This is a genomic window from Sphingomonas sp. CCH10-B3 (genome assembly GCF_001556185.1).
GTDB lineage: Bacteria > Pseudomonadota > Alphaproteobacteria > Sphingomonadales > Sphingomonadaceae > Sphingomonas > Sphingomonas aquatica.
This window is the reverse complement of the sequence record NZ_LSIJ01000057.1, coordinates 1-56966: the sequence shown is the minus strand read 5'-3', so window position 1 is coordinate 56966 and position 56966 is coordinate 1. Positions and strand designations below refer to the sequence as shown.

General features: G+C 66.4%; 53 protein-coding genes (1 of these 53 running past the window's edge). 27 read left to right on the top strand and 26 right to left on the bottom strand.

Features of this window, described 5'->3' with window-relative positions; all coding sequences use genetic code 11:
* Nucleotides 1-335, top strand: the final stretch of a protein-coding gene (locus tag AX672_RS09060; protein WP_082730470.1) for a S41 family peptidase. The gene continues 1129 nt to the left of window position 1, outside the view; the window shows 335 of its 1464 coding nt (coding positions 1130-1464); its start codon lies off the left edge, out of view; the stop codon is at nt 333-335.
* 193 nt (nt 336-528) lie between these two features.
* Nucleotides 529-1992, top strand: coding sequence for a DEAD/DEAH box helicase (locus AX672_RS09055; RefSeq protein WP_066650814.1), 1464 nt, complete (start codon nt 529-531; stop codon nt 1990-1992).
* A gap of 3 nt (nt 1993-1995) precedes the next feature.
* Here the strand turns inward: AX672_RS09055 and AX672_RS09050 are convergent, their stop codons facing one another.
* Nucleotides 1996-2661 carry a nitroreductase gene (locus tag AX672_RS09050; RefSeq protein ID WP_066650813.1) on the bottom strand — a complete coding sequence of 222 codons (666 nt, stop codon included), beginning with the start codon at nt 2659-2661 and terminating at the stop codon, nt 1996-1998.
* 99 nt (nt 2662-2760) lie between these two features.
* Here AX672_RS09050 and AX672_RS09045 point away from each other — a divergent pair, with 99 nt between their 5' ends.
* From AX672_RS09045 to AX672_RS09030, 4 genes are all read left to right on the top strand, one after another.
* Nucleotides 2761-3933 carry an acetyl-CoA C-acetyltransferase gene (locus AX672_RS09045; RefSeq protein WP_066650812.1) on the top strand — a complete coding sequence of 391 codons (1173 nt, stop codon included), beginning with the start codon at nt 2761-2763 and terminating at the stop codon, nt 3931-3933.
* Nucleotides 3934-4055: 122 nt separating this feature from the next.
* On the top strand, nt 4056-4838 hold the full coding sequence (locus AX672_RS09040) for an SDR family NAD(P)-dependent oxidoreductase (protein ID WP_066650811.1): 783 nt from the start codon (nt 4056-4058) through the stop codon (nt 4836-4838).
* Between the two features lie 117 nt (nt 4839-4955).
* Nucleotides 4956-5465 (top strand): DUF1993 family protein, encoded by a 510-nt coding sequence (locus AX672_RS09035; protein WP_066650810.1) that lies wholly within the window; start codon nt 4956-4958, stop codon nt 5463-5465.
* A gap of 7 nt (nt 5466-5472) precedes the next feature.
* On the top strand, nt 5473-5892 hold the full coding sequence (locus AX672_RS09030; RefSeq protein ID WP_066650809.1) for an acyl-CoA thioesterase: 420 nt from the start codon (nt 5473-5475) through the stop codon (nt 5890-5892).
* Between the two features lie 10 nt (nt 5893-5902).
* On the opposite strand, the gene AX672_RS09025 is transcribed toward AX672_RS09030, so the two are convergent.
* The 6 genes from AX672_RS09025 to AX672_RS18585 form a co-directional block, all read right to left on the bottom strand.
* Entirely contained in the window at nt 5903-6685 is a 783-nt protein-coding gene (locus AX672_RS09025; RefSeq protein WP_066650808.1) for a crotonase/enoyl-CoA hydratase family protein, read from the bottom strand.
* Nucleotides 6686-6805: 120 nt separating this feature from the next.
* A complete protein-coding gene (locus tag AX672_RS09020; protein ID WP_066650807.1) occupies nt 6806-8347 on the bottom strand; it encodes an acyl-CoA synthetase in 1542 nt (513 codons plus the stop codon).
* 32 nt (nt 8348-8379) lie between these two features.
* Entirely contained in the window at nt 8380-9030 is a 651-nt protein-coding gene (locus AX672_RS09015) for a winged helix-turn-helix domain-containing protein (RefSeq protein ID WP_066650806.1), read from the bottom strand.
* 57 nt (nt 9031-9087) lie between these two features.
* Nucleotides 9088-9900 carry a transposase gene (locus AX672_RS09010; RefSeq protein ID WP_202189287.1) on the bottom strand — a complete coding sequence of 271 codons (813 nt, stop codon included), beginning with the start codon at nt 9898-9900 and terminating at the stop codon, nt 9088-9090.
* Nucleotides 9888-10832, bottom strand: a complete 945-nt coding sequence (locus AX672_RS09005) for a hypothetical protein (protein WP_066650804.1) — start codon at nt 10830-10832, stop codon at nt 9888-9890. The genes AX672_RS09010 and AX672_RS09005 overlap by 13 nt, the downstream gene beginning before the upstream one ends.
* Complete coding sequence (locus AX672_RS18585) at nt 10832-10987, bottom strand: hypothetical protein (RefSeq protein WP_168727412.1); 156 nt, start codon at nt 10985-10987, stop codon at nt 10832-10834. Before AX672_RS18585 ends, AX672_RS09005 begins: the two co-directional genes overlap by 1 nt.
* Nucleotides 10988-11122: 135 nt before the next feature.
* On the opposite strand from AX672_RS18585, the gene AX672_RS09000 reads away from it, so the two are divergent.
* A complete protein-coding gene (locus AX672_RS09000) occupies nt 11123-11554 on the top strand; it encodes a PaaI family thioesterase (RefSeq protein WP_066650803.1) in 432 nt (143 codons plus the stop codon).
* Complete coding sequence (locus AX672_RS08995) at nt 11551-11940, top strand: PaaI family thioesterase (protein ID WP_066650802.1); 390 nt, start codon at nt 11551-11553, stop codon at nt 11938-11940. The genes AX672_RS09000 and AX672_RS08995 overlap by 4 nt, the downstream gene beginning before the upstream one ends.
* Before the next feature lie 181 nt (nt 11941-12121).
* On the opposite strand, the gene AX672_RS08990 is transcribed toward AX672_RS08995, so the two are convergent.
* The 5 genes from AX672_RS08990 to lepB form a co-directional block, all read right to left on the bottom strand.
* Complete coding sequence (locus AX672_RS08990) at nt 12122-13072, bottom strand: carbon-nitrogen hydrolase family protein (protein WP_066650801.1); 951 nt, start codon at nt 13070-13072, stop codon at nt 12122-12124.
* The gene (gene era, locus AX672_RS08985) at nt 13069-13968 is read right to left on the bottom strand and encodes a GTPase Era (protein WP_066650833.1); all 900 of its coding nucleotides are present in this window, start codon (nt 13966-13968) and stop codon (nt 13069-13071) included. The genes AX672_RS08990 and era overlap by 4 nt, the downstream gene beginning before the upstream one ends.
* Before the next feature lie 149 nt (nt 13969-14117).
* A complete protein-coding gene (locus AX672_RS08980) occupies nt 14118-14612 on the bottom strand; it encodes a GNAT family N-acetyltransferase (protein ID WP_066650800.1) in 495 nt (164 codons plus the stop codon).
* A gap of 8 nt (nt 14613-14620) precedes the next feature.
* Complete coding sequence (gene rnc / locus AX672_RS08975; protein WP_066650832.1) at nt 14621-15289, bottom strand: ribonuclease III; 669 nt, start codon at nt 15287-15289, stop codon at nt 14621-14623.
* On the bottom strand, nt 15286-16119 hold the full coding sequence (gene lepB / locus AX672_RS08970; protein ID WP_066650799.1) for a signal peptidase I: 834 nt from the start codon (nt 16117-16119) through the stop codon (nt 15286-15288). The genes rnc and lepB overlap by 4 nt, the downstream gene beginning before the upstream one ends.
* A gap of 113 nt (nt 16120-16232) precedes the next feature.
* Between lepB and pgi the strand changes: the two genes are divergently transcribed.
* Entirely contained in the window at nt 16233-17726 is a 1494-nt protein-coding gene (pgi, locus tag AX672_RS08965) for a glucose-6-phosphate isomerase (RefSeq protein ID WP_066650798.1), read from the top strand.
* Nucleotides 17727-17839: 113 nt separating this feature from the next.
* Nucleotides 17840-19183, top strand: coding sequence for a glutathione-disulfide reductase (gene gorA / locus AX672_RS08960; RefSeq protein WP_066650797.1), 1344 nt, complete (start codon nt 17840-17842; stop codon nt 19181-19183).
* A 30-nt stretch (nt 19184-19213) separates the two neighbouring features.
* On the opposite strand, the gene AX672_RS18580 is transcribed toward gorA, so the two are convergent.
* Nucleotides 19214-19363, bottom strand: a complete 150-nt coding sequence (locus AX672_RS18580) for a hypothetical protein (protein WP_168727411.1) — start codon at nt 19361-19363, stop codon at nt 19214-19216.
* 110 nt (nt 19364-19473) lie between these two features.
* Entirely contained in the window at nt 19474-20604 is a 1131-nt protein-coding gene (locus AX672_RS08955) for a PQQ-dependent sugar dehydrogenase (protein ID WP_066650796.1), read from the bottom strand.
* A gap of 183 nt (nt 20605-20787) precedes the next feature.
* Between AX672_RS08955 and rimP the strand changes: the two genes are divergently transcribed.
* From rimP to pnp, 9 genes are all read left to right on the top strand, one after another.
* Nucleotides 20788-21366, top strand: a complete 579-nt coding sequence (gene rimP / locus AX672_RS08950) for a ribosome maturation protein RimP (RefSeq protein WP_231731244.1) — start codon at nt 20788-20790, stop codon at nt 21364-21366.
* The gene (gene nusA, locus AX672_RS08945; protein ID WP_066650795.1) at nt 21366-22985 is read left to right on the top strand and encodes a transcription termination factor NusA; all 1620 of its coding nucleotides are present in this window, start codon (nt 21366-21368) and stop codon (nt 22983-22985) included. The genes rimP and nusA overlap by 1 nt, the downstream gene beginning before the upstream one ends.
* Complete coding sequence (locus AX672_RS08940) at nt 22966-23709, top strand: DUF448 domain-containing protein (RefSeq protein ID WP_066650794.1); 744 nt, start codon at nt 22966-22968, stop codon at nt 23707-23709. The genes nusA and AX672_RS08940 overlap by 20 nt, the downstream gene beginning before the upstream one ends.
* A 17-nt stretch (nt 23710-23726) precedes the next feature.
* Complete coding sequence (gene infB / locus AX672_RS08935) at nt 23727-26399, top strand: translation initiation factor IF-2 (RefSeq protein WP_066650793.1); 2673 nt, start codon at nt 23727-23729, stop codon at nt 26397-26399.
* 117 nt (nt 26400-26516) lie between these two features.
* The gene (rbfA, locus tag AX672_RS08930) at nt 26517-26924 is read left to right on the top strand and encodes a 30S ribosome-binding factor RbfA (protein ID WP_066650830.1); all 408 of its coding nucleotides are present in this window, start codon (nt 26517-26519) and stop codon (nt 26922-26924) included.
* The gene (locus AX672_RS08925) at nt 26924-27511 is read left to right on the top strand and encodes a thymidine kinase (protein ID WP_066650792.1); all 588 of its coding nucleotides are present in this window, start codon (nt 26924-26926) and stop codon (nt 27509-27511) included. The genes rbfA and AX672_RS08925 overlap by 1 nt, the downstream gene beginning before the upstream one ends.
* A complete protein-coding gene (gene truB / locus AX672_RS08920; RefSeq protein ID WP_066650791.1) occupies nt 27508-28401 on the top strand; it encodes a tRNA pseudouridine(55) synthase TruB in 894 nt (297 codons plus the stop codon). Before AX672_RS08925 ends, truB begins: the two co-directional genes overlap by 4 nt.
* A 25-nt stretch (nt 28402-28426) precedes the next feature.
* Complete coding sequence (gene rpsO / locus AX672_RS08915; RefSeq protein WP_066650829.1) at nt 28427-28696, top strand: 30S ribosomal protein S15; 270 nt, start codon at nt 28427-28429, stop codon at nt 28694-28696.
* A 200-nt stretch (nt 28697-28896) separates the two neighbouring features.
* Complete coding sequence (gene pnp / locus AX672_RS08910) at nt 28897-31242, top strand: polyribonucleotide nucleotidyltransferase (RefSeq protein ID WP_066650790.1); 2346 nt, start codon at nt 28897-28899, stop codon at nt 31240-31242.
* A 73-nt stretch (nt 31243-31315) separates the two neighbouring features.
* Here the strand turns inward: pnp and AX672_RS08905 are convergent, their stop codons facing one another.
* From AX672_RS08905 to AX672_RS08895, 3 genes are all read right to left on the bottom strand, one after another.
* Nucleotides 31316-32698, bottom strand: coding sequence for a DUF1501 domain-containing protein (locus AX672_RS08905; RefSeq protein WP_066650789.1), 1383 nt, complete (start codon nt 32696-32698; stop codon nt 31316-31318).
* Between the two features lie 13 nt (nt 32699-32711).
* On the bottom strand, nt 32712-34454 hold the full coding sequence (locus tag AX672_RS08900; protein WP_082730467.1) for a DUF1800 domain-containing protein: 1743 nt from the start codon (nt 34452-34454) through the stop codon (nt 32712-32714).
* 112 nt (nt 34455-34566) lie between these two features.
* Nucleotides 34567-36540, bottom strand: coding sequence for a TonB-dependent receptor (locus AX672_RS08895; protein ID WP_066650788.1), 1974 nt, complete (start codon nt 36538-36540; stop codon nt 34567-34569).
* A 103-nt stretch (nt 36541-36643) separates the two neighbouring features.
* Between AX672_RS08895 and AX672_RS08890 the strand changes: the two genes are divergently transcribed.
* From AX672_RS08890 to AX672_RS08880, 3 genes are all read left to right on the top strand, one after another.
* Complete coding sequence (locus AX672_RS08890; RefSeq protein ID WP_066650787.1) at nt 36644-37483, top strand: TIGR00266 family protein; 840 nt, start codon at nt 36644-36646, stop codon at nt 37481-37483.
* A gap of 115 nt (nt 37484-37598) precedes the next feature.
* Nucleotides 37599-39038: an ATP-binding protein gene (locus AX672_RS08885; RefSeq protein WP_066650786.1), complete on the top strand. Its 1440-nt coding sequence runs from the start codon at nt 37599-37601 to the stop codon at nt 39036-39038.
* On the top strand, nt 39035-39712 hold the full coding sequence (locus tag AX672_RS08880) for a response regulator (RefSeq protein ID WP_066650785.1): 678 nt from the start codon (nt 39035-39037) through the stop codon (nt 39710-39712). Before AX672_RS08885 ends, AX672_RS08880 begins: the two co-directional genes overlap by 4 nt.
* Before the next feature lie 123 nt (nt 39713-39835).
* Here the strand turns inward: AX672_RS08880 and AX672_RS08875 are convergent, their stop codons facing one another.
* The 3 genes from AX672_RS08875 to AX672_RS08865 form a co-directional block, all read right to left on the bottom strand.
* Nucleotides 39836-40942 (bottom strand): HupE/UreJ family protein, encoded by a 1107-nt coding sequence (locus AX672_RS08875; protein WP_066650784.1) that lies wholly within the window; start codon nt 40940-40942, stop codon nt 39836-39838.
* Nucleotides 40939-42117 carry a YHYH protein gene (locus AX672_RS08870; RefSeq protein ID WP_168727410.1) on the bottom strand — a complete coding sequence of 393 codons (1179 nt, stop codon included), beginning with the start codon at nt 42115-42117 and terminating at the stop codon, nt 40939-40941. Before AX672_RS08870 ends, AX672_RS08875 begins: the two co-directional genes overlap by 4 nt.
* Before the next feature lie 62 nt (nt 42118-42179).
* Nucleotides 42180-45386, bottom strand: coding sequence for an amidohydrolase family protein (locus AX672_RS08865; protein WP_372587569.1), 3207 nt, complete (start codon nt 45384-45386; stop codon nt 42180-42182).
* 233 nt (nt 45387-45619) lie between these two features.
* Between AX672_RS08865 and AX672_RS08860 the strand changes: the two genes are divergently transcribed.
* On the top strand, nt 45620-46915 hold the full coding sequence (locus tag AX672_RS08860; protein ID WP_066650826.1) for a UDP-N-acetylglucosamine 1-carboxyvinyltransferase: 1296 nt from the start codon (nt 45620-45622) through the stop codon (nt 46913-46915).
* Nucleotides 46916-46917: 2 nt separating this feature from the next.
* Complete coding sequence (locus tag AX672_RS08855; RefSeq protein ID WP_066650827.1) at nt 46918-48156, top strand: NAD(P)/FAD-dependent oxidoreductase; 1239 nt, start codon at nt 46918-46920, stop codon at nt 48154-48156.
* Here AX672_RS08855 and AX672_RS08850 read toward each other — a convergent pair.
* The 5 genes from AX672_RS08850 to AX672_RS08830 all read right to left on the bottom strand — a co-directional run bounded on the left by AX672_RS08850 (nt 48141) and on the right by AX672_RS08830 (nt 53199).
* Nucleotides 48141-48881, bottom strand: coding sequence for a peptidase (locus AX672_RS08850; protein ID WP_066650781.1), 741 nt, complete (start codon nt 48879-48881; stop codon nt 48141-48143). The genes AX672_RS08855 and AX672_RS08850 overlap by 16 nt on opposite strands.
* Nucleotides 48882-48904: 23 nt before the next feature.
* Nucleotides 48905-49711: a transglutaminase family protein gene (locus AX672_RS08845; protein WP_066650780.1), complete on the bottom strand. Its 807-nt coding sequence runs from the start codon at nt 49709-49711 to the stop codon at nt 48905-48907.
* A complete protein-coding gene (locus AX672_RS08840) occupies nt 49711-50652 on the bottom strand; it encodes an alpha-E domain-containing protein (RefSeq protein ID WP_066650779.1) in 942 nt (313 codons plus the stop codon). Before AX672_RS08840 ends, AX672_RS08845 begins: the two co-directional genes overlap by 1 nt.
* Nucleotides 50653-50794: 142 nt before the next feature.
* Nucleotides 50795-52192, bottom strand: coding sequence for a circularly permuted type 2 ATP-grasp protein (locus AX672_RS08835; protein ID WP_066650778.1), 1398 nt, complete (start codon nt 52190-52192; stop codon nt 50795-50797).
* An 89-nt stretch (nt 52193-52281) separates the two neighbouring features.
* A complete protein-coding gene (locus tag AX672_RS08830; protein WP_066650777.1) occupies nt 52282-53199 on the bottom strand; it encodes a LysR family transcriptional regulator in 918 nt (305 codons plus the stop codon).
* Nucleotides 53200-53321: 122 nt separating this feature from the next.
* Here AX672_RS08830 and AX672_RS08825 point away from each other — a divergent pair, with 122 nt between their 5' ends.
* The 3 genes from AX672_RS08825 (at nt 53322) to AX672_RS08815 (ending at nt 55275) form a co-directional block, all read left to right on the top strand.
* A complete protein-coding gene (locus AX672_RS08825) occupies nt 53322-54179 on the top strand; it encodes an alpha/beta fold hydrolase (protein WP_066650776.1) in 858 nt (285 codons plus the stop codon).
* A 78-nt stretch (nt 54180-54257) separates the two neighbouring features.
* Nucleotides 54258-54878, top strand: coding sequence for an FMN-dependent NADH-azoreductase (locus AX672_RS08820; RefSeq protein WP_066650775.1), 621 nt, complete (start codon nt 54258-54260; stop codon nt 54876-54878).
* A gap of 25 nt (nt 54879-54903) precedes the next feature.
* Nucleotides 54904-55275, top strand: a complete 372-nt coding sequence (locus AX672_RS08815; RefSeq protein ID WP_066650774.1) for a DUF427 domain-containing protein — start codon at nt 54904-54906, stop codon at nt 55273-55275.
* A gap of 138 nt (nt 55276-55413) precedes the next feature.
* Here AX672_RS08815 and gltX read toward each other — a convergent pair whose 3' ends face one another.
* Nucleotides 55414-56898 carry a glutamate--tRNA ligase gene (gene gltX, locus AX672_RS08810; RefSeq protein ID WP_066650773.1) on the bottom strand — a complete coding sequence of 495 codons (1485 nt, stop codon included), beginning with the start codon at nt 56896-56898 and terminating at the stop codon, nt 55414-55416.
* Nucleotides 56899-56966 lie beyond the last annotated feature (68 nt).

The following is a 56966-nucleotide window of genomic DNA, read 5'->3' as shown; positions in this document are numbered from 1 at the left end:
TTGCGCTCGACCAGGCGGCGTGCGACGATCGGCTGCGCGTGGTCGCCTTTGCAACGCAGAACGCCAATCGCCAGGGCAATTATTACACCGGGCTCGCCAGCGTGGTCGAAGCGAGCTGTCAGGCGCCCGACGATTTCACACGGCAATTGGGTGATCCGCAGGAAGCGTCGACGCGCGCCGCGCTCAATTATCTGGCCGGGCAGAGCTGTACGCCGGTAACCGCAAGCGTTGGACCCAGCGCCCAGAGCGGATCGGCAAAGCTGATCCGCGACCAGCAATTGTTGAGTCCCGCGCAGCCCGATGCGATGCAGCGTCAGGTGCCGGGCGCATTCTGAGCCCGCCGCCTTGACTTTTTGCAGCGCACAATGTAGCTGCGTTTTTACCGAGGCATCATGCAGCGTGATCGGGCATTCGTGCCCCGGCTCTGCTTCGGTTCAAGTCTCAAGCTTCCCAAATCACGCGGGGGGTTAAACCCCGCCGCCGCGCCCGGATTCCGTCCGGGCCCGCTGGCATATTGAAAGTATATCCATGTCCTTCGACAATCTCGGCCTTGCCGAGCCCTTGGTGCGCGCGCTCGCGGCCAAAAACTACACCGAAGCCACGCCCATTCAGCGCCAGTCGATCCCGCCGCTGCTCGAGGGCAACGACCTGCTCGGCATCGCTCAGACCGGCACTGGCAAGACGGCGGCGTTCATGCTGCCGTCCATCCAGCGGCTGCGCGCCGCCAACGAACATGTCCGCCCGCGCGCCTGCCGGATGCTGGTGCTCGCGCCGACGCGCGAACTCGCCAGCCAGATTGCGGTCAGCGCGCGCGACTATGGCCGCTTCACCAAGCTGTCGGTCGCAACCGTGTTCGGCGGCACCTCGGTCGGCAAGGATCGTGCGACGCTCGTCAATGGCGTCGACATCCTGGTTGCGACGCCCGGCCGCCTGCTCGACCTGATCGAGCAGCGTTACCTGACGCTCGGCGACATCGAGATCCTCGTCCTCGATGAGGCCGACCAGATGCTCGACCTCGGCTTCATTCACGCGCTGCGCAAGATCGTGAAGCTGGTGCCCAAGAGCCGCCAGACACTGTTCTTCTCGGCAACGATGCCCAAGGCGATCCGCGAGCTCGCCGACCAGTTCCTGACCGATCCGGTGACGGTATCGGTGACGCCGGTCGCGACCACCGCCGAGCGCGTCGACCAGTTCGTCACCTTCGTCCAGCAGGCGGAGAAGCAGGCACTGCTGACGCTGACGTTGCAGGACCCGACGATGGAGCGGGTGATCGTCTTCACGCGCACCAAGCACGGCGCCGACCGCGTCGTGAAGCTGCTCGGCGCGAATGGCGTCGCCGCCAATGCGATCCACGGCAACAAGAGCCAGGGCCAGCGCGAACGCGCGCTCGGCGAGTTCAAGTCGGGCCGGGTCAAAATCCTCGTCGCGACCGACATCGCCGCGCGCGGCATCGACGTGTCGGGCGTCAGCCATGTCGTCAATTTCGAGCTGCCCAATGTCCCCGAGCAATATGTCCACCGCATCGGCCGCACCGCGCGTGCCGGGGCGAGCGGCGTCGCGATCAGCTTCTGCGCCGAGGATGAGCGGCCCTATCTGCGCGACATCGAGAAGCTGACGCGCCAGAAGATCACCGTGCAGCCGCTGCCCGAGAATTTCCTGGCGCAGGCGAATGCGCTGAAGGCGCAGCGGGCGAAGGTGATCGGCGCCGATCCCGCCCCGCGCGAGGAACGCCAGCAGCGCGGTCCAGCGCGCCCGCGCGCGACGCATCATGCACGCCCGACCGGCGCGCGTCCCGAAGGCGCTGGACGTTCGGCAGGGCCGCGTCCTGAAGGTGCGGCGCGGCCACAGGCGGCTCGCCCGCAGGCGGCTCGTCCCGAAGGTGCTCGGCCGGCCGGCCCACGGCCCGAGGGCGCTCGCCCCGGCGGCAACAACCGTCGTGGCGGTCGCGGTCGTGGCGGTCGTCCCGGCGGTCCGCGCGCTGCCGCGGGTTAAAGCCTAGTCGAGCCGCCGCAGCCACTCGGCCCCGTCCGCCCGGATGGTGCGCAGCGAGTTGGCGGCGGCGGTTTCGTCTTCATATCCAACGGCCATCCCGCAGAAGAGCATCCGCTCGGGCGGGGTGCCGAGGAAGGCATCGACCGTCTCGGGATAGATCGCCCAGCATTCCTGCGCGCAGGTGGCGAGGCCCGCTTCGACCGCCAGCAGCATGAAGCTCTGCAGATACATGCCGAGGTCGCTCCATTGCGGCGGCCCCATCATCCTATCGACGGTGCAAAAGAGCGCGGCGGGCGCGCCAAAGAAGTCGAAATTGCGCCGGAACTCGCGCTGGCGGGCCTCGGTATCGCCGCGCTCGATTCCCATTGCGCCGTAAAGCGCCATGCCCACCTGAAAGCGCCGATCCTTGTACGCGCCCGACAGCGCGCGCGGATAGATGTCGTACTGCGCCGCCTCGAGCGTCCCCGCCGCGAGCTTTTCGGCCATCAGCGCCTTCAGCCGCGCCATCGCGTCACCGGTAACGATGTCGATGTGCCAAGGCTGTAGATTGCCGCCCGACGGCGCCCGTGCCGCCGCCAGCGCGAGTCGCTCGATCAGCGCGGGCGGCACCGGATCGGCCTTGAACCCGCGCACCGACCGCCTTGCCGCTACGGCATCCGAAACGTCCATTGATCAGCCTCTTTCGATGATCGGGTATGCGGTGCAAGCCTTGCCCAGCCGCGCCGATTAGGCAATGGTGCCGCCAAATCCAAGCATGGGAGAGGACAGATGGCAGAAGCCTATATCGTCGACGCGGTACGCACCGCGGGCGGCAAGCGCGGTGGCAAATTGGCAGGCGTTCACCCGGTCGATATGGCCGCGACGGTGCTCGACGCGATCGTCGCGCGCACCGGTATCGACGGCGCCGCGGTCGACGACGTCGTCATGGGCTGCGTGATGCAGGGCGGGCAGCAGGCCGGCCAGGTCGGCCGCAACGCAGTGCTCGCCGCGAAGAACCTGCCCGACTCGGTCCCCGCCGTCTCGATCGACCGCCAGTGCGGGTCGTCGCAGCAATCGATGCAGTTCGCCGCGCAAGCGGTCATGTCGGGTACGCAGGACATCGTCATTGCGAGCGGAGTCGAGAGCATGACGCGCGTGCCGATGGGCTCGACGATGACGCTCCACATGAAAGAGGGGATGGGCAACTACAAGTCGCCGCGCCTCGAGGAAAAATACCCCGGCATCATGTTCAGCCAGTTCATGGGCGCCGAAATGATCGTCAAGAAGCACGGCTTCGACCGCGCGATGCTCGATGCCTTCGCGCTCGAAAGCCATCGCCGCGCAGCCGCCGCCACCCAGAGCGGCGCGTTCGACAATGAAATCATCGCGATCGAGATCGAAGGCCCCGAAGGCAGCGAGATGCATCGCAGCGACGAAGGCATTCGCTATGACGCGACGCTCGAGTCGATCGGCTCGGTCAAGCTGCTGCAGGAAGGCGGCGCGATCACGGCGGCCAATGCCAGCCAGATCTGCGACGGCGCATCGGCGGTGATGATCGTCAGCGAAGCCGCGCTCAAGGAACATAGCCTCACCCCGCTCGCCCGCATCGTCAACCTGACGGTGACTGGCGGCGATCCGGTGATCATGCTGGAAGAACCGCTGTTCGCGACCGACAAGGCACTGAAACGCGCAGGGCTGAGCATCGACGACATCGACCTGTACGAAGTCAACGAAGCGTTCGCACCGGTGCCGCTCGCTTGGCTCAAGCATGTCGGTGGCGATCATGCCAAGCTCAACGTCAACGGCGGCGCGATCGCGCTCGGCCATCCGCTCGGCGCGTCGGGCACCAAGCTGATGGCGACGCTCGTCAACGCGCTTCGGGCACGCGGCGGGCGCTATGGCCTGCAGACGATGTGCGAAGGCGGCGGCATCGCCAATGTGACGATCATCGAACGGCTGTAGCCGCTTTCTCCCCTCCCGCTTGCGGGAGGGGCCGGGGTGGGCGCGATATCGAGCGCTGCCTCCGACTTCCCCACCCCTAACCCCTCCCGCAAGCGGGAGGGGGACTTGCTGGAGATGCTCCAATGAAACTCGACTCAACCGTTGCCGCTGTCGTGACCGGCGGCGCATCCGGCCTCGGCGAAGCCACCGCGCGCGCGCTCGCGGCGAAGGGCGTCAAGGTCGCGATCTTCGACTTGCAGGCGGAAAAAGGCGAAGCGGTCGCCGCCGACATCGGCGGCATCTTCTGCGAAGTGAACGTCACCAGCGACGAAAGCGTCGATGCCGGCTTTGCCAAGGCGCGCGCGGCGCATGGGCAGGAGCGCGTGCTGATCTGCTGCGCGGGCACGGGCAATGCGGTCAAGACCGCCAGCCGGTCGAAGGAAGATGGCAGCATCAAGCATTTCCCGCTCGCCGCGTTCGACTGGCTCATCCAGATCAACCTGGTCGGCACTTTCCGCTGCGTCGCCAAATCGGCGGCGGGGATGCTGACGCTCGAGCCGATGGAAGATGGCGAGCGCGGCGCGATGGTGATGACTGCGTCGGTCGCCGCCGAAGACGGCCAGATCGGCCAGGCGGCCTATTCGGCATCGAAGGGTGGTGTGGTCGGCATGACCCTCCCGATCGCGCGCGACCTGATGGGCGAGGGCATTCGCATCAACACGATCCTGCCGGGCATTTTCGAAACCCCGCTGATGCGCGGCGCCCCGCAGAATGTGAAGGACGCGCTGGCGGCATCGGTGCCATTCCCCAAGCGGCTCGGCAATCCGCCCGAATATGCCCATCTCGCGCTGACGATGGTCGAGAACAGCTATTTCAACGGCGAGGATGTGCGACTGGACGGAGCGATCCGGATGGCGCCACGCTGAGCGCGGTCGGGCGCGTCCCGCGTCCGGACTCGCGCCAGCGCGGCCAGCGGCGTCCGCGCCGTCTGACGACCCGGGATTCGTTCCCGGGTCGCGCTTCCTTCATCGCAGGACCTTCCCATGACCGTCTCGCTCTTCACTTTCGTCGATCTCTACCGGCGCCATGTCGTGACCGCCGACCATCTGCTGACCAAGGGCAGCGCCTTTGCCGCCGCCAGTGGCATCGGCGAGGCTGAGATGCTCGGCTGGCGGCTGCACGACGACATGCATCCGCTCGGCTTCCAGCTGATGGTCGTCGCCAATTTTGCGCGTAGCTGGCCCGCGCGCGTCGCCGATGTGCCGGTGCCGGAAGCGATCACCGCCGATCGCGACGCGGCGGGCTTCCATACGGCCTTTGCCGATGCGCTCGCCTTTCTCGCAACGCTGACGCCCGAGCAATTTGCCGGCCGCGACGATGTGCCGCTCACCGTCCAGCTCACCGACACGATCACGCCGTCGCTCCCCGCCGGCCATTGGCTCAGCGTGTTCGCGACGACCAACATCGCCTTCCACCTGTCGACCGCCTACGGTATCCTGCGGATGAAGGGCGTGCCGCTCGGCAAGCTCGACCTGTTCGCGGCGGGGCTCTGAGGCAGCGATGCCGCGCCCCGACCCCTGGCGGTTGTCCCCCGACGCCTATCCGCACCGCGAGACGATCCAGACGCGGTTTCAGGACCTCGACGTACTCGGGCATATCAATAACGTCGCCTGGGCGGCGCTGTTCGAAAGCGCGCGGGTGCGGTTTCTGGGGCATATGCTGGGCAGTGCGCCGGGGCGGGCGCGCGGGCTCGTCGCCAATGTCGAGATCAACTATCTCGGCGAAGGGCATTTCCCCGCTGATGTGCTGATGGCGCACGGCGTCGGGAGGCTCGGCACGCGCAGCTGGCAGGTGCTGGGCCTCGCGCTGCAGAACGACGTGCCGCTCGCGACCTGCGACGTCACCGTGGTCGCGGGCGGCGCGGCGATGGAGCCCGAATTCCGCGCGATGCTCGAACGCTGGATGCTCGTGCAGCCCTGATCGCGCGCGATCAGTCGACGAACACCGCCGCGCGCTTCTGCATGTTGGCCATCACCGCCTCGACCTGATTGGGCTGGCGGATGACGCCGAGCTGCACGTCGCTTTCGGCCTGCAGGATCGACGCGCTGTCACCGTCGGGCTGGAGATTGAACAGCTTCTTCGATCCCTGCACGGCCTGCGGATTGCGCGCCGCGATCTGCGTCGCGAGCGCATGCGCCTCGGTATAGGGATCGGCGGCGATGCGGGTGACGAAGCCGAAGCCGAGCGCTTCGTCGGCGTCGAATTCGCGCGCGGTATAGGTCAGCTCGCGGAGCACATCGTCGCGCGCGAGGCCGCGCCACAGCGCAATCCCCGCCATGTCGGGGACGAGGCCCCAATGGACTTCGCGGATCGAAAAGCGGGTGTGCGGGGCGGCGATGCGGATGTCGGCGCCCGACATGATCTGGAAACCACCGCCAAAGGCGACGCCGTGGACGGCGGCGATCACCGGCACCGCCAGCGTGCGCCAGCCCCAGGCGGCATGTTGCGGCAGGTTGGCGAGGCCGTGGGTGCGCTCGGCCAGCGAGGTGCCCGAGCCGCCCGACGCCATGCTCGCCATGTCGAGCCCGGCACAGAAGGCGCGGCCCTCGCCCGACAGCACGACGCAGCGGACGTGCGGCATATGCGCGATCTGGTCGATCGCATTGGCGATCTGGTTGAACATCTCGGGGTCGAGCGCATTCATCTTGTCGCCGCGGGTCAGCTTCACATCGGCGACATGATCCGAAACGGTAATGCGGATGCGGTTTTCCATCAGGTGCCTTTCGATTGAGCATGCCGTCCTTGCGAGCGCAGCGAAGCAATCCAGTCCGCCGCTCTGGATTGCTTCGCTACGCTCGCAAGGACGAACGGTGCGAATGCATTGTCAGCGGTATCAAACGATCCGGCTTTCGCTATTGCCCCAGTATCGATCGCGCAACAATCGCTTGTAGAGCTTGCCCGTCGGCGCGCGCGGCAATTCGGCGGCGAAATCGATCTGGCGTGGGGTCTTTACGCCCGACAATTCGGCGCGGCACCACGCGGTGAGTTCGGCGGCGAGCGCCTCGCCTGCCTCTGCCATGTCGACCGGCTGCACCACCGCGATCACGCGCTCGCCCATGTCGGGGCAGGGGCCGCCGATGACGGCGACATCGGCAACGCGCGGATGGGTGATCAGCCGGTTCTCGATTTCCTGCGGATAGATGTTCACCCCGCCCGAGATGATCATGAAGCTCTTGCGGTCGGTGAGATAGAGATAGCCCTCGTCGTCGATCCGCCCGATGTCGCCGAGCGTCGTCCAGCCATGCGCGTTCTTCGCCTCGGCGGTCTTTTCGGGGTCGTTGTGATATTCGAACACGCCGCCGCCGCCGAAATAGACCAGCCCTTCCTCGCCCACGGCGAGCTCGTTGCCCGCCTCGTCACAGATGTGGAGCTGGCCATAGGCGGCCTTGCCGACCGATCCCTTGTGGCTGAGCCACTGCGCCGAATCGATCGTGGTCAGGCCGTTGCCTTCGGAACCGGCATAATATTCGTACAGCACCGGCCCCCACCACGCGATCATCGCTTCCTTGACCGGGATCGGGCAGGGCGCGGCAGCGTGGATCGCGACTTTCAGGCTCGAAAGGTCGTAGCGGGCGCGAGTGGCGTCATCGAGCTTCAGCATCCGCACGAAATGCGTCGGCACCCATTGGCTGGCGTTGACACGGTAGCGCTCGATCGCCGCCAGCGCCGCCTCGGGATCGAAATGCTGCATCATCACGACGGTGCCGCCGAGTCGCATCACCGTCATCGACCAGCGCAGCGGCGCGGCGTGATAAAGCGGCGCGGGCGACAGGTAGATGCTCTCGGGGCCGAACCGGTAGAGCGCCTGCGCGAGCATCACCAGCACATTGGCAGCGGCAATGCCGGGGTCCTCGGGCAGCGCCACTCGCACGCCCTTGGGCCGCCCGGTGGTGCCGGAGGAATAGAGCATGTCGACGCCCGCACGCTCGTCGGCGATCGGCGTTGCGGGCATAGCCGCCGCTGCCGCTTCCCAGCTCGCCCAGCCGGGGGCGGTGCCGCCGATCATGAAGCGCGCATGATCGGGCAGCGCCTCTGCGAGCGCGGCCGCCACGCCGTGCGTCGCGACGGAGGCAATGATCAGCCGCGCACCGCTGTCGCGGACGATGTAGTCGACTTCGGGCGCGGTCAGCTTGGCCGGGATGCAGACGTAGAACAGCCCCGCGCGCTGCGCGCCCCACACCAGCCCGAAAAATTCGGGAATGTTGTCGAGGAACAGCGCGACCGTGTCGCCGATACCGAGCCCGCTGGCGCGGAAAAGCTGCGCGGCGCGGTTCGATGCCGCATCGAGCTGCGCATAGCTGATCGTTTCGCCCGTTTCGGCGACGATCAGCGCGGCCTTGGCGGGTGATGCCACCGCGTGCACGCTGGGGTGCATTGTTCCTCTCCCTCAATCTTATACGGGGAAGGCTAACCGGCTGCGGAGGCGGCTTCAATCGCGAACTGGTCGAACGGCGGCACGGCGAGCCGGTAGCCGATCCGCTTTTCGGTGCGCAGCAACGGCACCGCAAAGCCGCGATCGAGCTTGGCACGCAGCCGCGAGACATGGACGTCGAGCACATTGGTGCCGGGATCGAAGCCGACCCCGCAAACCCGCTCGAGCAGCACCGCGCGGCTGATCGGCTCGCCCGGATGCAGCGCGAGTTCGAGCAGCAGCCGATATTCGCGCGGCAACAGCTCGATCGGGCGGCCGCCGCGCCATACACGTCGCTCGATCGTATCGATCGTCAGGTCGCCGAGCGTGATCAGGCTTTGCTTTGCACGGCGGACAAGCGCGGCGGCGCGCACCGCGATCAGCCGGTCGCTCGCGGTCAGCGGCACCGCATCGTCGGCGCCCGAATCGATTGCGCCGATGACGGCAAGCTCGTCATCGGCAACGATCAGCATCACCGGTGCCGGAGACCGCACCCGGAGCGACGCCAGCGTTGCCTTGACGGGGCGTTCGCCCTGCGCGGCGATCAGCAGCGCAGCTGTGGCCGGTGCTGCGTCAGTCGCAATCCCACGATCAGCCAGCGCTGCGGCAAGCCCGGGACGATCGATCGAGAGCCACGCCCGCGTCATGGCAACCGGTCTAGCGCGCCCGCCGCGCGACCGTGGCGCGACTGGCTCCGTTTCGGATCATGCTGCGTGCGCGCGGACGGTGTCGACCGAGGCAAGCGCCGCAGCAGCGGTGCGACGCATGCGTGGCGAAGGATGCCGCGCGGCAAAGTCGCTGGCGAGGTCGATGCCGTTGCCGCCGCCGAAATGCACGGCCAGCGCGACGAGTGCTTCGGACGCCGTCGTGGTCATGCCGCGCACGATCCGGCCGCACGCGATGTCATATTCATATTGATCGCGCCACGGCTGGGCGGGATCGCGCGCCAGGATGTTGAGCGAGATCGAGAGCGCCTCGGGCGGATGCTGGACATGCACGTCGCGGTGCGCGCGGTAGAGCATCAGCCGACCCGTATCGAGCCGGGTGCGACCTGCGGACGTCAGCGCGACCGCGTCACCCGGCCGTCGCTCGCCCGGGTCATCAGCAACGACATAATCGTCGCTGAGATAGCCCGGCCCGGCATAGCCGCAGGTCAGGAACGGGAAATTATGGTCGTGCGCGAACCCGTAGAAGAAGGCGGCAGAGCCGCTGGCGCGCATCACGGCGTCGCCCGCCGCCGGCCAGAAATTGGCGCGCACCACGAAACGCGCGTCGGCAGCGAGCAGCATCACTTGCGGGCCATAGCTGCTCACGGTCTGGCGCTGGTGGCGGTCCTTGAGCTCGGCAATCGCGAGATCGGCAAGGAATGAGCGATTGCGCCCCAGCCCTGCGAGCACGGGGCCAAGGCTGGCGAAGCCATCTTCGTCGCGGGCATCGACGCGCGCGGCGGCTAGTGTGTCGGTCAATTGGTCAAGCGATATGGCGGGCGCATCGCCCGGGTCGATCATTCGCGGCATTGCAGCCTGGCCTCGACCAGCGGGACCATCTGCGCTGCCGCGTCGCGGACCTCGGCGTGCGGATCATGCAGCATCGCTCGCAGTCGTGGCAGTGCGGTCGCGGCATCGAGCGCCAACCACTCGCGCATTACCGCCCAGCGTACGAAATGGGCCGGATCGCGGCTGGCCTGGTCGAACGCTTCGGCTGCGTCGATGCGACCGGCGTGACGCAGCAGCGCGGCGAGCATCTGCGTGCGCGACGCGGCATCGTCGAGCGCCGCGACCCGGACCAGCGCGCCGTCGCTGCGGGCATATTCGCGCATCACCGCGGCGCTGTCGGTCCGTATCGTCGCAGTCAGCGTGACGACGTCGCTGGTTGCATGCTCGATCAATTGGGCATGCGTACGCCCGTCGATGCGGCGGACGAGCCCGTCGACCAGCCGCACCGCGCCGGCCGGGCGGCAGGGCGGAGCGCCAGCCGCGCTGAAGTCGGCACCGGCTGGCTCGGCACGCCACAGGTTCAGCGTTGCCCCGCCGGCGCGTTCGTATCGGACCACGGAAAGTCTGCCAGGGACGACCACGGTCGCCGGTCGCGGCGCCGTCGCCAGCGTCGCTGCCGACAGTACGGCGGCAGTGATCGTAACGGCCGGATGGTCGATCAGGATTCCCCCGGTCCGCAGCGAATCGCGACTGAAGCGAAGCGGCGGATCGAACCAGGGATCGAGCGCGAGCGCGTCGATCATCGGTGCGATCAGGTCGTTCGCCCAGCCGGCATCGGCGAGCAAGCTCGTGGCGCGATCGGCGACCGCTTCAACGGAGGTTGTCTCGTCGCAATGGGCGAACAGCGCCATCGCATGACGATAAGGCGCGCTTTGCCGCCAGTTCTGCGCGAATGCGGAGGCAGCTTCTGCCGCCGCCAGCCGGCTGTGCGCGGGCGGCTGCGCCTGGCCCATCAGAGTGTTCGCGGATCCATTTCGTAGACGATCACCGCGATCGCGACGATATATTCGAAGATGTCGTCGCCGACGATCTCGCCCATGCGGATCGCGCCGCTGATGGCCACTTGCGTGCTCAAGTCGACGATCTGATCGATGTCGATGATGTTCATCGCCGCTTCCCCTTCGTCGTGGCCCGGAAACAGCTAAGCGATGGCGCTCGCGCGTTAGAGTTAAATCGCTGAAAGGTCTGCTTTTGCTGGCCGCACTTGGCAGCGGCGGGATGCTGCGTGTAGAGCGCCGACGCGATGACCCAGCCCGCCTTCGATCCCCGCATCTTCATGAGTTTCGGCAAGCGCGCGCATGCCGGGCGGCTGGGGATTGAATATCACGCGCATGGCCCCGATTGGGCCGAACTCGCGCTGCCCTATAATCCCGCGCTGATCGGCGATGAAGGAAGCGGCGTGCTCGCTTCGGGCCCGATCCTGTCGATGATGGATATGGCGACCAGCCTCGGCGTCTGGCTGAAGCTCGGCGAATTCCGCGCGCACGCGACGCTCGATCTGCGGATCGATTATCTGCGCCCGGCAACCCCCGGCAAGACGGTTTACGGGCGCGGCGAATGTTACCGCATTACCCGCGCGATTTCGTTCGTGCGGGGGACCGCGCATGATGGCGACCCCGGCGATCCGCTCGCGCATGTCGCGGGCACGTTCATGTTTACCGAGGTGCAGCCATGACGCTGCCGCCCTATGCCGATCTGCTCGGGCTGACGGTCGAGGCAGGCGACATCGGCCCGCCGGTGCTGATGATGCCCTATTCGACCGATGTGATGGGCCGTCCCGGCTTTCTGCACGGCGGCGCGCTGGGCGGGCTGCTCGAGGTCGCGGCGATTGTGGCGCTCCGCCATGCGCTTGAACTGGACGAAGCGGGCGACAGCCGGATCAAGCCGATCAACGTCACGGTCGATTTTATGCGCGGCGGGCGCGAGAAAGAAACGCGCGCGCTCGGCATCGTCACCCGGCTCGGCAACCGCGTCGCCAATGTCGAGGCGCATGCGTGGCAGGACAATCGCGACCGCCCGATCGCGTCGGCGCGGATGAATTACCTGATCGTGCGCGGGTGAAGCGCACGCGGGCAAGCGTTTGTGCCCGCAAGGCGCGGTTCGCGAGCGAGGCGGATGCAATGGCCGTCGCAAGGACGGCGCCGGTTGTCCTGCGCCCCTATAGCTGCGACCGATGCCGCCGGTTTCATCTGACCAGCCGGACGAAGGGCGGATGCTTCCGGCGTCGAGACGCGGCCGGAAACTAGGTTTCGACCACCCCCGGCGTCGCGCGGCGATTGACCCGCAGTTCGAACACATCGGGTCGACTATAATGCCCGTCGGTGTCGAGCGCCGCCAGTTCGCGGCCAATCATCCCTAAGTCGAGCGTGACTGCAATAATCTCCGCCTGCGATCCAGCCTCGGCCAGCACCGCGCCATCGGGGGCGTAGATCGCGCTGCCGCCATTTTGCAGCTGCTCGTCGGGAATCTGGCGGATCAGCGCTTCGGCCTCGGCATCGCCGCCGACGCGCGCGAGTCCGTCGAGCAGGTCGTCGCGATGCTGGATCGTCGCTGCCGACAGCACGAAGCACCGCCCCTCGAACGCATAGTGCCGCGCGGCGACCGCATACATGTCGCGCGCGCTCGGCCAGGCGGCGACATGGATGTGCTCGCCCGCATGATGCATCGTCGCGCGCGCGAGCGGCATCCAATGCTCCCAGCAGATGAGATTGCCGAGCCGCCCCCAGGGTGCGTCGTGGACGCCCAAGGTCGAGCCGTCGCCACGCGCCCAGATCAGCCGCTCGCCATGGGTCGGCACCAGCTTGCGGTGCGGCAGCGGCGGCTGGCCGGGGCGGAAGATATATTGCGTGTTGGTGATGCTGGAGCGCACCCGCGCATGCGCGCCGACCGACACGCACACCCCGGCCGCATCGACCAGCGCCTGCAGCGGCTCGAAGCGCGGATCGTCGTCGCGCACCGCCTGCTCGAGCATGAGCGCGTGAAGCGCCTTCGCGCCCGGATGATCCCAGAGCGCCGCGCCCGCCGCTTCGTCGAGCCACAGCGGATAGCCGCCGAGGAAGGTCTCGCCGAACGCGATGACTTCGGCGCCTTCATCGACCGCGCGCGCGACATGCTCGACCAGCGCGGTGATCCCGTCCGAGATCGCCAGCGGGATTGGTGCCGCCTGAACGATCGCTGCGTTGACGTGCTTCATTCGACCCAATCCAGCCCCATGTCGCGATAGACGCCGCGATCCTCGTCCCAGTTTTCCTTCACTTTGACATGCAGATAGAGGTGCACTTTCCGCTCCATCAGGGCTGATAATTCGGCGCGGGCGCGGGCGCCGATTTCCTTTATCCGCGCGCCGCCCTTGCCGAGCACGATCGCGCGCTGGGTGGTGCGCGCGACGAGGATCTGCTGGTGAATCTCGACCGATCCGTCCTCGCGTTCCTTATACGCCTCGGTTTCGACCGCGCTGTCATAGGGAAGCTCGGCGTGGAGCTGGAGATACAGCTGCTCGCGCGTCACTTCGGCGGCGAGCATCCGCTCGGTCGCGTCGGACACCTGATCCTCGGGGAAATGCCACGGCCCCGCGGGCATTTCGGCGGCGAGTGCAGTTTTTAGTTCAGGCAAGCCGTCGCCGGTCGTCGCGCTCACGAAAAACGTCTCGGCGAACGGCACCTTGGCGTTGAGCGTTTCGGCATGCACCAGCAGCCGCGCCTTGTCGGCAAGGTCGACCTTGTTGAGGATCAGGAACTTCTTCTCGCGCCGCCCGGCGAGCCCTTCGGCGATCGGCAGCACCTTGGGGCCGAGCCCGCCCTTGGCATCGACCACCATCGCGATCAGATCAGCGCCTTCCGCGCCGCCCCAGGCAGCGGCGACCATCGCGCGATCCAGGCGGCGTTTCGGCTCGAAGATGCCGGGAGTGTCGACGAGCAGGATCTGCGTTTCGCCTTCGAGTGCCACGCCCATCAGCCGGACGCGCGTCGTCTGCGCCTTGGGGCTGACGATCGCGACTTTCTGCCCGACGAGCGCATTGACGAGCGTCGACTTGCCCGCGTTGGGGGCACCGACGACCGCGACGAGGCCGCATTTTTGGTTTTCAGTCATCAACTTGTTCCGTCACCTCCGGACTTGGTCCGGGGTCCACTGGGACTCTGGCATCAAATGTGTTGACCTTGCGCCAGCATGGGTGCCCCGACAATCCATTATCAACAATGCAGGAGCGCTAACCGCGATCACCACAGTGACCGATGTGGTTATGCATAAAAGGCGGGATGATAGCGCACGTCGCCGCTGGGCGTTGCGCCTCTAAGCGTCAGTTGCTGGAAATTGGGATGTACTTCGCCACTAAACGTCAGTTGGGGCGTATGCGCGAACCCGAAGCGGCCATAATAGGCGGGATAGCCGAGCAACACGCAACCATGGGCCCCCATCGCCTTGATCCGTTCAATCCCTTCGCGGATCAGGGCGCTGCCTATGCCGAGCAATTGCAATCCCGGCTTCACCGACACCGGGCCGAGATCGAACCAGTCGCCGGCCTGATTGTCGATCATCACGCGGGAGAAGGCGATGTGGCCAATGATTTCCGTGCCACGCTCCGCGACGAGCGAAACTGCCAGTGCGCCATTTGCGCGGAGCGCGTTGATCAGGTCCTGCTCATCCCCTTGGCTGTACGGCATCGGTTTGAAGGCCGCCCTGGTGATTTCGTAGATTGTCCGTACGTCCTCAGGACGCTCATCTCTGATGCGCATCGCAGTGGCTATGCCTCCAACTGCCCCAACAGTGCCAGCGCCGCTGCCGTTTCCGCTTCCTGTTTCGACGATCCGGTGGCGGTCGCCTCGGCGAGCTTGCCCAGCGTTACCTTCACGGTGAAGCGCGGGGCGTGGTGCGGGCCCGAGCGTTCGACGATTGCATATTCGGGCGGGCGGCGGTTGTGGGCGGCGGCCCATTCCTGCAGCGCGGACTTGGGGTGCTGCGGCGCGCGGAGGTCGCGTTCGATGCGGGTTGCCCAGAGCGTGCGCACCGCCGCGCGCGCCGCGTCCAGCCCGTGGTCGAGATAGAGCGCGCCAATCAGCGCTTCGAGCGCATCGCCGAGCACATTGTCGCTGTCGAACGCGCCGTCGTCGCGCGCCTGTTTGCCGAGCTTAAGCTGCGCGGGCAGCGCCAATTCACGCGCGATTTCGGCGCAGACCGGGCCGGTCACCAGCGCATTCAATCGCTTCGACAGCGCACCTTCGGCCTCGGTCGGGAAGCGCGCGAACAGCCATTCGGCGATCGTCAGCCCGAGCACGCGGTCGCCCAGAAACTCAAGCCGCTCATAATTCGCCGCAGCCTGGCTGCCGTGAGTCACCGCACGCTCGTACAGTGCCAGATCGCGCGGCGCGGCGCCCAGCGCGCGCTCGACCCATTTGGCGAGATCGCTGCTCAAAAGCCCTTGCCCATCCGGTCCCAGCGCGCCGCCGTGAACCAGGTCCACGGCAGCAACCACGACGCGCTGCCGTCGGTCGAGAAGAAAGTGAATTGCGCGCGCCCGACCAGATTTTCGACCGGCACAAAGCCGATGCCCTGACCCGGTATCTGCGGGAAACGACTGTCGAGGCTGTCGTCGCGATTGTCACCCATCATGAAGACATGGCCAGCGGGCACCGTGAACAACTCGGTATCATCGGCGGCGGTCTCGCCGCGATCGATCACCGTGTAGCTTGCACCGCCGGGTAGCGTTTCGCGATATTGGCGGTAGCGGCAATAAGGTTTGCCGAAGCTGATTTCAGCAAAGGCCGGGCCACATTTCTCGCTCGGATAATTGGGCGTGATCGGAATCACGAAATCCTCGACCGGCACCTGCGGCACCGCAACCCCGTTCAGGATGATCTGGCCGCGCCGCAGCTGGATGGTGTCGCCGGGCAGGCCGATAACACGCTTGATATAATCCTCGCGGTCGAGCGGCGGCGCTTTGAACACCGCGACATCGCCGCGTGCCGGCAGCCGGGTGAGCAGGCGTCCAGGAATCAGCGGCGCCCCGAACGGCAGGCTGTGGCGCGAAAAGCCGTAGGAGAATTTCGACACCACCAGATAATCGCCGATGTAGAGCCGCGGCAGCATCGATTCCGACGGGATCACGAAGGGCGAGAAAATGAAGCTGCGGATCAGCGTGAACAGGATCGCCAGCCGCACGAGAAACCACACGGTCTCGCGCCATTCCGCGCGCGCGGGTCGCGTAGGGGCGGCAGCAATCGGATTGGCGGTGACATCTTCCATCGTGCGCGCGCTTTGCGGCGGGTGCGGGCAAGTCGTCAAGCCGGGGGTGGCGGCGGCGCGGGCGCAGTGCTAGCGCGCGGGGCGTCCCCGATGCAGCAGCAGGAGCCCATGCCATGACCGCCGACTGGCACGCGATCGAAGCGCTCGACCCGCCCCGGCTGGAGGCGCTGTTTGCCGACGATCCCGACCGGCTGGCGCGCTTCTCGATCGATGTCGCAGGGCTGCATTTCGACTGGTCGAAGACGCATCTGACCGCCGATGCCGTCGCCGCATTCGAAGCGCTTGCCAAGGCGCAAGGGTTTGCCGCCAAGCGCGAAGCGCTGTTCGCGGGCGAGCCGGTCAACGCCACCGAAGGCCGCGCCGCCGAGCATAGCGCCGAACGCGGCGAGGGCAGCGAGGAAGCGGTCGCGCGGGCAGCGCAGCTCCATGCCCGCATGCGCGCGCTGATCGACGCGATCGAGGCGGGCGCGCTCGGGCCGATCCAGCACATCCTCCACATCGGCATCGGCGGGTCGGCGCTCGGCCCTGATCTGCTGATCGACGCGCTCGGCCGCGACGGCGCGCGCTACGACGTTGCGATCGTCTCGAACATCGACGGTTGCGCGCTCGAAGCAGCGTTTTCGCAGTTCGAGCCCGATGCGACCCTGGTCGTGGTCGCGTCCAAAACCTTCACCACGACCGAGACCTTGCTCAACGCAACGAGCGCGCTGCAATGGCTGCGCGAAGGCGGCGTTGATGATCCCTATGGCCGGGTGATCGCGCTGACGGCGGCGCCCGACAAGGCGGTCGAATGGGGCGTCGACGAGACCCGCGTTCTGCCCTTCGCCGAGTCGGTCGGCGGGCGCTATTCGCTCTGGTCGTCGATCGGCTTTCCGGCAGCGCTCGCGCTGGGGTGGGATGCGTTTCAGGATCTGCTCGACGGCGCGGGCGAGTTGGATCGGCATTTCCGGCTGGCGGCGGCGCATGAGAATGCGCCGATGCTCGCCGCCTTCGCCGACCTGTTCTACACGCAGGTGAAGCACGCCGAGACCCGGGCAGTGTTTGCTTATGACGAGCGGCTGCGGCTGTTGCCGAGCTATCTCCAGCAGCTTGAGATGGAATCGAACGGCAAGGCGGTCGGGCTCGACGGCCTGCCGGTCGGGCGCCACACCGCGCCGATCACCTGGGGCGGCGTCGGCACCGATGCGCAGCATGCGGTGTTCCAGTTGCTGCATCAGGGGACGCATCTGGTGCCGGTTGAATTCGTCGCGGTGGCGGAAGCCGGCGATGCGCTCGACGAAGAGCATCACCGGCAATTGCTGCTCAACTGCTTCGCGCAAGGCGCGGCGCTGATGAAGGGGCGCGCCAATGATGCCGACCCGGCGCGCGCCTATCCCGGCGACCGGCCGAGCGCGACGATCCTGATCGAAAGCCTCGACCCGCACAGCCTGGGTGCGCTGATTGCCTTCTACGAAGCGCGCGTGTTCGTGAGCGCAGCGCTGCTCGGGATCAATCCGTTCGACCAGTTCGGGGTCGAGCTCGGCAAGGAAATGGCCAAGGCAGCGGGGGCCGGGGGGCTGGACTTTGATCCCTCGACCACCGACTTGATCCGGCGCGCGCTGGGATAACCCACCCGGCGTCATGCTGAACTTGTTTCAGCATCCACCGTGCAACACATAGCGCCGGGCAAATTGCGCGCTGGACCCTGAAACAAGTTCAGGGTGACGATGAGGAATTGAACATGGCCAATTACGACTACGACCTTTTCGTCATCGGCGCCGGTTCGGGCGGGGTACGCGCGGCGCGCGTGTCGGCCGCGCATGGCGCCAAGGTCGCTGTTGCCGAGGAATTCCGCGTCGGCGGTACCTGCGTGATCCGCGGCTGCGTGCCGAAGAAGCTGCTCGTCTATGGCGCGCATTTCGCCGAAGATCTGGCGGATGCCCGGCGGTTCGGCTGGGACGTGCCCGATTGCGCGTTCGACTGGCCCCGGCTGCGCGACAATGTTCTGTCGGAAGTCGACCGGCTCAATGCCGCCTACACGACCACGCTCAACAGCCATAAGGTCGAAGTGATCCTCGACCGCGCCGAAGTCGCGGGGCCCAACGAAGTGCGGCTCGCGAGCGGCAAGACGGTTACGGCAGGCCGCATCCTGATCGCGACCGGGGCGCGGCCGCAACTGCTCGATTTTCCGGGCAGCGAGCATGCGATCACGTCGAACGAAGTCTTCCACCTGCCGACGCTCCCAAAGCGCGTGCTGATTGCGGGCGCGGGCTATATCGCCAATGAATTCGCAGGCATCTTTCACGAATTCGGCAGCGCGGTGACCCTCGTCAACCGCAGCGACGCGATCCTGCGCGGCTATGACGAGCAGATCCGCGACCGGCTGCTGCAAATCTCGATGGGCAAGGGCATCCAGTTCCGCTTCAACACCCAGTTCAAGTCGATCGAGAAGCAGCCGGACGGCTGCCTCCACGTCGAATTTACCAGCGGCGAGCCGATGACGGTCGATTGCGTGATGTTCGCCACGGGCCGCGTGCCGAACACCGAAGGCTTGGGGCTTGAGGAAGCGGGCGTCGTGCTCGACAAGGGCGCGGTCAAGGTTGACGAGGACAATCAATCGAGCGTGCCGAGCATTTTCGCGGTTGGCGACGTGACCAATCGCGTCCAGCTCACCCCCGTCGCGATCCGCGAGGGGCAGGCCTTTGCCGACACCGTGTTCGGCGGCAAGCCGACCCGCGTCGACTATGGTTGTATCCCGAGCGCGGTGTTCAGCCACCCCCCGATCGGCGCAGTGGGGCTCACCGAGAGCCAGGCAAAGCAGAAATATGGATCGGTGCGCGTCTACACCTCGGACTTCCGCCCGATGAAGAATGTGCTCGCGGGTCGCAATGAGCGTGCGCTCTACAAGATGGTCTGCGACGCCGCGTCGAACCGCGTCGTGGGCCTGCACATGATCGGGCCAGAGTCGGGCGAGATCATCCAGGCGGCGGCGGTGGCTGTGAAGGCCCGGCTGACCAAAGACGCCTTCGACCAGACGGTCGCGCTGCACCCGACGATGGCCGAAGAGCTAGTGCTGATGAAGTAACGACCGCCGCAATGTGCTGCGGTCGAGCACTTAACTGCCCTCGGCAAACGCCCCTTCCGGTCGGTTGGGAAAACCGAACTCGGCCACGCTTGCTTCGAGGACATCGATTTCGGGCTTGATCCACTCGGGTCGCGCGCTTGGAGCCATGCTAATCGCCCCGTCGGGTATCTCGCCGGTCATCTTTACCCCCTCGCTGTTTGGTGCCACGAGCCTAACGAATCTCGATTTGCGGGGTCAACAAACATTCGGGCGAAATCGGCTGACACCGAAGTCGCCGATGCCGCGCCCGCTCAGTTACGGGCGCTTCGCACTGCCGTCAGCTTCAGCAGCCGCCCCGTCGACCCGCGGCCGCCATCCTCCAGCAGCCAGATCGCGCCGTCGGGGCCTTGTTCGACTTCGCGGATGCGTGCGCCCATGTCCCATTGGTCGCCCTTGGCGGCAGTCGCGCCGTTGAGGTCCACGCGGACCAGCGCCTTGCTCGACAGCCCGCCGATGAAGGCGTCGCCGCGCCACTGCGGGAACATTTTGCCCGAATAGATCATCAGCCCGCCCGGCGAGATCACCGGGTTCCACCAGACCTTGGGCGGTTCAAAGCCGTCGCCCGGTGCGTGGTCGGGAATGTCGTCAGTGGGCGCGCCGTAATTGCGGCCATAGGAGACGCGCGGCCAGCCGTAATTCTTGCCCGGCTCGATCAGATTGACTTCGTCGCCGCCTTCGGGGCCCATTTCCTGCTCCCACAGCCGCCCCTGCGCATCGAAGGCGAGGCCGAGGATGTTGCGGTGGCCATAGCTCCAGATCGCGGGATCAAAACCCTGCGCCGCGAGCGGATTGCCGGGGGCGGGTTTGCCGTCGAACGTCAGCCGCAGCACCTTGCCGAGTGACATTTTGGGGTCTTGCGCCGGGGTGAATTTCTGACGCTCGCCATTGGCGTAGAACAGATATTTGCCGTCGGGCGAAAAGGCGATGCGGCCCGAATAATGGCCGTTGCCGGAGAGATAGGGCGTCGCGCGGTGAAGCACCTCGACGCCCTCAAGCGCGAGCGTAGGCTGTTCGACCAGCTTGCCGCGCGCGAGCGCGACGCCCTTGCCGCCCGCGCCGCTTTCGGAAAAGCTGAAATAGACGAGGCGGTTCTTCGCGAATCCCGGTGCGAGCACGACATCCATCAGCCCGCCTTGCCCGACGCTGTCGACCGGCAGCGTGCCGCTCACCACCTGCCGGTCCTTGCCGTCGGCGGAGACGAGCAAGAGCTGCCCCTTCTTCTCGGTCACCAGCATCCGCCCATCGGGCAGGAACGTCATCGCCCAGGGCGCGTCGAAATCGGCAATAACGGTGGTGGTGAAGGGGCGATCAGCGCTGGCGGCGGGTTCGGCGCTGTTGCCAGCACAGGCGATCAGGGCGAGGGGGAGAAGGGCAGAACGCATGGGCGTGACGGCTCCGGCTAATGGCGTGACCGGGCAACAACGCATCGCTGCCCGAGTGGATGCTTGCCAGCATCGCGCGCTACGCCTATAGAGGCAATGCGCTTTCTCTACATCGGTAACGCTGCGGAGGTCGGCCCCATAGGGTCGGCGGCGCGGTTGGCTTGTGCGTGTGGAGAGACTGGCTTGGCGGATATCGCCCGACTGACGGCACTCATCGAACCCGAGGCGAAAGCGCTGGGCTTCGATCTGGTGCGCGTCAAGATGTTCGGCGGTGCAGGCGACCTGACGTTGCAGGTGATGGCCGAGCGCCCGACGACGCGCCAGTTGACGATTGACGATTGCGCCGATCTGTCGCGGCGGATTTCGGACGTGTTCGACGCGCTCGAAGCCGAGGGCCGCGACCCGATCGAGGAGGCTTACCGGCTCGAGGTCAGCTCGCCCGGCATCGACCGTCCGCTGACCCGGCTCAAGGATTTCGAGGACTGGAAGGGGCACGAGGCCCGCATCCACCTGGCCGCGCCGATCGACAACCGCAAGCAGCTGACCGGCGTGCTGCTTGGCGTGACCGATGGCCGGATTTCGATCGACGTGAAGAAGCATGCGGTGATGACGATCGGCTTTGATCAGGTCGCCGACGCGAAGTTGCTGTTCACCGACAAATTGCTTGCCGCCACCCGGCCGCTTTCCGCCGAAGGCGCCGATGAATTCGAACCCGAAAACGATGCGCCCGAAGGCGCCGAACTGACCGAGGAAAAAGACTGATGGCCACTGCCATTTCCGCCAACAAGGCCGAACTGATCGCGATCGCCGATGCGGTTGCGAAGGAAAAGCTGATCGATCGCATGATCGTGATCGAGGCGATGGAAGACGCGATCCAGCGCGCCGCGCGCGCCCGCTATGGCGCCGAGAACGACATTCGCGCCAAGCTCGACCCGCAGACCGGCGACTTGCGGCTGTGGCGCGTCGTCGAAGTGGTCGAGGCCGTCGACGACTATTTCAAGCAGGTAAACCTGAAGGAAGCGCAGAAGCTTCAGCCCGGCTCGGTCGTCGGCGACTTCATCGTCGATCCGCTGCCGCCGATCGAATTCGGCCGCATCGCCGCGCAGGCAGCCAAGCAAGTGATCTTCCAGAAGGTCCGCGATGCCGAACGCGAGCGCCAGTTCGAAGAATTCAAGGACCGGATGGGTGAGATCATCACCGGCGTCGTCAAGCGCGTCGAATTCGGCCATGTCGTCGTCGATCTCGGCCGCGCCGAAGGCGTCATCCGCCGCGACCAGCAGATCCCGCGCGAAGTCGTGCGCGTCAACGACCGCGTCCGCAGCCTGATCCTGTCGGTGCGGCGCGAGAACCGCGGGCCGCAGATCTTCCTGTCGCGCGCGCACCCCGATTTCATGAAGAAGCTGTTCGCGCAGGAAGTGCCCGAGATCTACGACGGCATCATCGAGATCAAGGCGGCCGCGCGCGACCCGGGCAGCCGCGCCAAGATCGGCGTGATCAGCCATGACAGCTCGATCGATCCCGTCGGTGCCTGCGTCGGCATGAAGGGCAGCCGCGTGCAGGCGGTGGTGCAGGAAATGCAGGGCGAGAAGATCGACATCATCCCCTGGTCGCCCGACACCGCGACCTTCGTCGTCAACGCGCTCCAGCCTGCCAACGTCAGCCGCGTCGTGATCGACGAGGAAGAAGACCGTATCGAAGTGGTGGTGCCCGACGATCAGTTGAGCCTCGCGATCGGTCGGCGCGGCCAGAATGTACGACTCGCGTCGCAGTTGACCGGCAAGGCGATCGATATCCTGACCGAGGCCGATGCGAGCGAGAAGCGCCAGCGCGAATTCGTCGAGCGGTCGGAAATGTTCCAGAACGAACTCGACGTCGACGAAACGCTGTCGCAGCTGCTGGTCGCCGAAGGCTTCGGCAGCCTCGAGGAGGTCGCTTATGTCGAGCTCGACGAAATCGCCTCGATCGAGGGGCTCGACGACGAGATCGCCGCCGAGCTGCAGAACCGCGCGACCGAAGCGCTCGACCGGCGCGAGGAAGCCAATCGCAATCTGCGTCGCGAACTCGGCGTCGAGGATGAGCTCGCGACGATGCCCTATCTGACCGAAGCGATGCTCGTCACGCTTGGCAAGGCGGGGATCAAGACGCTCGACGATCTCGCCGATCTCGCGACCGACGAACTCGTCCAGAAGAAGCGCCAGGAGCCGCGCCGCCGCAACGACGCCGACACCAAGCGCAGCGAGGACAAGGGCGGCGTGCTTGCCGAGTACAACCTCAGCGAAGACCAGGGCAACGAGATCATCATGGCCGCGCGTGCGCACTGGTTTGCCGACGAAGCGGGCGCCGAGCCCGAGGAGGACGCGCATGCGGAATCCTCACAATGAGCCGCTGACGTCCGACATCGACGGCCCGGTCCGCAAGTGCATCCTGTCGGGTGACCGCGCGGCACGCGACATTCTGATCCGCCTCGCTTTGGGGCCGGAGGGGCAAGTGCTGCCCGACGTCCGCGCCAAGGCGCCGGGGCGTGGCGCGTGGATCGGCGTGCCGCGCGCCGAACTCGAAAAGGCGCTCGCCAAGGGCAAGCTGAATGGCGTGTTGACGCGGGCGTTCAAGACGGGCGCTTTCACCCTGCCGCCCGATCTGCCCGCGATGATTGCAGCGCAGCTCGAGCGCCAGCTGCTCGACCGGCTGGGACTGGAAGCCAAGGCCGGCCATGTCGTGATCGGCCATGAGCGGATCGACAAGGCAGCGCGCAGCGGTCTGCTCCATTTGCTGCTCCACGCTTCCGACGCAGGCGCCGATGGCTCGCGCAAGCTCGACCAGGCATGGCGAGTCGGCAACGATGCCGAAGGCTCCGGCCAGCGTGGGGTAGCGGTCCCGCTGGCGCGCGCTATATTGTCGATGGCGCTGGGCCGCGAGAACGTGGTACATATCGGAATTACCGACCCCGGCGCCGCTGGGCGGTTGCGCTCCGCGCTCGACCGCTGGCTGCATTACATCGGACCTGAGCTGGTGAGCGCGGCTTGCGAAACGTCTTCGCAAGGCGCAACGGCGTCGACCACGGACCGGCGTGGCGATGCGCCGTGCGATACGACTGAGAATATCTGAGGACTTTGAGCGACCTGATGAGCGATACCGACAACGAAAAGCCGAAACTGGGCATGCGCGCGCCGCTGGGCCTGAAGCGCACGGTCGAAACCGGCAAGGTGAAGCAGAGCTTCAGCCACGGCCGGTCGAACACCGTCGTGGTCGAAGTGAAGCGCCGCCGTGTCCTCGGCCGCCCCGGCGAGGGCGAGGCGATGGTCGAGGAACAGGTTGCCGCCCCTGAACCTGCCGCCCGCGCGCCGGCGCCGCAGCAGCCTGCGCCGCCGCCACCGGCGCGCAAGCCCGCCGACAGCCTGTTGTCGCGCCAGGAGTTGCAGGCGAAGCTGTTGCGCGAAGCCGAAGAAGCACGCCTGCAGGCCGCCGAAGAATCGCGCCGCCGCGAGGAGCGCGAGCGTCAGGAAGCGATCGAGGAAGAACGCCGCCGCGCCGAGGAAGCGCGCAAGGCCGAGCAAGCGTCGCCGCCGTCAGTGGTCGAGGAAGCGCCTCCTGCGCCTGCCCCGGCGCCCGTCGAAGCCGCGCCCGAGCCGGCGGCGCCCGAGCCGCTGGTGCTTGCGCCCGACGTCAATCTGCCCGCGCCGCGCCGCTTTACGCCGGTGCCGCGCCCTGAGCGACCGCAGCCGGTGCGGGCGCCGGAGCCTGCGCCGGCAGCCGCCGCCGCTCCTGCCGCCGCCCCTCAGGCAAGCCCGGCGGGCAGCGGCAATGCCGGGGCCAATGCCGGGGGCAATCTCGGTCCGAACAAGCGCCCGGCCTCGTCGGAGCCGCCCGCGCGCCCGACCCGCGACCGCAAGGGGGTGGACGACCGTCGCCAGTCAGGCAAGCTGACCGTCAACCGCGCGCTCAACGACGGCGATGGCGCGCGTGCGCGTTCGCTCGCCGCGCTCAAGCGTGCCCGTGAAAAGGAAAAGCGCCACTTCGGCCCGCGCGAGGCGCAGCCGAAGCAGGTTCGCGACGTTGTCGTGCCCGAGGCGATCACCGTGCAGGAACTCGCCAACCGCATGGCCGAAAAGGGCGCCGATCTGGTCAAGGCGCTGTTCAAGATGGGCATGCCCGTCACGATCAACGCAACGATCGATCAGGACACCGCCGAACTGCTGGTGACCGAATTCGGCCACAACATCACGCGCGTGACCGATGCCGATGCCGAACTCGCGCTTCAGACCGGCGACGATCCCGAGGATGCGCTGCTGCCGCGTCCGCCGGTCGTGACGATCATGGGCCATGTCGATCACGGCAAGACGTCGCTGCTCGATGCGCTGCGTGGCACTGATGTGGTGCGCGGCGAAGCCGGCGGCATTACCCAGCATATCGGCGCCTATCAGGTGACGCTGAAGGACAAGTCCAAGATCACTTTCCTCGACACCCCCGGCCACGAGGCGTTCACCGAAATGCGCGCGCGCGGCGCCAATGTTACCGATATCGTGATCCTGGTGGTCGCCGCCGACGACGGGCTGAAGCCGCAGACGGTGGAGGCGATCAACCACACCAAGGCCGCCAACGTGCCGATGATCGTCGCGATCAACAAGGTCGACAAGCCCGAGGCCAACCCGCAGAAGGTGCGCGAAGCGCTGCTCCAGTATGACGTGATCGTCGAAGAGCTGTCGGGCGACGTGCAGGATGTCGAAGTCTCCGCGCTGAAGAAGACCGGGCTCGACGAGCTGGTCGAGAAGGTCCAGCTTCAGGCGGAACTGATGGAGCTGAAGGCCAATCCCGACCGGATGGCCGAAGGCAGCGTGATCGAGGCCAAGCTCGACAAGGGGCGCGGGCCGGTCGCGACGATCCTCGTCAATCGCGGTACGCTGAAGGTCGGCGATGTGTTCGTGGTCGGTGCCGAAAGCGGCAAGGTCCGCGCGCTGATCGACGACAAGGGGCGCCAACTGAAGGAAGCCGGTCCGGCAATGCCAGTCGAAGTACTCGGTCTGTCGGGCGTGCCGATGGCGGGCGATCCGCTGCAGGTCGTCGAGAACGAGGCCAAGGCGCGCGAAGTCGCGGCCTATCGCCAGTCGGTCATCACCCAAAAGCGCACGACAGCGGCGCCCGCCAGCCTCGAGAGCATGTTCTCGGCGCTCAAGGAGAAGCAGGCGATCGAATATCCGCTGGTGGTCAAGGCCGATACGCAAGGATCGGTCGAGGCGATCGTCGCGTCGATCAACAAGATCAGCACCGCCGACATCCGCGCGCGCGTGCTGCATTCGGGCGTTGGCGGCATCACCGAAAGCGATGTGACTTTGGCGGGGGCGAGCGGCGCGCCGATCATCGGCTTCAACGTCCGCCCCAACGCCAAGGCGCGCGAAATCGCCGAACGCCAGAAGGTCGCGTTCAAATATTATGACGTGATCTATGACCTGATCGACGAAATCCGCGCCGGGATGGCCGGCGAACTCGGGCCGGAAGCGTTCGAAACCGTGGTCGGCCGCGCCGAAATCCGCGAGGTCTTCCCGGCGGGCAAGCATGGCCGCGCGGCCGGTCTGCTGGTCGTCGAAGGCTTCATCCGCAAGGCTTTGAAGGCCCGCATCACGCGCAACGATGTCATCATCTACAATGGCGAGATCGCGTCGCTGCGCCGCTTCAAGGACGATGTGGCGGAAGTGCGCGCAGGGCTGGAATGCGGTGTGACGTTCCTCAGCCACACCGACATCAAGCCAGGCGACTTCCTCGAAACCTTCGAAGTCGAATTGCGCGAACGGACGTTGTGATCAACTCCCCCTCCCGCTTGCGGGAGGGGGCTGGGGGGTGGGCTTGCCCCGGCTAATGTCAACTTGGCCGGAGCGCCCACCCCCGGCCCCTCCCGCAAGCGGGAGGGGAGGCGCATGTTGAAACCCACCGAAACTCCTCAGGACCGTTCCGTCCGCGTGCTGCGTGTCGGCGAGCAGGTGCGGCATGCACTGTCTGACATTCTTGCGCGTGGCGACGTGCATGACGAGACGCTGGCGAAGCATCTCGTCTCCGTCACCGAAGTCCGCATGTCGCCCGATCTGCGCCACGCGACCGCGTTCGTGAAGCCGCTGCTCGGCAAGGACGAGGACGCGGTACTCAAGGCCTTGCGCACCAACACCGCTTATCTCCAGAGCGAGGTCGCGCGGCGCGTGAACACCAAATATGCCGCCAAGCTGAAGTTCGTCGCCGACGAAAGCTTCGACGAAGGCAGCCATATCGACGCACTGCTCCGCGATCCGAAAGTCGCGCGTGATCTGGACAGTGAGCGCGATCCGCACGGCTGATGGCCAAGCTCTATTTCTACTATGCGTCGATGAACGCTGGCAAATCGACCAATTTGCTGCAGGCCGATTTCAACTATCGCGAGCGCGGCATGCGCACGGTGCTGTTCACCGCCGCGATCGACACGCGATTTGCGCCCGGCGTCATCACCTCGCGGATTGGGCTAGAGCGCGCGGCGATGCCGTTCGATGCCGATACCGATCTTGCTGCGATTGTCGGTGCTGCGCATCAGGCAGCGCCGGTCGCGTGCGTGCTGGTCGACGAGGCCCAGTTCCTGTCGCCGCGGCAAGTCCATCAACTCGCCTGGCTGGCCGACCAGCGCGGCATTCCGGTGCTCTGCTATGGACTGCGGACCGATTTTCGTGGCGATCTGTTTCCCGGCAGCGCGGCGCTGCTCGCGCTCGCCGACGAGATGGTCGAGATCAAATCGGTGTGTGATTGCGGCGCCAAGGCAACGATGAACTTGCGCGTCGATGGTGAAGGCCGCGCGGTCGCGGCGGGCGCACAGACCGAGATCGGCGGCAATGACCGCTATATCGCCTTGTGCCGCAAACATTTCCATGAGCGCCTCGCCGCTGCCGAGGCATGACAGCGGTGCACGGCTGGATCATCCTCGACAAGCCGCTCGGCCTCGGCTCGACGCAGGGCGTGAGCGCGGTCAAGCGGGCGCTGCGGACAGGCGGCTATGCGAAGGTCAAGGTCGGGCATGGCGGCACGCTCGATCCGCTGGCGACCGGCGTGCTGCCGGTGGCGCTGGGCGAGGCGACCAAGCTGGCCGGGCGGATGCTCGACAGCGACAAACTCTATGAGTTCACGGTGAAGTTCGGGGTGGAGACCGATACGCTCGATCTTGAGGGCAGGGTGATCATGGAAAGCGATGTCCGCCCGACGCTTGCGCAGGTGGAGGCCGTGCTGCCGCGCTTCACCGGACCGATCGAACAAGTGCCGCCGGCTTACTCCGCGCTGAAGGTCGATGGCGAACGCGCCTATGATCTCGCGCGGGCGGGGGAGGAAGTCGTGCTGGTGGTGATCCACGCAATTGCGGTAGCCAACCCCTCGTCTGAAGGGGAGGGGCTCGCAGAGGTCACCCTCACCGCGCACGTCTCGAAAGGTACCTATATTCGCAGTCTCGCGCGCGACATTGCCCGCGCGCTCGGCACTGTCGGGCATGTCACGATGCTGCGCCGGACCAAGGCCGGGCCGTTCACGCTCGCGCAGGCGATTTCGCTGGACAATCTGGCTGAGGCCGCTATGGCGCGCGACCTTGAAGTAATTCTCCTGCCGATGAGGGCGGGGCTGGACGACATCCCGGCTCTACCCCTCACACCCGACCAGGCAGGGGCACTCCGCGAGGGGCGCAAGCTGGCCGGGATCGCCGTTCACGATGGCCAGTATTTCGCGGTTCTGCACGATGTGCCGGTCGCGCTGGTCGAGGTTTCGGATCGACAGGTCCGGGTCGTGCGCGGGTTCAATCTGTAACGCGATGTCGAAGGATGAAAAGTACATGTCGATCACGCAGGAGCGCAAGGACGCGCTCGTCAAGGAACATGGCCGTGTCGAAGGCGACACCGGCAGCCCCGAGGTTCAGGTCGCGATCCTGACCGAGCGGATCAAGAATCTGACCGAGCATTTCAAGACCCATGCGAAGGACAATCACTCGCGCCGCGGTCTGCTGATGCTCGTGAACAAGCGTCGCACGCTGCTCGATTATCTCCGTCTCAAGGACGGGCAGCGCTACACCGACCTGATCGCGAAGCTCGGGCTTCGCAAATAACCGTCGCGGCCCCCGGTTTCGGGGGCCGTTTCGTTTGCGGATCGTCGCGCAATCCGGCACGATGACCGCACCGCGATCGCCGCTGAAGGCGATCGCGCAGAGCCGCAAGTGGCTCGACCAGAGACCCTGCGGGAATCCGTTCCGCAGGCGCTCGCTACAGGCCCCACGCGCATAGGGCGCGTGGTGTTGAAGGAAATCAGATGTTCGATATCAAGAAAGTTTCAATCGAGTGGGGAGGCAAGACCCTCACCCTCGAAACGGGCAAGGTTGCCCGCCAGGCCGACGGCGCGGTGATCGCGACGCTCGGCGAAACCGTGGTGCTCTGCGCCGTCACCGCCGCCAAGTCGGTCAAGGAAGGGCAGGACTTCTTCCCGCTCACCGTCCATTATCAGGAAAAATACTCGGCCGCCGGGCGCATCCCGGGCGGCTTCTTCAAGCGCGAACGTGGCGCGACCGAGCGCGAGACGCTGATCAGCCGTCTGACCGATCGCCCGCTGCGTCCACTGTTTCCCGAAGGTTTCTACAACGAAATCAACGTCATTGCTCAGGTGCTGAGCTATGATGGCGAGAATGAGCCCGACATTCTGGCGATGATCGCCGCCTCGGCAGCGCTGACGCTGTCGGGCGTGCCGTTCATGGGCCCGATCGGCGCCGCGCGCGTCGGCTATGACGGCACCGATTATCAGCTCAATCCGTCGGATGCGCAGGTCGAAGCCGGCCTGCTCGACCTCGTCGTGGCGGCAACGCATGACGCGGTGATGATGGTCGAATCCGAAGCGAAGGAGCTGTCGGAAGAAGTCATGCTCGGCGCCGTGATGTTCGCGCACCGGGCGTCGCAGCAGGTGATCGACGCGATCATCGATCTCGCCGAACAGGCGGCCAAGGATCCGTGGGAACTCAAGGTTGCCGACGATACCGCCGCGGTGAAGGCTGAGCTGAAGGCGCTGATCGGCGATGACATTGCCGCTGCCTACAAGACCACGCTGAAGTCGGACCGCGCCGATATGCTCAATGCCGCGCGCGCGAAGGCGAAGGAGGCAATGGCCGACCGCAGTCCGCAGGAGCAGATGGCCGCACAGAAGCTCGTCAAGAAGCTCGAGGCGGAGATCGTCCGCACTGCCATCCTGAAGGACGGCAAGCGCATCGACGGTCGCACCACCACGCAGATCCGCCCGATCGAAGCCGAGGTGCATTTCCTGCCCCGCGCGCATGGTTCGGCGCTGTTCACGCGCGGCGAGACCCAGACCATCGCGACCACGACGCTCGGCACGAAGGATGCCGAGCAGATGATCGATGGGCTCAACGGGCTCCATTACGAGCATTTCATGCTGCACTATAACTTCCCGCCCTATTCGGTCGGCGAAGTCGGCCGCTTCGGCGCGCCGAGCCGTCGCGACATCGGCCATGGCAAGCTGGCCTGGCGCGCGCTGCACGCCGTGCTGCCGTCGAAGGAAGAGTTCCCCTACACGATCCGCGTCACGTCGGACATCACCGAGTCGAACGGATCGTCGTCGATGGCGACGGTGTGTGGCGGGTCGCTGTCGCTGATGGACGCCGGTGTGCCGATCAAGCGCCCGGTCAGCGGCATCGCGATGGGTCTGATCCTCGAAGGCAAGGACTTTGCGGTCCTGTCGGACATTCTGGGTGACGAAGATCACCTCGGCGACATGGACTTCAAGGTCGCCGGGACCAGCGAAGGCATCACCTCGCTCCAGATGGACATCAAGATCGCCGGGATCACCGAAGAGATCATGAAGGTCGCGCTGGCACAGGCGCATGAAGGCCGCGCGCACATCCTGGGCGAAATGGCCAAGGCGCTGTCGTCGACCCGTACCGAGCTGTCGGCGCACGCGCCGCGGATCGAAACGATCACGATCGACAAGTCGAAGATTCGTGACGTCATCGGCACGGGCGGCAAGGTGATCCGCGAGATCGTCGCCACCACCGGCGCCAAGGTCGACATCGACGACGAAGGCGTGATCAAGGTGTCGTCGTCGGATCACAGCCAGATCGAAGCCGCGATCAACTGGATCAAGGGCATCGTCGAGGAGCCTGAGGTCGGCAAGATCTACAATGGCAAGGTGGTCAATCTCGTTGATTTCGGCGCGTTTGTGAACTTCATGGGCGGCAAGGACGGCCTCGTCCACGTCTCCGAAATCAAGAACGAGCGCGTCGAGAAGGTGGCGGACGTCCTGAGCGAAGGTCAGGAAGTCAAGGTCAAGGTCCTCGAGATCGACCCGCGCGGCAAGGTGCGCCTGTCGATGCGCGTCGTCGATCAGGAAACCGGTGCCGAGCTTGAAGACTCGCGCCCGGCTCGCGAGCCGCGTGAGGGTGGCGATCGTGGCCCGCGTGGCGAAGGCCGCGGCCCGCGGCGTGACGGCGACGGTGGTCGCGGTCCGCGCGGCGAAGGTCGCGGCGAAGGCCGTGGCGATCGCGGTCCGCGCCGCGGTGGTGATCGCGGCCCGCGTCCGGAACGCTCGGGTGGCGGCGATGACGGCCCCGCGCCCGAATTTGCTCCCGCTTTCCTGACGGGCGACCGCGACTAAGCCTTGCCAAGGCAACCCAAAAGAAAGGGCCCGGGAAACCGGGCCCTTTTTGATTTGGGGCTATGCCACTCGTTCAGACGAACCCCAGGTTCCACGTCGACGGATTGTAATTGCCGATATTGGGCAGCACCGTCGACATATTGCCCGCGCTTACGCCGAACCAGCTCGCGAGTGTCGAGGCATATTGATCGACCGAAATCGTTGGCAGCAAGCGCCCCTGGCCGACGTCGTCGGGAGTGTTGTTGCCGATTGCCGGCGGCGTCCCGTAGAAGCGGCGACCGTTGACCGCGCCGCCCATGACGAAGTGCATGCTGCCCCAGCCATGGTCGGAGCCGTCATCGTTCGATTGCAGCGTGCGGCCGAAATCGGATCCCGTGAAGGTCGTCACCCGGTCCGCCACGCCAAGCGCGACCGTAGTGTCGTAGAAGGCGCGCATTGCGTTGGCGACATTGCTGACGAGGCCCGGATGCTGCGCGAGCAGATTGTCGTGCAAGTCGAACCCGCCCTGCGACACGAAGAAAACCTGTCGCTTGGCGCCAAGTTCCTGGCTGACCGAAATCAGCCGCGCGACGATCTGGAGCTGGCTTGCAAGGTTGTTGCCGGTCGGAAAAAGCGGGAAATTCGCCGCCGGCGCGCTGGCGAGTGCGCTATTGACCTGGGCATAGGTGTCGAGCGCGCGCTTGCTGATCGTGGCATGTTCGTTGGCCAGCAAATTGGCATTGGTGCTGGTCATCAAAGTGCGTAGCGTGCTCGCCGCAGCGGTCGATCCGAACAGCGTCGATCCATTGTTGAGCAGTGCAATCGGCCCGGTGGTGCCGACCGAATATTGAATCGCAGTGCGACCGGTCAGGAACACCGCATTGCCGCTGGCGTTGATGCAGGTCACCGTCGAAGTGCCGTTGCCGCTTTGCAGCAGATCGCCGATGCGGCCGCCCCAGCCCGACGTCGCACCTTCCGGATTGCTGGCCTGCCAATAGCTTTGCTGGTCGTTATGGCTGAACAGCTTCGGCGGCAGGCGGACCGAATTGGCGGTATATTGCGCCTTGGTCGTCGGCTGGACGAGCGTGCCGACGTTGAGCACCACCGCCAGCCGGCCTGCGTCAAAAATCGGCAACAGCCCCGACATCGTGGGCGCAAGCGCATATTGCCGCCCACCGGGCAGCGCGGTGCTGGGGTTGAGCACCGTCGCCGCGAGCGTCGCGCGCGCATGCGCCAGGTTGGTGCGTGCAGCCGCGTACAGATTGTAGCTCGCCTGATCATAGGGCGGCAGGGTGTTGGCGTAATCATTGCCGCCGTACAGGAACACACAGACCAGCGCTTTGTAATCGCTGGCGGTTGCGGCCGCTGCTTCGCCGATTGCCGCGAGGTTGGTAACGAAAGGCGCAGCGCTCCCGGCGATGCCGAGCGCGGCGGAGCGCTTCAGAAAGGCGCGGCGCGATTGATCGGATGTAAACATGATGCCGTCCCCCTCAGCGCTGCGTGATATATTCAGGTGACGCCATCGTCAGCAGGATGGCGGTGTAGACGCGGTTGGTCTGGCCGGCGGTCGTCGTTGCCGAAATGCTGTCGACCGCCGCGCGGATTGCCGCGACCGTAGCAGCGCTCAGCTGATTGGCGGCGAGCAGCAGATTGACTTCGCCGACCAGCGCCGCGCTGTCGCTCGCCAAAGCCAGCATGGCGGCGTAGTTCGCCCTGACGTCGTTGCCGGTGCCGAGCCCGTTCTGAATCGCGGTCTGGAGATAGTTGATATAAGCGACGACCGACAATTCATGGGTGATCTGGAATTCCGGCGCCACCAGCGATGCATTGGCAATCGCGGTGTTGGGCGGCGTGTAGCCGGGTCGGAAGAAGTTGAACACCGACGTCGCGCGGCCGAGCGACTGCGCCAGCCGGGTGCTCGAACTCGAGGTGTCGCCGATCGGCCAAAGTCCCCCGGCTGACGTCGCCCCGAAAGCGCGCGCCCAGTTGGTCAGTCGGATCACCGGCTCGCGCAGCTTGCCGCCGGTGGTGCTGCTGGTGCCGGTGTCGGCGCGAGCCTCATTGTCGAGCAGAATCGCGCGCACCACCGCGCGCAGATCGCCCCGAGTGCCGCTGCCATTGTCGGCAAAGACTGCCGCCACGCGGCCGACATAGGCGGGGCTGGGATTGCTGCTCACCAGCCGCTGGATCAACTGCTTCGACACGAACGGCGGGACATTGGGGTGCGCGAAGATCGTGTCGAGCGCGATCCTGACCGCGCTCGCGCCATCGGCCCCGGCCGGCACCGTCGCGCCGAGGAACGTCGATGCGCCGGTTTCGTGGTTGGCGGGGTTGAACACCAGACTGCGGCGATAGCGATCGGGTGTCGTGCTGTCGGTCGAGTCCAGCGTCAGGCCGGTGAAGACCCGCGCAAGCTGCGACACATCGGTCTGAGTGTAGGTTTCGATCGGCTGACCGCCCGATAGCTGGAGCGTGCCGTCCATATTCAGCCGGTAAAGCCCGAGCGTGAACAGTTGCATCAGCTCGCGCGCGTAGTTTTCGTCGGGAACCGAACCCGTGGCGGGGTTGGCCTTGCGATTGTTCAGATAGGTCAGGAACGACCCCATCGCCGCATTGTAGGTGATGCGCTCCATCAGCGTGCGGAAATTGCCCAGCGCATTGTCGAGCAGCACATCGAGCCAAGCAGCGGCGGCGAACTGTTTCCAGTTCAGGTTGATTCCGTCGATGCCGACGACCATCATTTCGGACAGCGCCATGCCGACGCGTTGGCGCAGTTGGCCGGGTTCGCTGATGATCTGACGCCAGACGCTGTTGTCGAAACCAGTGGTATTGTTGATGTTGCCCGAAACGCTGTAGCCGCTCGTCACCATCCAGTCCCAATGCGCGGTGCGGGGCTTGTTGACCTGATCGGTGATCCAGCCGTCGAAACCGAGCGACTGAACCTGCTCGATATCGGTCTTCGTTGCGCCGAAAGTCGCCTGCTGCAGGAAGCGACTGGCCTGTGCAGCGCCGATCGGAGCGGGCGTCGGGGTCGGTGACGGGGTAGGGGTTGGCGCGACAGCGACGGGCGATGATCCACCGCTGCCACCACCACTGCACGCTGCCAGTGCCGTGGTGGCTGCAAGCGCGATCGGTGCTGCGCTCTGGGCGAGTCTCGATCGCGCAGCCTCGGACGGCGCGGGTTCGTCGGCAACTTCGATCGGCAATTCAAGCGCATCGACGTGATCGGTCATGGGTCCCCCCTTCCACTCGCGCGCCGCCCCTATGTTGGGAGGTCACAACCCCATTAGGAACCAAAAAATGAACGTTTCGACCAGCAAATATTGGTAACAAAGTGTAAGCCGTTTACGGCGTGAGACGAACGCCGATCCAGAGCGTGCGCGGCGTGCCGAGGTCGATCGACCCGGCGGCGTTGCGCGTCACCACGCGGCTGTCGGTGACATTTTCGGCGCGCAGGCTGATCGCGATGTGGCGCCCGATCGGCAGCCGCGCGGTGGCGTCGAGCGTGGTCGCCGGGGGCAGCCGGTCGATCTGAAGGTCGTCTTCGAATTGCGCACCGACGTGGCGCAGCGTCGCCGATAGTGCAGGCCCACGGCGCGGAGTCCAGCCGAGCGTCGCGCTTGCGCTGTGCTGGGGCGACTGCGCCGGACGCAGGCCGTCGAGCGGTCCGGGCTGGCGCACCCGGCTGTCGCTATAGGCATAGCTGGCGGTGAGCGACCACGGCCCGCGATGCACGTTGGCGGTAACCTCAATCCCCTGCGCGGTGATCGCGTGCAGGTTCTGGCGCTGGCGCAGATTGGGCGCGAGCGTGACGTTGCCGATTGCTCCCTCCAGCCGGTTGTGGAACGCCGTGAGGCCTATCGTCATGCCGCGTGCGGGCACCAGATCGATGCCGATCTCGCCGCCGCGCAACCGTTCGGGCGCCAGCGCTTCGTTCGCCTGTGTCGTCACCGGAAACACCACGAACGGGCGGTAGAGTTCGTTGAGCGTCGGCACACGAAAGCCGGTGTAGCCCGCCGCGCGCAGCGTGACGCCACCTGCCGCCCGCCACGCAAGCCCCGCACGCCCGGTCACTTCGGTCCCGCTGCGATCGGCAAAGCGGCGGTCGGCGTTGACCGCGCCCGATCCGGCAAGCTCGCGAAAGAAGCCGCCCGCAATCGTCCAGCGATCGACCCTAACGCCGCCCGTCAGCACCAGTCGCCCGAGCGTCCAGTCATCCTCGGCATAGGCGCCCGCGGTCGTGATCCGCCCGCCTGCCGTGCGCCGCGCGGTGACAGAGCCCGCCGCCGAATAGGCATCCTCGAACAGCCTGCCGTCGGCGACGCGGACATCGGCGCCGATCCGCAGCACATGGTCGGGGCCGACCGGCGGGCGCAGCTCGATCTTGCCGCCATAGCCCGTCGACGGGGTTTTTCGTTGGTCGAGCGTCAGCCGGAAGCTGGTCGCGCTGACCACCTTGTTGCCGAAATCGCGCGCCTGGAGATAGCCGAGCGCCTCGACCTGCCAGCGCCCGCGGTGGATCAGCCGGACGCTCGCGTCCTGCCCCTCGGCGAAGCTGTCGGCGCCGGTGAAGCGCAGTGTGCGGTCGTCGCGGAAAAAGCTCAGCCGCGCCTGCACCTCGGTCTGTGCGTCGATCGGCACGACTGCGCGCGCACTCGCCGACCAATCGGCGAAGCGCGCCCGCGCACTCGCGGGCACGCGCTGGTCGAGCGGCGTTGTGAAGAAGCCGTCGCTGCGTTCCCACCGCCCGCCGAGCGCGATGAAGCCCGCGCCCAGCCGCGGGGCCGCGCTCGCTTCCGCCCGAACCGAGTTGAAGCTGCCATAGTCGGCACTGGCGGCCAGCGCCGGCAGATTGGCGCGCGTGGCGCTTTCGAGTTCGATCGTCCCCGCCACGGCACCCGCGCCGAACGCGCCCGCGCCACCGCCGCGCGTCACCCGCACCGCGCCGAGCTGGCCCGGCACCAGCGCGTTGAAGGGGATGTAGCCGAAGAAGGGATCGGCGATCGGTACGCCGTCGAGCAGCACCAGCGCGCGGCTCGTCGCATTGCCGCCGAGCGCGCGCAGGGTGACGCCTTGCGCCGACGGATTGGCCGAGCGGCTGTCGCTGCGGCGGAACTGCTGGAAGCCGGCGACGTCGAGCAGCACATCCTCGACCCGGCCCGAAGCATCGCCGGTCAGCCGTTCGCGATCGATCACCACCGATCCATAGGCGGGCGTCCCCGGTGGTGCCTTGAGCGGGGTGCCGAGCACGACGACTTCGGGCGCCTCCTGCGCGAGCGCCGGGCAGGGCAAGGCGAGCAGGAGGCAAGCGACACGCATCGCCCGCGCTATCGGACTTTGCCGCTTTCGCCGCAACAGTTGCGCTCGCGCCTCGGTACGCCGCGTGTTATCAGTGCGCATCACCAAAAGAGGAGCCTTTCCCATGCCGCAAAGCCCATGGTCACACAGCCGCGCCGCCGGTGTCGCCGACGATATCGACTTCGAAATCAAGGGTCAGGAACTGCAATTCGTCGAGATCGAGCTCGATCCCGGCGAAAGCGCGGTCGCCGAAGCCGGCGCCTTCATCTGGAAGGATGCGAGCATCGAAATGTCGACGGTGTTCGGCGACGGATCGGGGGCGCAGTCGGGCGGTGGCGGTTTCATGGGCGCGCTGGTCGGCGCAGGGAAACGGCTGCTGACCGGTGAGAGCCTGTTCACGACGGTGTTCACGCATCATGGCAGCGGCAAGGCGCGCGTCGCCTTTGCCGCGCCCACGCCCGGGGCGATTCTGCCGCTCAAGCTGTCGGATTACGGTGGCACGCTGATCTGCCAGAAGGACGCTTTCCTCGCCGCCGCCAAGGGCGTGTCGATCGGCATCGCGTTTCAGCGCCGGGTGATGACCGGGCTGTTCGGCGGTGAAGGCTTCATCATGCAGAAGCTCGAAGGCGATGGCTGGGTGTTCGTCCAGATGGGCGGTACCGTCACCGAACGCACGCTGGGGCCGGGCGAAGTGCTGCACGTCGATACCGGCTGCCTTGCCGCTTACACGCCCAGCATTGAGTTCGACCTCGAAATGGTGCGCGGGGTGAAAAGCATCGTGTTCGGCGGCGAAGGCCTGTTCTTCGCGCGGCTGCGCGGGCCGGGCAAGGTGTGGATCCAGTCGCTGCCCTTCTCGCGGCTCGCCGGGCGCGTGATCGCAGTCGCGGGGCCGACCGGCGGCCAGAATCGCGGCGAAGGCGGCGTGCTCGGCGGGCTCGGCCACTTCATCGGCGGCAACGAGTAACGACGGTAAATAAAGGCGGCAGGCGGCGCCCGCCTCCATTCTTGCTCCACAATCGTGGTGCTGGCGTGATCGCCAGAGCCTCGACAAGAGCCGGGAGGGGGCGCAGCCTGCCGCGATGAAGATCCGCCTGTTCACCCTGACGTTCCTGTTGATCGCGGGAACGGCGCTGCTCGGCGAGCTGACGATGGCCGGGGTGATGGCAATCAACCTGCAGCGCGGCTTCACCGACTATCTCGCGGCCAATGATCGCGAGCGCTTCAACGCGCTGATTGGCATGGCGCGCGATGAAGGCGAGCGGCGCGGCGGGCTGGCGGCATTCCGGCGCGGGGATTTCACTTTGCCGCAGCTCATCCATGCCGTTCGCCCGGGGCCGCCGCGTGGCCGGCGCGGTCGACCACCGCCGCCCGATGACTTGCCGCCACCGCCACGGCGTGGGCCGCCGCCCGAAGCGATCGAGCGGCGACTGATCATCCGCGACGCCACCGACCGCATCCTCGAAGGGCCGCCGCTGCCGCGCCGTCGCGACAAGCTGGCGCAGATTGTGCGGCGCGACGTTGTGCTGGGCGGCGAAGTGATCGGCTCGGTGGCGATGGTGCCGCGCGGGCGGCCCGCCGGGGGCGTCGATGCGCGCTTCCTGACCAGCCAGTACCAGGGCGCGGCGCTGCTCGCGCTGCTGCTGCTCGCGGTCAGCCTGTTGCCCGCATGGCTGATCGCACGCTGGGGCGAACGGACCGCGCGCGAGATGGTGCGCGCGACCGACGCGATCGCGGCTGGCGACTTTGCGGCGCGCGCCTCCGAAGCGGCGATTGGCGAAGTCACTGCCGTCGCCCAGAACATCAACCGGATGGCGGAGACGCTGGGGCGGCTGGAGACGGCGCGGCGGCGCTGGCTCGCCGAAGTCTCGCACGAACTGCGCACGCCGCTGGCGGCGATCCGTGGCGAGCTCGATGCGCTGGTCGATGGCGTGCGACCGCTGAGCATGGCCGCGATCGCCTCGGTCCAGGAAGAAGCGCTCAGCCTCGGGCGGCTGGTCGAGGATCTGCATTTCCTGGCGATGGCCGATCTCGCACGCCCGCCGTGCCGCTTCGAAAGCTGCGATGCTGTGGCGCTGTGCCGCGACGCCGCAGCGCGCTTCGCCGTGCAGGCGGCAGCGCGCGGGATCGAGGTGTCGGTCGACACCGAGGGGCGTGCGGCCTTCCCGGTGCTGTGGGACGGCGCGCGGATCGAGCAACTGCTGGCGAATGCGCTCACCAATTCGCTGCGCTACACCGATGTACCGGGGCGAGTGGCGCTGACACTCTCGGTCGAAGGGGCGCATGTGCAACTGCTGATCGACGACAGCCCGCCGGGGGTGCCTGCCGAGGCACTCGCGCAGCTTTTCGAGCCGCTCTACCGGCTCGATGAAGCCCGCGACCGGGCGCGCGGCGGATCGGGGCTGGGGCTCGCCGTCAGCGACGCGATCGTGCGCGCGCATGGCGGAAGCATCGCCGCCGAAGCCTCGCCGCTCGGGGGCTTGCGGCTGCGGATCAAGCTGCCGATCGAGGCACGGGCATGAGCCGCGTCGTGTTCGTGGTCGAGGACGACCGCAAGATCGCCGAAGTGCTGCGCGATTATCTGGTGGCGGAGGGTTACACGCCGCGCCTGTTCGCCGACGGCAGCGGCGTGCTCGCGGCGCTGGAGGCGGCGCCCCCGGCGGCGATGATCCTCGACCTGATGCTGCCGGGGATGAGCGGCTTTGCGATCTGCGAGCGCGCGCGGGCGTTCAGCGCGGTGCCGATCCTGATGCTGACCGCGCGGGTCGACGAGATCGACCGGCTGAAGGGGCTCGGTATCGGCGCCGACGATTATGTGTCGAAGCCCTTTTCGGCGCGCGAAGTGATGGCGCGTGTCGCTGCGCTGATCCGCCGCGCCGAGGGACGCGTGACGAGTGCGGTTGCGGAGGCCAAGCCCTATGCGATTGACGAGGCCGGACGGCGGATTGCCTGGCGCGGCAAGTGGCTTGCGCTCAGCCCGGCCGAATATGCGATCACGGCGGCGCTGATGCAGCAGCCGGGGCGGGTGTTCACGCGCGACCAGCTGCTCGACCGCCTCGGCGAGCGCGCCGACAGCAGTTCCGACCGCGCGATCGACAGCCACGTCAAGAACATCCGCAAGAAATTCGCGAGCGTCGATCCGGGCGCGGCGTGCATCGCGTCGGTCTATGGCGCGGGGTACCGGTTCGAGCCCTGACGCGGGTCATCCGGCGAATTGACCCGTTTGTTTCGAGCGAAGTCGAGAAACAGGCCCAAAAGCGATGCGCAGCGTTTCTCGACTTCGCTCGAAACGAGCGGGGGTGGGCTAGATTATTTCATCCTAGACGCTCGGAAGCGAGGGGATGACGCGCAGGACGAGCATCACCGCTGCCAGCACGCACGCGAGCGCGGACGCAAGGCGCGGCAGGCTCGCTCGCGTCCGCCGCCGCAGCATCTTGCTCGCCACCCAGCCGAGCCCGAGCACGGCTGCCAGAAACGCGAACTGTCCAATCTCTACGCCGATGTTGAACCCCGCCAGCGTCGCGATCCGGTTGCCGGTGCCGAGGCCCATGTCCCCGAGCGCCGACGCAAAGCCCAATCCGTGCAACAGGCCGCAGGCCATCACCAGCGCCACCCGCCAGCGCGCGTCGCCGCCGGGCCGGAGCAGGTTGAACGCGCCCATCCCGACGATGCTGAGCGCGATCAGCGGCTCGACGATTTCCGCCGGTACTTGGACGATCCCCAGCGCGGCGAGCGTCAGCGTAATGCTGTGCGCGACCGTGAAACCGGTCACGACCCCCAGCCAATAGCGCCAGCCGCTCGCGCCGATGATGACTGTCAGCAGGAACAGCAGATGGTCATAGCCGAGCAGGATATGCTCGATGCCGAGCCGGACGAAATCGCCAAATATCGCCCACCCGCCGCGGAAGAACTGATGCTGCGGGTTGCTGGCGTCGAGCACGCCGATTTCGGCGTCACCCCCCGGCGCGGTCGAATCGCGCCGCGCGCGCAGCGTGATCTGGCGCTCGTCGGCGGCGGAGCCGAACAGGTCAGTTTCGATCGCGACGCTGGCGGGCGGCTTGGCGAACCGCGCGCTTGCCAGCACGACGACATAGCGGGTCGGGTCGGACACGCCGGTATCGCTGCCGGGGTGGGCGACCAGCGCCAGCTCGGTCGGCGCCGGCCCGTCGGGCGAAGCGACGCGAAAGCGCGCTTGGAACTGTCGCCCGATGTCGGCGCTGTGGCGGCCGAGTTCGCCTGTATCGAGCAGCCCGTCGCGATCGTCATCGACTCGCGTCAGCGCGCCGACCGGGACCGACACCACCAGATAGCCCTTGTCGCCGATCACATGGAGCGTCGCATTCTGCTTCGGCAGCAGATGCGCATTCGCCGCCGCGGCCCAGGCAAGCGCTGCCAGCAGCAGCAGCGCCACCAGCACGCGCATCATCCGAACAGGCCGCGCGGGCGATCATCGGCGCTCGGCACCGGGCGCCCCCTGGTGCAGCGCTGGATATAGGGATATCCGTCGGTTGCGTAATAATGATAGGCGCCCTTGGGAAATTCGGGCGTCACGTCACGGCGGCCATTGCACTCGTCGAGATCGCCCGACCCCGCGACATAGGCATAATCCTGCGCGAACGTGCCCATCGGCGCGATGCTTACGGCGGGGCGACCGGCGTCGGGGGCCGATTTCAGCCGATAGCTCGATCGCATCGGCCGCAGCGGGCTGGCGGCGTCCAGCGCCACGGCATGGCCATAGCGGCCATAGATCGGATAGCCGTCGCTCGCCCAGCCGATCAGCGTCATCTTGCCCGGCTTGACCAGCGCATTGGGAATGCCGTGATAATGATAGGCGCCGTTCGGCTGGACATGGGCATTGTTGCGGTCGACGCCGAAATCGAAGAATTTTTGCCCGAGTGCCTCGATCCGCCATGCGCCGCCGGGGCCGCGCCCGCCATTGCCGCAATTGCTGGTGCAGCTTTCCGCCGTGCCGGGGTCGAACTTGATGCCGTTGAGTGCATAGCCCGCGATTTTGACGAACCACGCCTTGGTCTCGGCGACCGGGTTGAGCGGCAGGCTGACGCTGACGGTCTGCGCGGCGATGCGGTTGGGATTGCCGGGGTTGGGGAAAGCACCGGGCGCATGATCGGGGATGCCGTTCGCGCTCAGCCTGCGGTTGCTCGCGTCGCACGTCCACGCATAGCGACTGGCGATGCCGATTGCGGCATTGAGGGAATCGTGGCGCAGCCCGCAGCCGATGCCGCCGGTCGAGACCCGCGTGGCGGCAATCGCCGTGCCGCCGCCGCCATCGGGCGGTCCGCCACCGGGCGGGCCGACTTCGCTTGGGCCGCCCGGCGGCGGCGGGGCACCGCCGGGGCCGCGCGCGGGTCGGCACGCGAGCACGCGGCCGGGCGGCGCAAAGCAGCTCCCGCTCAGCTTCTGCGCGCCGCGCCCGGTGAAGCTGCACGCGGCGCCGACGGCCAGCTTGGTGCAGGCCTTGATCGCTTCGGGCGGGGGGCCGCCGGGCGGCGGGCCTTGCCCGGTCTGCGATTGCGCAGCCGCCCAGCCCAGCATCATCAGACCGATGCCAGCCGCAATGGTCGCCGCCCTCCGTCCGCGCATGACATATTCCCCCAATCGATCGGTTGGGCGATTAGCCGCGCACTGTGGAGGCAATATGGGCGTCAGGTGTCGCCGTCGCTGTGGCTTTCGCTCACCGTCCCGGCGCTCGCCTTGCCCGATGCCTGCCACCAATAGGGCGCGCGCTTGCGGGTGCCCGTGTCGACCTCGTCCATCGTCGCCGCATCGTACAGCCGCCCGCCGAGCATCACGCGGCTGATCTTGTCCGAATTGCGGATGTCGACGGTCGGATCAGCGTCGAGCACGACCAGGTCGGCGAGCTTGCCGACTTCGAGCGAGCCGACGTCCTTGGCATAGCCGAGCGAGGTCGCAGGCATGATCGTGCCCGCCGCCAGCGCCTCGATGTTGCTCCAGCCGCCGCGCGCGAAGCTCCACATTTCCCAGTGCGAGCCGAGCCCGGCCTGCTGGCCATGCGCGCCGATCGACACCTGGATGCCCTTGTCGGCGAGCTTCTTCGCCTCGCGCGCGCTCCACCCGTCGACATAATCCTCCTCGGGTGCGAGCACGCGGCGGACATTCTGCGCCGCTAGCAAGCCGGGCGGAATATGCTTCGTCAGCAGCGGATGCTTCCAAACCTCGGTATGCGCGCGCCAATAGGGGTCGCCCGCCGGCCCGCCATAGGTGACGACCAAAGTCGGCGTGTAATAGGTCTTGGTCTGCGTCCACAGGCTGACCAGATCGGCGTAGAAGATCGCCAGCGGGACATTGTGCTCGACGGTCGAGTTGCCGTCCTGGATGAGGCTGACGTCCATCGTGTAGAGCGAGCCGCCCTCGGGCACGACTTCCATCCCCTCGGCTTGCGCGGCCTTGACGACCATCTGGCGCTGTTCGCGGCGCGGCTGGTTGTAATTCTTCACCGAATGGCCGCCCTGCGCCTTCAGGCGGCGGACATGCGCGAGCGCGTCTTCATAGCTGTTGATCTCGGCATAGACCTCGGGCGACTTGGCGCCATAGACGATCTCGCCGGTCGAAAAGATGCGGGGCGCAAGGATCTTGCCCGCGCGCTGCATTTCCGACGCGACGAAGATTTCGGCGGCGCGCGACGAGGGATCGTGGATCGTCGTCGTGCCGAAGGCGAGATTGGCGATTGCCGACCAATTCTGCTGCGGCACCAGCTCGTCATCGCCCTGCGGCCCGTGCGCATGCGCATCGACGAGGCCGGGGATGATCGTCTTGCCGGTAACGTCGATCATCTTCGCGCCCGCCGGGATGGTGACGGCGCCGCGCTTGCCGACTGCGACGATGCGGTCGCCGCTGATGACGATCACGCCGTCATCGATGATGCCGCCCGCCTTGTCGGCCATCGTCACGATCCGCGCGCCGGTCAGCGCGACGGTGCCGGTCGGCTTGGCCGCGGCGACGTCCATCGACAGCGAGACGCCGGTCTTGGGTGGATCGAACTTGGCAGTGTCGCCGCTGGCGGGCGCGGTCGCGAACAGCGTGCTCGTCTGCGCGGTGTAGACGATCGGGCCGAGGCTCCAATGGACTTGCGCGCCGCCGTTCGACCAGTGGATGAAGTCCGCGCCTTCGCCGCTGACCCGCGTGACGGGCAGGGCGCCGCCCTTGGCATCGGTCGACACGTCCTGCGTGCCGGGGAGCAGCGGCATCACGAACGCTTCGTAATTCTGGCGGAACGCGAAATACTGCCCGTCGGGCGCGACCTGGAAATCGTTGACCAGATCGCCGGTCGCATGAACGCGCTTGGCCTCGCCGTTCAGGTCGGTCGAGATCAGCTGACGCTTGCCCTTGTCGCTGCCGATCATGAACACGCGGTCGTTCGACGCGCCGAACTGCGGCACGGCGCCGTTATCGACGATGCGCGTCGTGGCGCCGCCGGTCGCAGCGACGCGATAGACGCCGGGATTCTCGCTCCACTGATCGGACGTGAGCCCGCCGCCGCGCCCGCTTTCGAACACGATCGTCTTGCCGTCGGGCGAGAATTTGGGGCGGGCATAATGGCCGGGCCGGGCGGTCACGTCGCGCGCGGCGCCGCCGGTTGCGGCCACGGTGCGGATCGCGCCGAGCTTGGCATCGCTCCAGCCGACGAACACGATCGACTTGCCGTCGCGCGACCAGCTCGGCCATAGTTCAAAGCCATCGCTCGTGTCGCTGGTCAGGCGGCGCGCGGCACCGCCCGCCATCGGCTTCACCCACAGCTTGCCGAGCGTTTCGAACACCACCGACTTGCCGTCGGGCGAGACTTCGGCCCAGCGCGGCATCTTCGTGGCAAAGCTCGCCGGCGCGACCTCGACCGTCGGATGAGTCGCGTCGATCACCACGCGGGTGTCGGCGACGCGGAACGGAATTTCGGACGCGCCCGATCCGTCGGCACCGACGCGGTGGATCTTGCCGCCCGCCCAGAAGATGATCGACTTGCTGTCGGGCGTCCACGCCATGTTGGGATAGACACCGGTGACGGCCCAGGTTTCCTGCACGTCCTGGTCGAGCGCGTCATAGATTTTGCGCTCCTCGCCCGAGATGAGGTCTTTCACATAAAGCTTCGACTTGGTCCGCTCGCGCCGGACGAAAGCGATCAGCTTGCCGTCGGGCGAGGGCGAGGGGCGCACCGACCCGCCGACGCCCGACACCGCGGTCGAGGTCTCGCCGGTCTCGATGTCGTAGCGGTCGATATGGAACAGGTCGGTGTTCGAATTTTGGGCATATTCGAAGATCGGCCCGGGCGTCACGTTGCGGGTGAAATAGATGCTCTTGCCGTCGGGCGCGAAGATCGGCTCGCCGAGTTCCTTCTGCAGCACTTCGCTCGCGCGCTTGACCAGCGGCACGCCGCCGCCGCCCGAGACGTGATAGAGCCAGACTTCGCCAGTGCCGAGCGAACGCTGCGTCGTGAAATGCTTCTTGGCGATGATGAAGCGGCCGTCGGGGCTCCAGCTTGGCTGGTTGAGCAGGCGGAAATCTTCTTTTGACAATTGCCGCTTGTCGCTGCCGTCGACATTCATGATCCAGATGTTGTCGCCGCCGCCGCGATCCGAGGTGAAAGCGATCCGCTTGCCGTCGGGCGAAAAGCGCGGCTGGTGCTCGAAAGCGAGGCCCTCGGCGATCCGCCGTGGCGTGCCGCCGGTGATCGGCATGGTGTAGATATCGCCGAGCAGATCGAAGGCGATCGTCTTGCCGTCGGGCGACACGTCGACGTTCATCCAGCTGCCTTCGGTCACGTCGATCGGCACTTGCCGCGTCGTCATGCCGGGGGGCGCATTGACGTCCCATTTGGGCGGTTTCGGCTTGTCGGGCATCGCAGGCGCGCTCTGGGCGAAAGAAGAAGTTGAGGCCAGCAAAGCTGTGCCTAGCGCGATTACCCGCAGTTTCATGCAAACATCCCCATTTTCGTGTTGTTATGCCAAGGTCTAGCGGCAAAATCGGGCGCGCCAAGGGGGCAGCGTCAGCCGTCGCGCCGGGGCAGGGATGGACAGCAACCGCGCTTGCCGATAACCCCTCTGCCTTATTTCCCACGATCTGGAGAATGTGCGTGACGTCGCTTTTGGTGCGGGGCGGGGGCGCTTTGAACGGCCATATCACGCCGTCCGCCAACAAGAATGCCGTGTTGCCGATTTTGTGCGCGACCTTGCTGACCGAAGCACCGATTACGCTGCGCAACGTCCCCGACATCACCGACGTTCGGCGTCTGGTCGACATCTTCCGCGAGCTCGGCTCGAAGGTTGAGTGGGATACCGATGCCAAGGTGATGCAGATCGAACATCGCCAGCTTAACGCCGGCGTCACGGCCCGCTCACCCGAGGCGATGCGCGCGGCGGTGCTGCTGGTGCCCGGCTTCCTCTACCGGCTCGGCACCGCGGCGTTGCAGGGTGCGACCAAGGGCTGCACGCTAGGCGCGCGCGAGCTCGACCCGCATATCGAAGTATTTCGCGCGTTCGGCACGCTGGTCGACGATCACGACCCGTCGGTGATCGCGCTCGCTGCGCCGAAGCGCTTCCCGGCGGCCGACATGTGGCTCGAATATGCCTCGGTCACGACGAGCGAGAATTTCGTCCTGTGCGCGGTCGTCGCCGATGGCGTCTCGCGCATCACCAACGCCGCCTGCGAGCCGCATGTGCAGGAGCTGTGCAGCTTCCTGATTGAAATGGGCGCCAGGATCACCGGCGCGGGTACATCCACGCTGACGATCGAGGGCGTGCGCGAGCTGAGCGGTATCGATTACACCTTTTGGGAAGATTTCCACGAGATTGCGACGTTCCTCGCGCTCGGCGCAGTGTCGGGCGGGTCGATTTCGGTGCGCAACCAGCACCCCGAATTCTTCCCGCTGATCGACCGTACCTTCGCCAAGTTCGGGGCCGAGATCGAGCACAAGAACGGCCTGTCGAGCATCGCGGGCGGCCAGCAGCTCAAGGTCCGCCGCCCCTTCACCGACACGCTGATCATGAAGGTCGAGGCGGCGCCCTGGCCCTATATCCCCGCCGACCTGCTGCCGATCTTCATCGCGCTCGGCGTGCGGGCCGAGGGCCAGACGATGTTCTGGAACAAGGTCTATGAAGGCGCGCTCGGCTGGCACACCGAACTGGCGCTGTTCGGCGCGCATACCCTGATGTGCGACCCGCACCGGTTGATCACCTTTGGCGGCAAGGAATTGCGGCCGGGCACGGTGACCTCGCCCTACATCATCCGCGTCGCTATCGCGCTGCTGATGATCGCGACCAGCATCGAGGGCGAGTCAGTGATCCTCGACGCCGACCCGATCCGCCGGGCGCACCCCGATTTCGTCGGCAATCTCGTCAGCCTCGGCGCGCAGGTGCAGTGGCAGAGCTGAGCATGCGTCACGGCGATGTGGTGATTGTCGGCGCCGGGCATGGCGGCGCGCAGGCCGCGATTGCGTTGCGGCAGGGCGGATTCGCCGGGTCGGTGCTGGTCATCGGCGACGAGCCCGAGCTGCCCTATGAACGCCCGCCGCTGTCGAAGGACTATCTGGCGGGCGACAAGAGCTTTGACCGGCTGCTGATCAGAAAACCCGACTTCTGGGTCGAGCGCGCGGTCGAGTTTCTGCTCGGCGAGCGAGTCGTGGCCGTCGATCCTGCCGCGCACCGGGTTACCTGCGAAAGCGGGGCTGAGATCGGTTTTGGCCAGCTGATCTGGGCGACAGGCGGCACACCGCGTCGGCTGGCGTGCGAGGGCGCGGATGCCGCGGGCGTCCACCACATTCGCACGCGCGCGGACATCGACGGGCTGCTCACCGAGCTCGCCGCCGTTGATACGGTCGCGATCGTCGGTGGCGGGTATATCGGGCTGGAGGCAGCCGCTGTGCTGACCAAGCTCGGCAAGCGGGTCGCGCTGTTCGAAGCCGCCGATCGGGTGCTCGCGCGGGTCGCCGGTCCTGAGCTCTCGCAGTTCTTCGAGGCCGAACACCGCGCGCATGGCGTCGAACTGCATCTGTCGGCATCGGTCGCGGCGATCGAAACCGTGGATGGCCGCGCGACCGGGGTTCGGCTCGCGGATGGAACGGTGATCGGTGCCGGGCTGGTGATCGTCGGCATCGGTATCATCCCCGCCGTCGCGCCGCTGCTGGCGGCGGGCGCCGAAGGCGGCAATGGCGTGCGCGTCGACGATCATTGCCGCACCAGCCTGGCCGATGTGTTCGCAATCGGCGACGCGGCGCTCCACGCCAATCGCTTTGCCGGGGGCGCCGCAATCCGGCTCGAATCCGTCCAGAACGCCAATGATCAGGCGACCGTTGCCGCGCGCGCGATCCTCGGCGTGCCGGCACCCTATGATGCGGTGCCGTGGTTCTGGTCGAACCAATATGACCTGAAGCTCCAGACCGTCGGCCTGTCGATCGGCCATGACGCAACGGTGCTCCGTGGCGATCCGGCGGCGCGCAGCTTTTCGGTGATTTACCTCAAGGACGGCGCGGTGGTTGCGCTCGACTGCGTCAACGCGGTCAAGGATTATGTCGCGGGCCGCGCGCTGGTGGCGGGTGCGGTGCGGGCCGATGCCGCCCAGCTCGCCGATCCGCAGGTGCCGCTCAAGGCGCTGGTCGGTCAGGCGCCCGCATAGGGCGGCGGCGGGATCGTCGTCAGCGCGGCGGTCAGCGCGTCGGACCAGCGCTGCGACAGATCGGTGAAATAGGGGTCATCGACTTCGATCCGTGTCATCACGCGCGTGCTGCCCGCGCCGGTGTCGGCAATCGCCAGATCGATCGGCAGGCCGACGGCCAGATTCGACCGAATCGACGAATCGAACGAGATCAGTGCGACCTTCACTGCCTCGCGCATCGGCATGTCGTAATGCAGCGCGCGGTCGAGGATCGGCTTGCCATATTTATTCTCGCCGATCTGGAGAAAGGGCGTGTCGGGCTGGCATTCGATCGCATTGCCCGCCGGATAGACAAGGAACAGCCGCGTCGGCTCGCCGTCGATCGATCCGCCGACCAGAAACGTCGTGTTGAAGTTGATGTCGCCTTGCTCAAGGCTTTCGAAGGCGTCGCGCGATGCCCGAATCGCGCGACCGGCGGCGAGCGCGGCTGAAAAGATGTTGGCGACATTGTCGAGCGTCTCGGACTCGCCGGTCTCGGGGTTCAGGATGCCGCGCGTCAGCCGCTGGAGCGCCGCCTGCGTGGTCGACAGGCTGCCGGCCGAGGCGATCATGATCAGCCGCTTGCCGTCGTTCCCGAACAGCCGCAGCTTGCGATAGGTGGAGATGTTGTCGACGCCCGCATTGGTGCGGGTGTCGGCCAGCATCGCGATGCCGTCGCGCACCAGGATCCCGACACAATAAGTCATCCGCCTGCCCGTTCCCCCGGTGGTCAGCTTTGGGATTGGCGCATCGCGGCTTCGGCATCGACCGTGACGCTAAGATGTTCGCCGCCGCCCCCGCGCCGCGCGCCGCGAATGGGCGCGGCATCAAGGTAATCGAGACCGACGGCGACGCGCAAATAGGAATCGGTCGCGCAGATGCCATTCGCCGGATCAAAAGCGATCCAGCCGAGATCGGGGACCAATGCCTCGGCCCAGGCATGGGCGGCTTCCTGTTGCTGCGTGCGCGCCAGATGCCCCGACACATAGCGCGCGGGCACGCCGAGATGTCGTGCGGCGGCAATGAAGATGTGCGCGAAATCCTGACAGACGCCATGCCCCGCCGACAGCGCAGCGGCGGCAGTGGTGCGGGCATCGGTCGCGCCGATTTCGAAGCGCATCTCGGCAAAAAGGGCGTCGCACAGCCCGTGCAGCGCCGCGAGCTTGGTCCCGCCCGCGAAACGCCCGGCGAGTGCGGCAATTACCGGGTCGGGCGCGGTCAGCGGCGTTGATCGCAGAAAAATCGCGGGCGGCAGCGGTTCATGCGCGCGGACCATGCCGACGGTGTCGGTCATCTCGGCTTCGCCGGTCACGATAATCGTGACTTCGCGAACCGGTCGGTCGGCGTAGAACATCGTCACCCGGTTGCCGAAAGCATCGGTGCTGTCGCGAAAACAGCCGTCGATATCGGCATCGATTCGCCAGTTGCGGATGTGCTGGCCGTCGTGCGGGCCCGGCGTCAGGCGCAGCGCCTGGATGACGTCGGCGGCGCTGCCATCATAGCGATAGCGCGTGCGGTGGTTGATCGTCAGCAGCATCAGAACAGATATTGCTCGCTGATCAGGATGCCGAGCCTGTTGTTTTCGGCCAGGAAGTCCTGAATCGCTTCATGCAGGCCGCTGGCGAAGATCGTCTCGATCCGCGCATTGCCCAGCTTGGTGGCCAGCGCGCCCGCTTGCCGGTGCGCGGGGCCCCGGCGACCGCTGGCGGCGCCGAGCAGGTCGAGATAGCGCACCATGTCGCTCGCGCACGCCGCCAGCGAGCGCGGCATGCGGCGGTTGAGAATCAGCAGATCGGCGACCAGCCACGGCTTCACGCTGTCGCGATAGACATGGCGATACGCCGTCAGCGCCGACACCGTGCGCAGGATCGTCGTCCACTGGAAATAATCGAGACTGCCGCCGACCGGCTCGTCGCGCGGCAGCAGCAGATGGTATTTTACGTCGAGCAGCCGCGCGGTGTTGTCGGCGCGTTCGATCGTCGCGCCCATGCGGATGAACCAATAGGCATCGTCGCGCAGCATCGTCCGGTGCGTCGCGCCGTCGAACGACAGCGCCGCCGACTGCACCGATTCGAGCAGGCGGTTGAGCGTCGGGCGGCTGTCGAGCTGGACGCCGAAGCGCTGCATGTCGAGCCACGCCGCGTTGATCGCTTCCCATCCTTCGGCGGTCAGCGCGGTGCGCACGGCGCGGGCATTGGTGCGCGCGCGCTCGATGCAGCTGCGCATCGACGAGGGATTGGCGGGGTCGAGCGATAGGAATTGCACTGCTGCGCGCTCGCTGAGCGTCGGGTGGATCGATTCGAAGCCCTGACGCGCGCCGGCGGCGGCGAGCGCCCCGGTCCATGCCGCGACGTCGCCGCCATAGCTCGATGGCAGCGCCGCGAGGCGGATCGTCGCGTCGATCAACCGCGACACGAAATCGGCGCGCTCGATATAGCGCCCGGTCCAGAACAGCGCGGAGGCGGTGCGCGACAACATTCAGCGGCGCCCCCCAGTCTGAAGGTCAGCCAAATTCAAACATCCGTCATTGCGAGCGCAGCGAAGCAATCCAACGCCACCAGCGACACACGCTGGATTGCTTCGCTGCGCTCGCAATGACGCACTGGCTTTGCACTCGACTTTAGTCATCGAGCACCCATGTGTCCTTGGTGCCGCCGCCCTGGCTCGAATTGACGACCAGCGACCCCTCCTTCAGCGCGACGCGCGTCAGCCCGCCGGGGACGATCCGCGATCCATTGGCCCCGGTCAGCACGAACGGGCGCAGGTCGACGTGGCGCGGCACGATGCCGCTATGGCCGAGCGTCGGGCAGGTCGACAGCGCCAGCGTCGGCTGGGCGATGAATTTCTCGGGATTGGCGATCAGCTTCGCGCGGAACGATTCGATCTCGCTGGTCGAGGCGTGCGGGCCGACCAGCATGCCATAGCCGCCCGATCCGTCGACTTCCTTGACGACCAGCTCGTCGAGATGGCCAATCACATAAGCCAGCGCGTCGGCCTCGCGGCACCGCCACGTCGGCACATTCTCCAGCAGCGCGTCCTGACCCGTGTAGAAACGCACGATCTCGGGCATGTAGCTGTAGATCGCCTTGTCGTCGGCAATGCCGGTGCCGATCGCGTTCGCAATCGTCAGATTGCCGGCGGCGTGCGCCGCGACAATCCCCGGCACGCCCAGCATCGAATCGGCGCGGAACGCCAGCGGGTCGAGATAATCGTCGTCGACGCGGCGATAGATCACATCGATCCGCTTCGGCCCTTCGGTGGTGCGCATGTAGAGGATGTTGTCGCGCACCGTCAGGTCGCTGCCTTCGACCAGTTCGACGCCCAGCTTGTCGGCAAGGAAGCTGTGCTCATAATAGGCCGAGTTGTGGAAACCCGGCGTCAGCACCGCGACCGTCGGCTGCCCGGGGCAATAGGGCGGCGCGACCGACCGCAAGGTCGCGAGCAGCGTTTCGGGATAATCCTCGACCGGCGCGACGCGGTGCTTGTCGAACAATTCGGGCAGCAGCCGCAGCATCACTTCGCGATTCTCGAGCATGTACGACACGCCCGACGGGGTGCGCGCATTATCCTCGAGCACATAGAATTGGTCCGGCCCGGTGCGGACGATGTCGATCCCGGCGATGTGGGTGTAGACGCCGTGCGCGGGCCGCAGCGACATCGCGGTCAAGCAAAATTGCGGGTTCTGCAGGATCAGCGCTTCGGGGATGATCCCCGCCTTCAGGATTTCGCGCGGCCCGTAAATGTCGTTGAGGAAAGCGTTGAGCGCGCCGACGCGCTGGATCAGCCCAGCCTCCAGCCGCGCCCATTCGCGCCGCGACAGGATGCGCGGGACGATGTCGAACGGGATCAGCCGCTCGCTGGCATCGGCATCGCCATAGACGGCAAAGGTGATGCCGATGCGGCGGAAGAACAGCTCGGCCTGCGCGCGGCGCGTCTGGAGGAAATCGGGCGGGGCATTGTCGAGCCATTGGGCGATGAGCGCATAGGCATCGCGGATCGCCGATCCGTCGCCGTGCATTTCATCAAAGGCTGGTGCCGCCAAACGCCTGTCTCCCTGTGGGGGAGTTTGCGCGCTGCATTGCACAAGCGCAAGGGTGTGCGCAGCGCTCAGGCGACTTTAGGCGGTGCGCCCCCGGCCAGTGCGGTGCGCAGCCGGGGTGCGACGAAGTCGAGGAAGGCGCGCAGCTTCAGCGGCACCATCGGCAGGCCGGGATGCACCAGATGCACCGGCATCGGCGGCGGAGCGTGATCGATCAGGATCGGGACGAGCGTGCCCGCCGCGATCGCTTCGGCGGCCTGATAGGACAGCAACCGGCCGATGCCGACACCAGCCTCGGCTGCCGCGATCACGGCATCGGCGGTGTTGCCGGCAAAGCGCGGGGTGAAGCGGACCGACCGCGCGGTCGCATCGACGCCGAACGGCCAGCTCCGCGCGGGCTGCAGCCCTTCGAAAGCGATGCAGGCGTGCTCGGCCAGATCTTCGGGCGTCTGCGGCACGCCGTGGGCGGCGAGATAGGCGGGGCTGGCGCACACCACCCAGCCGGTGTCGCCGATCCGCCGTGCGACCAGACTCGAATCGGGAAGGCGACCGATCCGTATCGCGACATCGACGTGATTTTCGATCAGGTCGACGACATAATCGGCGGCGATAATCCGCACATTGACGCGGGGGTATGCGGCAAGAAAGTCGAGCACCACCGGCGTGAGATAGGCCTTGCCGAAGCGCAGCGACGCGGTGACGAGCAGATCGCCGCTCGGCGTACGATATTCACCTGCGGCTGCACGTTCGGCTTCGTCGAGATCGGCCATCACCCGCCGCGCAGCGGCGACGAATCCTTCGCCTGCCTCGGTCAGCACGAGCTTGCGGCTGGTGCGGATCAGCAATTGCGTGCCGAGATGCGCTTCCAGCTCCGACACCTTCCGGCTGACGGTCGGGAGTGGCATGCCGAGCGTGCGTGACGCCGCCGACAGGCTGCCGCCGTCGATTGCCGCCAGCAAGGTGCGCATCGCGTCGAATCGGTCCATTCCGATATTCCATAAAATGGAAGTAACACTCCCGGTGTTAGCGTCTGCTGCGACTTTTCGAAAGCATCTAATTGGCTGCCACGGGCCAAGGACGGTCCGGCCAATCCAACCCGGAGGCTTTCATGACCATTCGCTTCAAGACCGTCACTGTCGACGGCACCGAGATTTTCTACCGCGAAGCCGGCGACGCTGCGCGGCCGACGCTGCTGCTGCTCCACGGCTTTCCGACGTCGAGCCACATGTTCCGCGACCTGATTCCCGAGCTCGCCGATCGCTATCACATCGTTGCCCCCGATCTGCCAGGCTTCGGCCAGTCGGCGATGGCACCGCGCGACCAGTACGCTTACACGTTCGACAACATCGCGAACACGATCGAACGCTTCACCGAAGTGCTCGGCCTTGCCAAGTTTGCGATCTACATCTTCGATTACGGCGCGCCCGTGGGCCTGCGCATTGCCGCCAAGCACCCTGAGCGCATCACCGCGATCATCACCCAGAATGGCAATGCCTATCTCGAAGGCGTGTCGGAAGCGTTCAACCCGGTGCAGGCCTATTGGGCCAACCCGACCGACGAAAACCGCAACGCCCTGCGCGGTTTCCTCGCCCCTGAGACGACGCTGTTCCAATATACCCACGGCGCCGACGCATCGCTGGTATCGCCCGATGGCCGCAACCTCGACGACTTCTATCTGGCGCGACCGGGTAACGACCACATCCAGCTCGACCTGTTGCTCGATTATGCCTCGAACGTCGCGGCGTACGACAGCTTCCAGACGTACTTCCGCGAACATCAGCCGCCGCTGCTGGCGGTGTGGGGCCAGAACGACCCGTTCTTCATCCCGCCCGGCGCCGAGGCGTTCAAGCGCGACCTGCCCAATGCCGATGTGCGCTTTTTCGACACCGGCCATTTCGCGCTCGAAACCCACGCCAAGGAAATCGGCGCGGCGATGCGCGAATTCCTGAGCCAGCACCTCGGCTGACCGCCCTTCTCACCTGCCCCGGGGTGCCGCGCGCGCGCCCCGGGGGACTCCCCGACATCGCCCAAAGGATATGATGCCATGACCAAGCTGCTCTACATCAATGCCTCGCCGCGCGCGGAATCGCGTTCGGCGGCGGTTGCCCAGGCCTATATCGATGCCGCGGATGCCGCGGCTCCGGGTCTGGAAGTCGACACAATCAAGCTGTGGGACGAACCGCTCCCGGCGTTTGACGGCGACCGCGCCAATGCCAAGCTCGCGGTGATTACCGGCCAAAGCCATAGCGACGGCCAGAAGACCGCGTGGGACGAGATCACGTCGATCGCCCAGCGCTTTATCGCTGCCGATACCTATGTGTTCGCGGTGCCGATGTGGAATGGCGGCATTCCCTATCGCCTGAAGCAATATATCGACATCATCCACCAGCCGGGCCTGTTGTTCGGCCTCGATCCCGCGACCGGCTATTTTGGTTTGCTCACGGGCAAACGCGCGGTGCTCGTCTATACCAGCGGCGCGTTCAGCCCGGCGGCACCGTCGCCCGCGTTCGGCATCGACCACCAGTCGACCTATATGCGTGCGTGGCTCAACCAGACGGGCGTCAGCGACGTCGCCGAAGTACGCTACCAGCCGACCCTGCTCGATCCCGACAGCGAGGCCGCTTTCGAGCGCGCCAAGCACGCCGCTGCGGCTCTCGCTGTTTGACGCAAACGACCGAGGAGATTTTGACGTGCTTGTTTCAGGTTACATCGACCGGCCCGATTACCGGGTCGATCTGCTCCCGCGCACCAACCGCGTCGTCGCGCGGTTGGGTGACCGGGTGATCGCCGACAGCGACCGCGCGGTGGTGGTCGACGAACAGGGCCATGCTTTGGTATGGTATTTCCACCCCGACGACGTGCGGCGCGACCTGCTGATGGCGATCGCGGGTAAGGCCAGCATTTGCCCGTTCAAGGGTGAGGCGACGTACTTCGCCGCGGCCGATGATGCGACCGCGACGCCGATCGGCTGGACCTATGCCCAGCCGTTCGTGCAGGTGGCGGCGCTTGGTGGCTATATCGCTTTCTATCAGGATCGGGTGGCGATCACGGTTGCCGCCTAGTCCCTCAGCCTGTCCACCCTCCACCGTTCGTTTCGAGCGCAGACGAGAAACAGGCCACAGGCGACGCCACCCGTGTCTCGACTTCGCTCGACACTAACGGGGTGGGGGTGATCGATCGAAAGCCCCCCAAAAATCCCTTCAGAGGCCCGGCTCGTTGTCCGTATCGTCGTCGCCCTCCTCAGGGACCGCTTCGAACAGCCGGACAGCGGCACGGAGCCGCTCGCGGCAAACCGAGCGGCCCAGCAGCGCCATCGACCCGAACAGCGGCAGCGAGCGGCGCGATCCGGTGATCGCGACGAACAGCACCGGCGTCGTGTCGCGCGCCTTCAGCCCCAGTTCGACCGACATCGCCTTCACCGCGTCGAACAGCGCCGCCTCGCTCCATTCGGGCAGCTTCTCGACGAGCGCGAACGTCGCGGCCAATATCTGCGCAACCTGCGCTTCGGTCAGCTTCTCGGTCGGGAAGTCCTCGCGCGTCACCGACACGCCGGCGGTGAACAGGAAGCCCATCAGCCCCGGCAGATCGGCAAACTTGTCGATCCGCGTCCGCGCTGATTCGAGCCCCGCTTCGAACTTGCCCTCGGCATTCGCCCAGCCGATCACCCGCGCCAGGAAATCGGCGGGTTCGAGCCGCTCGCGTAGCCAGCGTCCGTTGAGCCAGTCGAGCTTCTGCAAATCGAACACCGCCCCTGCCTTCGACACCGATCCGATGTCGAAGCGCTCGATGAATTCGGCCTTGGTCATGATCTCTTCCTCGCCCTCGGCGGGGCGCACGAACAGCAGGCCGAGGAAATTGACCATCGCTTCGGGCAGATAGCCCTGCGCCTGGAACCACGACGTCGAGGTCGGGTTGCGCCGCTTCGACAGCTTCGATCGATCGAGCGCGCGCATCAGCGGCAGATGGATAAACGCGGGCGGGGTGAGGCCGAGATAGGTGTAGAGCAGGATGTGCTTGGGGGTCGACGCCATCCATTCCTCACCGCGGATGACGTGGCTGATCTGCATTTCGGTATCATCGACGACATTGGCGAGGTGATAGGTCGGCATCCCGTCCGACTTGACGAGCACCTGCATGTCGATGCTCGCCCAGGGCATCGACACTGCGCCGTACACGCCATCGGTGAAGTCGCAGCTGCCGTGGCGCGGGACTTTCATCCGCAGCACATGCGGCTCGCCCTCGGCAACGCGGCGCTCGGCCTCGGCGGGGGGGAGGGTAAGGCAGTGGCCGTCGTACTGCGGCGGGATGTTCGCCTTGCGCTGCGCCGCGCGCACGCTTTCGAGCCGCTCGGCCGAACAGAAGCAGCGAAAGGCATTGCCGTCGGCCAGCAGCTTGTCGGCATATTTGCCGTAGATCGCCTTGCGCTCGCTCTGGCGATAGGGCGCGTGCGGGCCGCCCTTGTCGGGGCCTTCATCCCATTCGAGGCCCATCCAGGCGAATGCCTCCATGATCTTGGCTTCGCTATCGGGGGTCGAGCGGCTCTGGTCGGTATCCTCGATCCGCAGGATGAACTTGCCGCCATGACGGCGCGCGAACGCCTCGTTGATCAGCGCGGTATAGAGCGTGCCGACATGCGGCTCACCCGTTGGGGAGGGCGCGATACGAACGCGGACAGGACGGGACATAAGGGGGACTTTCGGGTGGATTGTGGTGTGGGGGTGCGGTTAGCGCAGATGGGGGGGATATGGCCAGA

Coding starts and splice junctions, on each gene's coding strand:
- AX672_RS08905 (WP_066650789.1), bottom strand. CDS start 32,698: ATGTTTACATCCGATCAATCGCGCCGCGCCTTTCTGAAGCGCTCCGCC.
- AX672_RS08850 (WP_066650781.1), bottom strand. CDS start 48,881: ATGACTTATTGTGTCGGGATCCTGGTGCGCGACGGCATCGCGATGCTG.
- gltX (WP_066650773.1), bottom strand. CDS start 56,898: ATGTCCCGTCCTGTCCGCGTTCGTATCGCGCCCTCCCCAACGGGTGAG.
- rpsO (WP_066650829.1), top strand. CDS start 28,427: ATGTCGATCACGCAGGAGCGCAAGGACGCGCTCGTCAAGGAACATGGC.
- AX672_RS08955 (WP_066650796.1), bottom strand. CDS start 20,604: ATGCGTTCTGCCCTTCTCCCCCTCGCCCTGATCGCCTGTGCTGGCAAC.
- AX672_RS09010 (WP_202189287.1), bottom strand. CDS start 9,900: ATGCCGCGAATGATCGACCCGGGCGATGCGCCCGCCATATCGCTTGAC.
- gorA (WP_066650797.1), top strand. CDS start 17,840: ATGGCCAATTACGACTACGACCTTTTCGTCATCGGCGCCGGTTCGGGC.
- AX672_RS08980 (WP_066650800.1), bottom strand. CDS start 14,612: ATGCGCATCAGAGATGAGCGTCCTGAGGACGTACGGACAATCTACGAA.
- AX672_RS08925 (WP_066650792.1), top strand. CDS start 26,924: ATGGCCAAGCTCTATTTCTACTATGCGTCGATGAACGCTGGCAAATCG.
- AX672_RS18580 (WP_168727411.1), bottom strand. CDS start 19,363: ATGACCGGCGAGATACCCGACGGGGCGATTAGCATGGCTCCAAGCGCG.
- AX672_RS09020 (WP_066650807.1), bottom strand. CDS start 8,347: ATGCACCCCAGCGTGCACGCGGTGGCATCACCCGCCAAGGCCGCGCTG.
- nusA (WP_066650795.1), top strand. CDS start 21,366: ATGGCCACTGCCATTTCCGCCAACAAGGCCGAACTGATCGCGATCGCC.
- AX672_RS08855 (WP_066650827.1), top strand. CDS start 46,918: ATGCGTCACGGCGATGTGGTGATTGTCGGCGCCGGGCATGGCGGCGCG.
- AX672_RS09055 (WP_066650814.1), top strand. CDS start 529: ATGTCCTTCGACAATCTCGGCCTTGCCGAGCCCTTGGTGCGCGCGCTC.
- pnp (WP_066650790.1), top strand. CDS start 28,897: ATGTTCGATATCAAGAAAGTTTCAATCGAGTGGGGAGGCAAGACCCTC.
- AX672_RS09015 (WP_066650806.1), bottom strand. CDS start 9,030: ATGACGCGGGCGTGGCTCTCGATCGATCGTCCCGGGCTTGCCGCAGCG.
- AX672_RS08880 (WP_066650785.1), top strand. CDS start 39,035: ATGAGCCGCGTCGTGTTCGTGGTCGAGGACGACCGCAAGATCGCCGAA.
- AX672_RS09050 (WP_066650813.1), bottom strand. CDS start 2,661: ATGGACGTTTCGGATGCCGTAGCGGCAAGGCGGTCGGTGCGCGGGTTC.
- AX672_RS08840 (WP_066650779.1), bottom strand. CDS start 50,652: ATGTTGTCGCGCACCGCCTCCGCGCTGTTCTGGACCGGGCGCTATATC.
- AX672_RS08900 (WP_082730467.1), bottom strand. CDS start 34,454: ATGACCGATCACGTCGATGCGCTTGAATTGCCGATCGAAGTTGCCGAC.
- AX672_RS08835 (WP_066650778.1), bottom strand. CDS start 52,192: ATGCACGGCGACGGATCGGCGATCCGCGATGCCTATGCGCTCATCGCC.
- AX672_RS09035 (WP_066650810.1), top strand. CDS start 4,956: ATGACCGTCTCGCTCTTCACTTTCGTCGATCTCTACCGGCGCCATGTC.
- AX672_RS08885 (WP_066650786.1), top strand. CDS start 37,599: ATGAAGATCCGCCTGTTCACCCTGACGTTCCTGTTGATCGCGGGAACG.
- AX672_RS08820 (WP_066650775.1), top strand. CDS start 54,258: ATGACCAAGCTGCTCTACATCAATGCCTCGCCGCGCGCGGAATCGCGT.
- AX672_RS08940 (WP_066650794.1), top strand. CDS start 22,966: ATGCGGAATCCTCACAATGAGCCGCTGACGTCCGACATCGACGGCCCG.
- AX672_RS09000 (WP_066650803.1), top strand. CDS start 11,123: ATGACCCAGCCCGCCTTCGATCCCCGCATCTTCATGAGTTTCGGCAAG.
- AX672_RS08865 (WP_372587569.1), bottom strand. CDS start 45,386: ATGCCCGACAAGCCGAAACCGCCCAAATGGGACGTCAATGCGCCCCCC.
- lepB (WP_066650799.1), bottom strand. CDS start 16,119: ATGGAAGATGTCACCGCCAATCCGATTGCTGCCGCCCCTACGCGACCC.
- AX672_RS08830 (WP_066650777.1), bottom strand. CDS start 53,199: ATGGACCGATTCGACGCGATGCGCACCTTGCTGGCGGCAATCGACGGC.
- AX672_RS09045 (WP_066650812.1), top strand. CDS start 2,761: ATGGCAGAAGCCTATATCGTCGACGCGGTACGCACCGCGGGCGGCAAG.
- AX672_RS09040 (WP_066650811.1), top strand. CDS start 4,056: ATGAAACTCGACTCAACCGTTGCCGCTGTCGTGACCGGCGGCGCATCC.
- AX672_RS09030 (WP_066650809.1), top strand. CDS start 5,473: ATGCCGCGCCCCGACCCCTGGCGGTTGTCCCCCGACGCCTATCCGCAC.
- AX672_RS09005 (WP_066650804.1), bottom strand. CDS start 10,832: ATGGGCCAGGCGCAGCCGCCCGCGCACAGCCGGCTGGCGGCGGCAGAA.
- era (WP_066650833.1), bottom strand. CDS start 13,968: ATGACTGAAAACCAAAAATGCGGCCTCGTCGCGGTCGTCGGTGCCCCC.
- truB (WP_066650791.1), top strand. CDS start 27,508: ATGACAGCGGTGCACGGCTGGATCATCCTCGACAAGCCGCTCGGCCTC.
- AX672_RS08990 (WP_066650801.1), bottom strand. CDS start 13,072: ATGAAGCACGTCAACGCAGCGATCGTTCAGGCGGCACCAATCCCGCTG.
- pgi (WP_066650798.1), top strand. CDS start 16,233: ATGACCGCCGACTGGCACGCGATCGAAGCGCTCGACCCGCCCCGGCTG.
- infB (WP_066650793.1), top strand. CDS start 23,727: ATGAGCGATACCGACAACGAAAAGCCGAAACTGGGCATGCGCGCGCCG.
- AX672_RS09025 (WP_066650808.1), bottom strand. CDS start 6,685: ATGGAAAACCGCATCCGCATTACCGTTTCGGATCATGTCGCCGATGTG.
- AX672_RS18585 (WP_168727412.1), bottom strand. CDS start 10,987: ATGAACATCATCGACATCGATCAGATCGTCGACTTGAGCACGCAAGTG.
- AX672_RS08825 (WP_066650776.1), top strand. CDS start 53,322: ATGACCATTCGCTTCAAGACCGTCACTGTCGACGGCACCGAGATTTTC.
- AX672_RS08890 (WP_066650787.1), top strand. CDS start 36,644: ATGCCGCAAAGCCCATGGTCACACAGCCGCGCCGCCGGTGTCGCCGAC.
- AX672_RS08895 (WP_066650788.1), bottom strand. CDS start 36,540: ATGCGTGTCGCTTGCCTCCTGCTCGCCTTGCCCTGCCCGGCGCTCGCG.
- AX672_RS08875 (WP_066650784.1), bottom strand. CDS start 40,942: ATGATGCGCGTGCTGGTGGCGCTGCTGCTGCTGGCAGCGCTTGCCTGG.
- AX672_RS08845 (WP_066650780.1), bottom strand. CDS start 49,711: ATGCTGCTGACGATCAACCACCGCACGCGCTATCGCTATGATGGCAGC.
- AX672_RS08995 (WP_066650802.1), top strand. CDS start 11,551: ATGACGCTGCCGCCCTATGCCGATCTGCTCGGGCTGACGGTCGAGGCA.
- AX672_RS08870 (WP_168727410.1), bottom strand. CDS start 42,117: ATGCGCGGACGGAGGGCGGCGACCATTGCGGCTGGCATCGGTCTGATG.